The organism is Ralstonia sp. RRA (assembly GCF_037023145.1).
Lineage (GTDB): Bacteria > Pseudomonadota > Gammaproteobacteria > Burkholderiales > Burkholderiaceae > Ralstonia.
Genome location: NZ_CP146091.1, coordinates 3,351,493 through 3,406,914, shown reverse-complemented (window position 1 = coordinate 3,406,914; position 55,422 = coordinate 3,351,493). Strand labels below are relative to the sequence as shown.

Annotated in this window: 59 protein-coding genes and 1 tRNA gene (1 of these 60 only partly in view); 35 read left to right on the top strand and 25 right to left on the bottom strand. The window is 64.7% G+C overall.

Translation table 11 applies throughout. The features are described from left to right. Positions 1-764: the 5' portion of a C4-dicarboxylate transporter DctA gene (locus V6657_RS16410; RefSeq protein ID WP_048935624.1), read on the bottom strand. 577 nt of this gene lie to the left of the window's left edge; only the first 764 of its 1,341 coding nucleotides appear in the window; it begins with the start codon at positions 762-764; its stop codon lies beyond the left edge, outside the window. Positions 765-1,098: 334 nt separating this feature from the next. On the opposite strand from V6657_RS16410, the gene alc reads away from it, so the two are divergent. The 4 genes from alc to arsC all read left to right on the top strand — a co-directional run bounded on the left by alc (position 1,099) and on the right by arsC (position 4,529). Beyond that, entirely contained in the window at positions 1,099-2,109 is a 1,011-nt protein-coding gene (gene alc, locus V6657_RS16405) for an allantoicase (RefSeq protein ID WP_048935623.1), read from the top strand. Beyond that, positions 2,106-2,645, top strand: coding sequence for an ureidoglycolate lyase (locus V6657_RS16400; RefSeq protein ID WP_048935622.1), 540 nt, complete (start codon positions 2,106-2,108; stop codon positions 2,643-2,645). The genes alc and V6657_RS16400 overlap by 4 nt, the downstream gene beginning before the upstream one ends. A 93-nt stretch (positions 2,646-2,738) precedes the next feature. After that, a complete protein-coding gene (locus V6657_RS16395; protein ID WP_048935621.1) occupies positions 2,739-4,016 on the top strand; it encodes a M20/M25/M40 family metallo-hydrolase in 1,278 nt (425 codons plus the stop codon). 162 nt (positions 4,017-4,178) lie between these two features. Continuing rightward, a complete protein-coding gene (gene arsC, locus V6657_RS16390; protein ID WP_048935620.1) occupies positions 4,179-4,529 on the top strand; it encodes an arsenate reductase (glutaredoxin) in 351 nt (116 codons plus the stop codon). 124 nt (positions 4,530-4,653) lie between these two features. On the opposite strand, the gene V6657_RS16385 is transcribed toward arsC, so the two are convergent. From V6657_RS16385 to V6657_RS16375, 3 genes are all read right to left on the bottom strand, one after another. Then, positions 4,654-4,917 carry a hypothetical protein gene (locus tag V6657_RS16385; protein ID WP_048935619.1) on the bottom strand — a complete coding sequence of 88 codons (264 nt, stop codon included), beginning with the start codon at positions 4,915-4,917 and terminating at the stop codon, positions 4,654-4,656. 274 nt (positions 4,918-5,191) lie between these two features. Next, positions 5,192-5,908: an exonuclease gene (locus tag V6657_RS16380; RefSeq protein ID WP_048935618.1), complete on the bottom strand. Its 717-nt coding sequence runs from the start codon at positions 5,906-5,908 to the stop codon at positions 5,192-5,194. Beyond that, on the bottom strand, positions 5,905-6,561 hold the full coding sequence (locus V6657_RS16375; RefSeq protein WP_021197214.1) for an MBL fold metallo-hydrolase: 657 nt from the start codon (positions 6,559-6,561) through the stop codon (positions 5,905-5,907). The genes V6657_RS16380 and V6657_RS16375 overlap by 4 nt, the downstream gene beginning before the upstream one ends. Positions 6,562-6,762: 201 nt before the next feature. Between V6657_RS16375 and V6657_RS16370 the strand changes: the two genes are divergently transcribed. Continuing rightward, on the top strand, positions 6,763-7,485 hold the full coding sequence (locus V6657_RS16370) for a septal ring lytic transglycosylase RlpA family protein (RefSeq protein WP_048935617.1): 723 nt from the start codon (positions 6,763-6,765) through the stop codon (positions 7,483-7,485). Here the strand turns inward: V6657_RS16370 and rsmI are convergent. Then, a complete protein-coding gene (gene rsmI / locus V6657_RS16365; protein WP_048935616.1) occupies positions 7,482-8,384 on the bottom strand; it encodes a 16S rRNA (cytidine(1402)-2'-O)-methyltransferase in 903 nt (300 codons plus the stop codon). The genes V6657_RS16370 and rsmI overlap by 4 nt on opposite strands. Before the next feature lie 19 nt (positions 8,385-8,403). Between rsmI and V6657_RS16360 the strand changes: the two genes are divergently transcribed. The 14 genes from V6657_RS16360 to V6657_RS16295 all read left to right on the top strand — a co-directional run bounded on the left by V6657_RS16360 (position 8,404) and on the right by V6657_RS16295 (position 18,025). After that, a complete protein-coding gene (locus V6657_RS16360) occupies positions 8,404-8,784 on the top strand; it encodes a YraN family protein (RefSeq protein ID WP_048935615.1) in 381 nt (126 codons plus the stop codon). A gap of 40 nt (positions 8,785-8,824) precedes the next feature. Continuing rightward, positions 8,825-9,622, top strand: a complete 798-nt coding sequence (locus V6657_RS16355) for a BON domain-containing protein (RefSeq protein WP_048935614.1) — start codon at positions 8,825-8,827, stop codon at positions 9,620-9,622. Between the two features lie 121 nt (positions 9,623-9,743). Next, positions 9,744-10,091, top strand: coding sequence for a c-type cytochrome (locus V6657_RS16350; RefSeq protein ID WP_048935741.1), 348 nt, complete (start codon positions 9,744-9,746; stop codon positions 10,089-10,091). After that, positions 10,088-11,380, top strand: a complete 1,293-nt coding sequence (locus V6657_RS16345; protein ID WP_048935613.1) for an NAD(P)/FAD-dependent oxidoreductase — start codon at positions 10,088-10,090, stop codon at positions 11,378-11,380. The genes V6657_RS16350 and V6657_RS16345 overlap by 4 nt, the downstream gene beginning before the upstream one ends. Positions 11,381-11,478: 98 nt before the next feature. After that, complete coding sequence (locus V6657_RS16340; RefSeq protein WP_048935612.1) at positions 11,479-12,366, top strand: EamA family transporter; 888 nt, start codon at positions 11,479-11,481, stop codon at positions 12,364-12,366. A 168-nt stretch (positions 12,367-12,534) separates the two neighbouring features. Continuing rightward, positions 12,535-12,882, top strand: a complete 348-nt coding sequence (locus V6657_RS16335) for a c-type cytochrome (RefSeq protein ID WP_048935611.1) — start codon at positions 12,535-12,537, stop codon at positions 12,880-12,882. A gap of 14 nt (positions 12,883-12,896) precedes the next feature. Beyond that, positions 12,897-13,367 carry a thiosulfate oxidation carrier protein SoxY gene (gene soxY / locus V6657_RS16330; protein WP_048935610.1) on the top strand — a complete coding sequence of 157 codons (471 nt, stop codon included), beginning with the start codon at positions 12,897-12,899 and terminating at the stop codon, positions 13,365-13,367. 23 nt (positions 13,368-13,390) lie between these two features. Next, positions 13,391-13,702: a thiosulfate oxidation carrier complex protein SoxZ gene (gene soxZ, locus V6657_RS16325; RefSeq protein WP_048935609.1), complete on the top strand. Its 312-nt coding sequence runs from the start codon at positions 13,391-13,393 to the stop codon at positions 13,700-13,702. Between the two features lie 33 nt (positions 13,703-13,735). Then, complete coding sequence (locus V6657_RS16320) at positions 13,736-14,191, top strand: DsrE family protein (protein ID WP_021197225.1); 456 nt, start codon at positions 13,736-13,738, stop codon at positions 14,189-14,191. Between the two features lie 19 nt (positions 14,192-14,210). Continuing rightward, positions 14,211-15,041 carry a sulfur oxidation c-type cytochrome SoxA gene (gene soxA / locus V6657_RS16315; RefSeq protein ID WP_048935608.1) on the top strand — a complete coding sequence of 277 codons (831 nt, stop codon included), beginning with the start codon at positions 14,211-14,213 and terminating at the stop codon, positions 15,039-15,041. Positions 15,042-15,049: 8 nt separating this feature from the next. After that, on the top strand, positions 15,050-15,685 hold the full coding sequence (soxX, locus tag V6657_RS16310; protein ID WP_048935607.1) for a sulfur oxidation c-type cytochrome SoxX: 636 nt from the start codon (positions 15,050-15,052) through the stop codon (positions 15,683-15,685). Between the two features lie 4 nt (positions 15,686-15,689). Beyond that, positions 15,690-16,190: a TlpA disulfide reductase family protein gene (locus tag V6657_RS16305; protein ID WP_048935606.1), complete on the top strand. Its 501-nt coding sequence runs from the start codon at positions 15,690-15,692 to the stop codon at positions 16,188-16,190. After that, positions 16,187-17,902: a thiosulfohydrolase SoxB gene (soxB, locus tag V6657_RS16300; protein ID WP_048935605.1), complete on the top strand. Its 1,716-nt coding sequence runs from the start codon at positions 16,187-16,189 to the stop codon at positions 17,900-17,902. Before V6657_RS16305 ends, soxB begins: the two co-directional genes overlap by 4 nt. Positions 17,903-17,949: 47 nt before the next feature. Beyond that, positions 17,950-18,025, top strand: a tRNA-Ala gene (locus V6657_RS16295). 220 nt (positions 18,026-18,245) lie between these two features. On the opposite strand, the gene istB is transcribed toward V6657_RS16295, so the two are convergent. The 7 genes from istB to V6657_RS16260 all read right to left on the bottom strand — a co-directional run bounded on the left by istB (position 18,246) and on the right by V6657_RS16260 (position 22,777). Next, positions 18,246-19,031, bottom strand: coding sequence for an IS21-like element helper ATPase IstB (gene istB / locus V6657_RS16290; protein WP_004630242.1), 786 nt, complete (start codon positions 19,029-19,031; stop codon positions 18,246-18,248). Further along, the gene (gene istA, locus V6657_RS16285) at positions 19,021-20,547 is read right to left on the bottom strand and encodes an IS21 family transposase (RefSeq protein ID WP_012760797.1); all 1,527 of its coding nucleotides are present in this window, start codon (positions 20,545-20,547) and stop codon (positions 19,021-19,023) included. The genes istB and istA overlap by 11 nt, the downstream gene beginning before the upstream one ends. Before the next feature lie 81 nt (positions 20,548-20,628). After that, complete coding sequence (locus V6657_RS16280) at positions 20,629-20,916, bottom strand: hypothetical protein (protein ID WP_048933464.1); 288 nt, start codon at positions 20,914-20,916, stop codon at positions 20,629-20,631. A 59-nt stretch (positions 20,917-20,975) separates the two neighbouring features. Further along, entirely contained in the window at positions 20,976-21,356 is a 381-nt protein-coding gene (locus V6657_RS16275) for a hypothetical protein (RefSeq protein WP_082170167.1), read from the bottom strand. 92 nt (positions 21,357-21,448) lie between these two features. Continuing rightward, a complete protein-coding gene (locus V6657_RS16270) occupies positions 21,449-21,733 on the bottom strand; it encodes a hypothetical protein (RefSeq protein WP_048933463.1) in 285 nt (94 codons plus the stop codon). A gap of 93 nt (positions 21,734-21,826) precedes the next feature. Next, a complete protein-coding gene (locus tag V6657_RS16265) occupies positions 21,827-22,153 on the bottom strand; it encodes a hypothetical protein (protein WP_048933462.1) in 327 nt (108 codons plus the stop codon). 420 nt (positions 22,154-22,573) lie between these two features. Then, on the bottom strand, positions 22,574-22,777 hold the full coding sequence (locus V6657_RS16260; protein WP_048933461.1) for a cold-shock protein: 204 nt from the start codon (positions 22,775-22,777) through the stop codon (positions 22,574-22,576). Positions 22,778-23,473: 696 nt separating this feature from the next. Here V6657_RS16260 and V6657_RS16255 point away from each other — a divergent pair. From V6657_RS16255 to V6657_RS16245, 3 genes are all read left to right on the top strand, one after another. After that, the gene (locus V6657_RS16255) at positions 23,474-23,704 is read left to right on the top strand and encodes an isochorismatase (RefSeq protein ID WP_082170166.1); all 231 of its coding nucleotides are present in this window, start codon (positions 23,474-23,476) and stop codon (positions 23,702-23,704) included. A gap of 81 nt (positions 23,705-23,785) precedes the next feature. Continuing rightward, positions 23,786-24,040: a hypothetical protein gene (locus V6657_RS16250; RefSeq protein ID WP_048933460.1), complete on the top strand. Its 255-nt coding sequence runs from the start codon at positions 23,786-23,788 to the stop codon at positions 24,038-24,040. Between the two features lie 66 nt (positions 24,041-24,106). Next, positions 24,107-24,319 (top strand): hypothetical protein, encoded by a 213-nt coding sequence (locus V6657_RS16245; protein WP_082170165.1) that lies wholly within the window; start codon positions 24,107-24,109, stop codon positions 24,317-24,319. Between the two features lie 228 nt (positions 24,320-24,547). On the opposite strand, the gene V6657_RS16240 is transcribed toward V6657_RS16245, so the two are convergent. From V6657_RS16240 to V6657_RS16225, 4 genes are all read right to left on the bottom strand, one after another. Continuing rightward, positions 24,548-25,312: an SDR family oxidoreductase gene (locus V6657_RS16240; RefSeq protein WP_048933459.1), complete on the bottom strand. Its 765-nt coding sequence runs from the start codon at positions 25,310-25,312 to the stop codon at positions 24,548-24,550. Positions 25,313-25,508: 196 nt separating this feature from the next. Then, on the bottom strand, positions 25,509-26,516 hold the full coding sequence (locus tag V6657_RS16235; protein WP_048933458.1) for a MerR family transcriptional regulator: 1,008 nt from the start codon (positions 26,514-26,516) through the stop codon (positions 25,509-25,511). 82 nt (positions 26,517-26,598) lie between these two features. Next, positions 26,599-27,270 (bottom strand): hypothetical protein, encoded by a 672-nt coding sequence (locus V6657_RS16230; protein WP_048933457.1) that lies wholly within the window; start codon positions 27,268-27,270, stop codon positions 26,599-26,601. A gap of 101 nt (positions 27,271-27,371) precedes the next feature. Further along, positions 27,372-28,361 (bottom strand): zinc-dependent alcohol dehydrogenase family protein, encoded by a 990-nt coding sequence (locus tag V6657_RS16225; RefSeq protein WP_048933456.1) that lies wholly within the window; start codon positions 28,359-28,361, stop codon positions 27,372-27,374. 104 nt (positions 28,362-28,465) lie between these two features. Between V6657_RS16225 and V6657_RS16220 the strand changes: the two genes are divergently transcribed. Continuing rightward, a complete protein-coding gene (locus V6657_RS16220; RefSeq protein ID WP_048933455.1) occupies positions 28,466-29,365 on the top strand; it encodes a LysR family transcriptional regulator in 900 nt (299 codons plus the stop codon). 451 nt (positions 29,366-29,816) lie between these two features. Here V6657_RS16220 and V6657_RS16215 read toward each other — a convergent pair whose 3' ends face one another. Continuing rightward, the gene (locus V6657_RS16215) at positions 29,817-31,196 is read right to left on the bottom strand and encodes a sensor domain-containing diguanylate cyclase (RefSeq protein ID WP_048933454.1); all 1,380 of its coding nucleotides are present in this window, start codon (positions 31,194-31,196) and stop codon (positions 29,817-29,819) included. 285 nt (positions 31,197-31,481) lie between these two features. On the opposite strand from V6657_RS16215, the gene V6657_RS16210 reads away from it, so the two are divergent. Beyond that, on the top strand, positions 31,482-32,081 hold the full coding sequence (locus V6657_RS16210; RefSeq protein WP_048933453.1) for an undecaprenyl-diphosphatase: 600 nt from the start codon (positions 31,482-31,484) through the stop codon (positions 32,079-32,081). A gap of 4 nt (positions 32,082-32,085) precedes the next feature. Here the strand turns inward: V6657_RS16210 and V6657_RS16205 are convergent, their stop codons facing one another. Next, the gene (locus tag V6657_RS16205) at positions 32,086-33,558 is read right to left on the bottom strand and encodes an MFS transporter (protein ID WP_048933452.1); all 1,473 of its coding nucleotides are present in this window, start codon (positions 33,556-33,558) and stop codon (positions 32,086-32,088) included. A gap of 122 nt (positions 33,559-33,680) precedes the next feature. Here V6657_RS16205 and V6657_RS16200 point away from each other — a divergent pair, with 122 nt between their 5' ends. The 5 genes from V6657_RS16200 to V6657_RS16180 all read left to right on the top strand — a co-directional run bounded on the left by V6657_RS16200 (position 33,681) and on the right by V6657_RS16180 (position 39,394). Next, positions 33,681-34,289 carry a TetR/AcrR family transcriptional regulator gene (locus tag V6657_RS16200; protein WP_048933451.1) on the top strand — a complete coding sequence of 203 codons (609 nt, stop codon included), beginning with the start codon at positions 33,681-33,683 and terminating at the stop codon, positions 34,287-34,289. Positions 34,290-34,455: 166 nt separating this feature from the next. Beyond that, on the top strand, positions 34,456-35,037 hold the full coding sequence (locus V6657_RS16195; protein ID WP_048933450.1) for a hypothetical protein: 582 nt from the start codon (positions 34,456-34,458) through the stop codon (positions 35,035-35,037). After that, positions 35,034-35,981 carry a S1C family serine protease gene (locus tag V6657_RS16190; RefSeq protein ID WP_053166358.1) on the top strand — a complete coding sequence of 316 codons (948 nt, stop codon included), beginning with the start codon at positions 35,034-35,036 and terminating at the stop codon, positions 35,979-35,981. The genes V6657_RS16195 and V6657_RS16190 overlap by 4 nt, the downstream gene beginning before the upstream one ends. Before the next feature lie 219 nt (positions 35,982-36,200). After that, complete coding sequence (locus tag V6657_RS16185; protein WP_048933449.1) at positions 36,201-36,905, top strand: response regulator transcription factor; 705 nt, start codon at positions 36,201-36,203, stop codon at positions 36,903-36,905. Positions 36,906-36,943: 38 nt separating this feature from the next. Further along, positions 36,944-39,394 (top strand): ATP-binding protein, encoded by a 2,451-nt coding sequence (locus V6657_RS16180; protein WP_137884910.1) that lies wholly within the window; start codon positions 36,944-36,946, stop codon positions 39,392-39,394. A 31-nt stretch (positions 39,395-39,425) separates the two neighbouring features. Here the strand turns inward: V6657_RS16180 and V6657_RS16175 are convergent, their stop codons facing one another. Continuing rightward, a complete protein-coding gene (locus tag V6657_RS16175) occupies positions 39,426-39,923 on the bottom strand; it encodes a MarR family transcriptional regulator (RefSeq protein WP_048933447.1) in 498 nt (165 codons plus the stop codon). 284 nt (positions 39,924-40,207) lie between these two features. On the opposite strand from V6657_RS16175, the gene V6657_RS16170 reads away from it, so the two are divergent. Both V6657_RS16170 and V6657_RS16165 read left to right on the top strand, forming a co-directional pair. Then, on the top strand, positions 40,208-40,996 hold the full coding sequence (locus V6657_RS16170; protein WP_048933479.1) for an SDR family oxidoreductase: 789 nt from the start codon (positions 40,208-40,210) through the stop codon (positions 40,994-40,996). A gap of 118 nt (positions 40,997-41,114) precedes the next feature. Beyond that, positions 41,115-43,865: a bifunctional glycoside hydrolase 114/ polysaccharide deacetylase family protein gene (locus V6657_RS16165; protein ID WP_048933446.1), complete on the top strand. Its 2,751-nt coding sequence runs from the start codon at positions 41,115-41,117 to the stop codon at positions 43,863-43,865. Positions 43,866-43,872: 7 nt separating this feature from the next. Here the strand turns inward: V6657_RS16165 and V6657_RS16160 are convergent, their stop codons facing one another. Beyond that, a complete protein-coding gene (locus V6657_RS16160) occupies positions 43,873-44,832 on the bottom strand; it encodes an alginate lyase family protein (RefSeq protein ID WP_137884911.1) in 960 nt (319 codons plus the stop codon). 188 nt (positions 44,833-45,020) lie between these two features. On the opposite strand from V6657_RS16160, the gene V6657_RS16155 reads away from it, so the two are divergent. The 3 genes from V6657_RS16155 (at position 45,021) to V6657_RS16145 (ending at position 49,356) form a co-directional block, all read left to right on the top strand. Next, the gene (locus V6657_RS16155) at positions 45,021-47,006 is read left to right on the top strand and encodes a methyl-accepting chemotaxis protein (protein ID WP_048933444.1); all 1,986 of its coding nucleotides are present in this window, start codon (positions 45,021-45,023) and stop codon (positions 47,004-47,006) included. A 181-nt stretch (positions 47,007-47,187) separates the two neighbouring features. Next, positions 47,188-47,772, top strand: a complete 585-nt coding sequence (locus V6657_RS16150) for a response regulator transcription factor (RefSeq protein WP_048933443.1) — start codon at positions 47,188-47,190, stop codon at positions 47,770-47,772. A 504-nt stretch (positions 47,773-48,276) separates the two neighbouring features. Then, entirely contained in the window at positions 48,277-49,356 is a 1,080-nt protein-coding gene (locus tag V6657_RS16145; protein WP_048933478.1) for a porin, read from the top strand. Between the two features lie 73 nt (positions 49,357-49,429). Here the strand turns inward: V6657_RS16145 and V6657_RS16140 are convergent, their stop codons facing one another. From V6657_RS16140 to V6657_RS16130, 3 genes are all read right to left on the bottom strand, one after another. Further along, on the bottom strand, positions 49,430-50,284 hold the full coding sequence (locus V6657_RS16140) for a ferritin-like domain-containing protein (protein WP_048933477.1): 855 nt from the start codon (positions 50,282-50,284) through the stop codon (positions 49,430-49,432). A gap of 154 nt (positions 50,285-50,438) precedes the next feature. After that, positions 50,439-51,665 (bottom strand): MFS transporter, encoded by a 1,227-nt coding sequence (locus tag V6657_RS16135; RefSeq protein ID WP_048933442.1) that lies wholly within the window; start codon positions 51,663-51,665, stop codon positions 50,439-50,441. A gap of 111 nt (positions 51,666-51,776) precedes the next feature. Then, positions 51,777-52,475 carry a Crp/Fnr family transcriptional regulator gene (locus V6657_RS16130; protein ID WP_048933441.1) on the bottom strand — a complete coding sequence of 233 codons (699 nt, stop codon included), beginning with the start codon at positions 52,473-52,475 and terminating at the stop codon, positions 51,777-51,779. 209 nt (positions 52,476-52,684) lie between these two features. Between V6657_RS16130 and V6657_RS16125 the strand changes: the two genes are divergently transcribed. Next, a complete protein-coding gene (locus V6657_RS16125) occupies positions 52,685-53,308 on the top strand; it encodes an HD domain-containing protein (RefSeq protein ID WP_048933440.1) in 624 nt (207 codons plus the stop codon). Here V6657_RS16125 and V6657_RS16120 read toward each other — a convergent pair. Both V6657_RS16120 and adhP read right to left on the bottom strand, forming a co-directional pair. Beyond that, on the bottom strand, positions 53,305-54,300 hold the full coding sequence (locus V6657_RS16120; protein ID WP_048933439.1) for a 2-hydroxyacid dehydrogenase: 996 nt from the start codon (positions 54,298-54,300) through the stop codon (positions 53,305-53,307). The genes V6657_RS16125 and V6657_RS16120 overlap by 4 nt on opposite strands. Positions 54,301-54,361: 61 nt before the next feature. Beyond that, a complete protein-coding gene (adhP, locus tag V6657_RS16115) occupies positions 54,362-55,384 on the bottom strand; it encodes an alcohol dehydrogenase AdhP (protein WP_048933438.1) in 1,023 nt (340 codons plus the stop codon). Between the last annotated feature and the right edge of the window lie 38 nt (positions 55,385-55,422).

The window sequence follows — 55,422 nt, the reverse complement described above, 5'->3', positions numbered from 1 at the left end:
ATCAGCTTGAAGATGTTGAAACCCGCCACGCGCAGGATGGTGCCCAGCACCACCACCACGAAGACCGCCACCGCCGCATAGAACAGCAGCACCAGGAAGCCCAGTTGCTTGAGCGAGCCCGCGCCGTACTTGCCCACGGTAAAGGCCACCGCACCCAGCACGCCCAGCGGCGCCAGGCGGATGATCACCGCCATCATGCGAAACAGCACATGCGAGAGCTGGTCGATGAACGAGACCAGCGGCTTGGTGCGCTCACCCAGCAGCGACAGCGAGCAGCCGAACAGGATCGACACCAGCAGCACCTGCAGGATGTCGCCCTTCACAAAGCCGCTGACAAACGTATCGGGGATCAGCTTAAGGAAGAACGTCGCCACGCCGGTCGACTCCACTTGCTTGGCCGTCGTCATGTACGAGGCCATGGCCGCCGGGTCGAGCGTCTTCGGGTCCACGTTCATGCCGTGGCCCGGCCCGAACAGGTAGGCCAGCGCAATACCGAGCGCCAGTGCAATCGTCGTGACGACTTCGAAGTAGATGACGGCCTTGCCGCCCACGCGCCCGACCTTCTTCAATTCGCCGGCGCCGCAGATACCCACCACCACCACCGAGAACACGATCGGCGCGATCAGCATCTTGATGAGCTTCAGAAAGCCGTCGCCGAGCGGCTGCAGTTTCTGTGCAAATTCAGGCGCCCAGACGCCCAGCGCAATACCGATTGCTAGGGCAATCAAAACCTGCCCGAACAACGGGCGCGTAAAGCGTTGCATGGTGAATCCTCCTTTGGATTTCGGGTGTTTCAGGCACTGCGGGATCGTCTATCGCGATTGTTGTCAGGCCATTGTTTCGCTCGCTGCGTCGCAACAAATTGTTGTCACGAATTGTCGAGCGGTGACGGCATCATAGGCGATCCAATTTTTGTATGCAATTTTTGAATTCACATGCTAGCATCGGTTCATGCAGTCTCGCGAACCCTTGCGGTTCCGCCATTTACGCTGCACTTCCGGCGCTCCCATCGCCATGGTTTCGAGTGTTCTTACTCACCGTTTTTGTTCGATGGGCCTGCCGTATAACATCCAGAGACAAACACCAAGGAGTTTCCCCATGGCGCTGCCTACGCTCGATCCGAACGCCCCTGATTTCACCCGCCGCTATCCGAACCTGGCCGATCCGCGCCTGGGTGCCGTGGCCACGTTTGCGACCGACGAGTTCTTCGCACCGAAAGACCGCATGCTCAACCCCGAGCCGGCTGTCTTCATCCCCGGCAAGTACGACGACCACGGCAAGTGGATGGACGGCTGGGAAACGCGCCGTCGCCGCAACGGTGGCTACGACCACTGCATCGTCAAGCTGGCCCGCCCGGGCGTTGTGAAGGGCGTGGATATCGACACCAGCCACTTCACGGGCAACTTCCCGCCGGCTGCGTCCATCGAAGCCGCCTATCTGCCGGACGGCGAGCCGACCGATGCCACGCAGTGGACCGAGATCGTTCCGTCCACCACGCTGCAAGGCAACAGCCACGCCTACGTGGCCGTGGCCAACACGGGCGCCTATACGCACCTGCGCGTGAATATCTTCCCGGACGGCGGCATCGCGCGCTTGCGCGTGTACGGCCAGCCGCAAGTCGACTGGAAGGGCGCGGACCGCACCAAGCTGTTCGACCTGGCCGCCATGGAAAACGGCGCCTACGTGGTCGAAGCCAACAACGAACACTTTGGGCCGGCCTCGCGCATGCTGATGCCGGGCCGCGGCGTGAATATGGGCGACGGCTGGGAAACGCGCCGCCGCCGCGAGCCGGGCAACGACTGGTGCGTGATCGCCCTGGCCCACCCGGGCCGCATCCGCAAGATCGAAGTCGACACCGCGCACTTCAAGGGCAACTTTGCCGACCGCGTGTCCATCCAGGCCGCACGCGTAGTGGGCGGCACCGACAGCTCGCTGAAGACGCAAGCCATGTTCTGGCAGACGCTGCTGCCCGAGCAGAAGCTGCAGATGGACCTGCAGCACTACTACGAAGCCGAAATCGCGGACCTGGGTATCGTCACGCACGTGCGCTTCAACATGTTCCCGGACGGTGGCGTGTCGCGTCTGCGCTTGTGGGGGGTGCTGGAATGAGCCAAGACACCGCCGCAGTTGCCAACCCTCGCATTGCCCTGACCATCGAGCCGCTCACGCGCGAAGCCTTCGCGCCGTTCGGCGACGTGATCGAACTGGAGGGGGCCAAGCAGTTCCCCATCAACCAGGGCACGACCACGCGCTTTCATGACCTCGCCAACGTGGATGTGGGCGAGGGCGGCCGCGCGCTGATCAGCCTGTTCCGTGGCCAGCCGCGCACGCTGCCGTTCGAGGTGAAGATGCTGGAGCGTCACCCGCGCGGCAGCCAGGCCTTCATCCCGCAGAACGACAAGCCGTACCTGGTGGTCGTGGCGCCGGCCGGTGAGCTGGACCCGAGCAAGCTGCGCGCGTTCGTGTCGCACGGCTGGCAGGGCGTGAACTACGCACGCGGCGTGTGGCATCACCCGCTGCTGGCACTGGGCGAGGTGAGCGATTTCCTCGTCGTCGATCGCGGCGGCGAAGGCCACAACTGCGACGAGCAGGACTTGCCCGAATCGGTGTGGTTGACCGAAGAGGCGATGCGCGCCGCGCAGTAAGCTCCTCGTCATCCTGGCCATCCCTGGGCCCCCGCACAACGGGGGCTCAGTCACATTCAAATCCCTTCCAACACCAACCAGGGGGACACCGACATGACGCAGGCTGAACTGACCACACCCGGCATCGACGCGGACATCCGCGCGTTTGTCGAGGCCGCGCACGGTAGCCAAATCGAATTTCTGCGCGAGCTGGTGAAGGTGCCGTCGGACAACCCGTCCGGCGACTGTGCCCCACACGCGGCGCGCGCCAAGGCGTTGCTGGAGGCGCTGGGCCTGACGGTCGAGGCCCATGCCGTGCCGGAAGCGGTGGTGCGCGCGGCCGGCATGGTCAGCGCCACCAACCTGATCGTGCGCCACACGTTCGGCAGCGGTGGCCCGACCATTGCCATGAACGCGCATGGTGACGTTGTCCCGCCTGGCCTCGGCTGGACGCACGACCCGTACGGCGGCGAGATCGTCGAGACCGAACACGGCCCCACCATGTTTGGCCGTGGCGTGGCGGTGTCCAAGTCGGATTTCGCGACTTACACGTGGGCGCTGCTCGCGCTGATCGACGCCGAGAAGCGCGGTGCCAAGCTCAACGGCACGGTGGAACTGCATTTCACGTACGACGAGGAAACCGGCGGCGACATCGGCCCGAAGTGGTTGCTGGACCAGGGCCTGAGCAAGCCCGACTACGCCATCTCGGCTGGGTTTGCGTATGGCATCACCTCGGCGCACAACGGCTGCCTGCACGTGCAGGTGACGGTACGAGGCAAGCAGGCGCACGCTGCCATGCCGCACACGGGCATCGACGCTATCGAGGCGGCCACCCACATCCTGCAGGCGGTGTATGCGTATCGCGCGGAATTGGCGGCGCGCAAGTCGGCGGTGTCCGGCATCGATCATGCGACGTTGAACGTTGGTTTGATCCAGGGTGGCATCAACACCAACGTGGTGCCGGATCTGGTGACCTTCCGCATCGACCGCCGGATGATTCCCGAAGAGGCTGGGCGCGATGCCGAAGGCGAACTGCGCGCGGTGATTGAGCGTGCAGCGGCGGAGCGGCCGGGGATTGCGGTGTCGGTTGAGCGCATTCTGCTGGCAGCGCCGCTGGCTGAACTACCGGGCGTGGAAACGCTGATCGGTGCGCTACGGCGCAATGCGTTGGCGGTATTTGGTGGGGATGTGCCGGTGCATGGTGTGCCGCTGTACACCGATGCGCGGCATTACACAGCGCATGGTGTGCCGACGGTGCTGTACGGCGCAGGCCCCCGCACGCTGATGGAAGCACGCGGCCACAACACCGACGAGAACCTGCGCCTCAATGACTTGCGTGGTGCCACGGTGGTGGTGGGTTGTACCGTGGCGGAATTGCTCGGCGGCGCTTGATCATCACCGTTGCGTTTTGGATAGGGCTGGCGTTTGCCAGCCCTTTTTGCTTTGGGGCGTCAGGGTCAAACTCGACGAACCCCCTCTTAGCGAGAGGCGAAATCCTCCACCACACCAACCCATTAAGATGGCACCTCCAAGCACTTGTCAGCCATCTCGACCATGCAGATCTACCACAACCCCCGCTGCTCCAAATCGCGCACCGCGCTTGAACAGGCCGAGGCCTTTGCCGAAAAGCAGGGCGAATCGCTCGAAGTCATCGAGTACCTGAAGACGCCGCCCACGCTGGCCGAGTTGAAGACCCTCGCCAAGCAGCTCGACACCCCGTTGCGCAGCCTGGTGCGTGAAAACGAAGACGAATACGCGCAACTGAATCTGGCCGCCGCCTCGGACGACGCGCTGCTCAAGGCGATTGCCGAGCACCCGAAGCTGCTGCAGCGCCCCGTGCTCGTGCGCGATGACAAGGCCACCATCGGCCGCACACCTGAAGCCCTTGACGCGTTCCTGAAGTAATCAACGCGCCCCCCAAAAAGTTGAACGGCCTGCCGATTTCCATCGGACAGGCCGTTCAGGGGTGGCCGTATCGCCTTGCGCGAGGGCCGGGGCTGCGTCCGTCAAGACGCGCAAGGGCACCGGATTATTCCAGGCCCATCCATCGGGCCATTTCTGACCCGAATCCAACTGCCAGCAGGGCAACCAGCACCACTGCCAGCGCCACAGCGGTGGAGACCACTGTGACCTTCATCACTTCCGCGTCGTCGCTCTCGTCGCCGCGGGCACGATGCAGATGCGTGTGCGCGCTCAGCGGGATCGCCTTGGCGGTTGTTTTGCGATGCCAGTGCAAGCGCTCCGTCATCGCTCGCAAGTGTTGCGTATCAAACGCGTCACGGGAAAATCGCATCGCGGCACCTCCCGTCGTTAGCTGATAGCCGACGCCGGCACGCACCGGCGTCGGGGGTACGTGCGGCCCGAAAACGATACGACAAGCAAATGGCGTATGCGAGTGGCTTTGCTTGTCGGCGCCGGGTGGCGCAGTCGTCTGGTCGCCTCGCACAAGCCCAGCGTAGACGCGGGTTTGCGGCGCCGCAAGTTGCGTTGCGTCATGGTGCGTGCATCACGCGGGCAAAACGCAAACGGACTGCGGCTCTTCGCGAAATGCGTGATGTGAGCGGCGCTCAGTCTTGCGCGCTGTGCAGGGCGGTTTGTATTGCCGCGTGCTCGGCTTCTCGCACACGCAGTTCAGCGAGCATGTTGCAGAAGAGGGCGCCTTGCTCCTTCGCGTCATCCAGCGCGACATGCGTGTGTGGCAGCGGGTCGTGCCAGTGCTCGGGAAAGGCCGCCTTGACGTTGCGCCGGTACGGCAGGCCCGTGAGCGCAAAGGCCAGCGTCTTGATGTCGAGTGCGGCCCAGCCGAACGGCGAGCGCCCGGCAAACCGCATCATGTACCAGAACATGTACGTGAAATCGAACCCCGCCGGAAACGCCACGAACACCGGCTTGCCGGGCAGGCTCTCGACCCATTCCACGTAGCGCGGCAGGGCCACTTCGGGCGCTTCGAGATTCTTGCGGCACGCAGCCCAGGCCTCGGGCTGCGTTTGCCACCATTGCATCTGGATCGGGTGCCCCTGCGCACCGGGCAGCGTTTCGAGATTCGCCTCGAACGTGCCAATGAGCGTCTTGTCAGCCAGGTACGCCGCGCTCGCGAAACTCAGCATCGAGTGTGGCCCGGGGATGGGCCCGTCGGCTTCGATGTCGGTGCTGACGTAAATCTCGGGCCGCGTGTCAGGCGGCTGGTTGCCGCGCTTGCGCCGGGGCTTGTCTGCAGGTGCAGCCGGAGCCGTGTCGGCGAAGATGTCGTCGCTGTCGTTGGTATCGCTTCTGTCGTCGCTCATGACGTGCCTTCGTTGGCAAACAGGCGATCGGCAACGTACGGGTTGGTTGCGCGCTCATCGCCAAAGGTGGAGACCGGCCCGTGGCCCGGCACGAAGGTGACGTCGTCGCCCAGCGGCCAGAGCTTGGTGCGGATCGCGTGGATCAGGTCTGCATGGTTGCCGCGCGGAAAATCCGTGCGGCCGATCGATCCCGCGAACAGCACATCGCCGACGATGGCGATGCGGTCTTCCGCGCTGAAGAACACCACGTGGCCAGGCGTGTGGCCGGGGCAGTGGAACACCTGCAGCGTGCGGCCGGCGGCTTCCACGGTGTCGCCATCGTCAAGCCAGCGGTCCGGCACGAACGCCTTGGCCGGCGGAAAGCCGAAGCGCTGGCTCTGCATCGGGAGCTGGTCGATCCAGAAGGCTTCGTCCTTGTGCGGGCCTTCGATGGGCACGCCGAGTTGCGTGCGCAGGGCATCGGCAGCGGCGCAGTGGTCGACGTGGCCGTGCGTGAGCAGGATCTTTTCGATGCGCGCGCCGTGCTGCTGGGCGGCGGCCAGGATGCGTTCGATGTCGCCGCCCGGGTCGGTGACGGCAGCAGCACCATCGTCGCCAATCAGCAGCGTGCAGTTCTGTTCAAACGGCGTAACGGGGACGACAACGACTTTCATGTGGTTTTTTGCGCACTTTCGTACGAAGACGGGACAAGGCAATTGTAACGGCCCAAGCCCGCGCCAGCATTGGGCTGGCGGGGTGCTCTGTTACATCCGGCGGAAAATATTACAAAGTTCATGCAAGATGCCTGCATGATGCGACCGTTTTAATAGGAAATGTAAATAATCGAGGAGAGCGTGCATGTTAGACTCGCGCCCATGCTCAAGCTTTCCCCCATGTTCTCCAGCCTTCCGGCCGGCCGCACGCTGCGTGCCTGGCTGACGCATGGCACCGCTTTGCTGGTGCTGGCGGGTTGTGCTGCCGTGCCGGGGGAGCCCCCGCTCAACGCCAATGCCGACAAGTCAGCAGCGCCTGCGCTGAAGGTGCCGGACGTGCGTGACAACCCGGATGCCTGGGGTGCGCTGTCGTTCCGCAGCGTGCCAGATTCCAGCAGCCTCAAGCTCGACGAGAACGCCAATACCGAACCGGGTCTGCGCGCAGACCTTGGCACGTTCGAACAGCGCGGCGTCGCCTCCTGGTATGGCCGCGGGTTCCACGGTCGCCGCACGGCCAGCGGTGAGCGCTTCGATATGAACGCCTTCACGGTGGCGCATCCGTCGCTGCCGCTGCAGAGCTGGGTGCTGGTGCGCAACCTCTCCAACGACCGCGTAGTCGTGGCCAAGGTGACGGACCGTGGCCCCTACCACGGCAGGCGCGTCCTCGACGTGTCGTACGCCGCGGCCAAGCGCCTGGATTTCGTCAAGCGTGGTTCAACGCAAGTGGAGATTCGCCGCCTCTCGCGCGCAGAAGTCGAAGCGCTGCGCCCGGAACTCACGCAGACCGATCTCGCCAGCAATGATGGCGACGCCGACGTCGGCGCCGACGAGCCGGCACCGCCGAAGAAAAAGGCGACCAAGCGCCGCGCGAAGGCGCGTCGTTAATCCTTCCCGTCGTTTTTCAATGCCAGCGCACTTTGATATAGCGCGTCGACCGGCGCGCCCGTGATCGCCCCGGCCAGCTTGGCAGCGCGCTTGGCGGGCAGTTCGGCCAGCAGCAGGCGCAGCACCTGATCTGCGGCCATCGCCGTCGGGGCCGCGTCCTGCGCGCCTGCACCTTCCACCACCAGAACGAATTCGCCCTTGCCGTGCGAGGCATCGGCGGCCAGCCAAGCCGGTGCTTCGGCGGCCGGCAGCACGACGATCTGCTCGAACAGCTTGGTCAACTCGCGACCGATGAGAAGGCGGCGTGCCGGTAGGTGTTCGGCCAGCGCGGCGAGCGTGGCATCGATGCGATGCGGCGCCTCATACAGAACCCACGCCGGCTCGTGCGCCGCCCATTGACGGATGGCCGCATCGCGCTGCCCGGCCTTGGGCGGCAGGAAACCAACGAAGGTGAATTTCCCGCCCGACGTGTCGAGCAGCTCCCCCGCAGCGGACAGCGCCGTCACCACCGCGCTCGCCCCCGGCAGCGGAATCACGCGCTGCCCGGCTGCGCGCACGGCCTCGACGATGCGTGAGCCAGGGTCGGAGACGCCCGGCGTGCCCGCATCCGACACATAGGCGATGCGCTCGCCCTGCGCCAGACGCGCGACGATGCGTGCGGCGGCCTCGCGCTCGTTGTGCTCATGCGCTGCCAGCATCGGCCGCGACAGCCCCAGGCGATTGAGCAATTGCCCGGTGTTGCGCGTGTCCTCGCAGGCCACCGCATCGACCATGCCGAGCACATACCGCGCCCGCAGCGACACGTCGGCAGCGTTCCCGATGGGGGTGGCCACCACATATAATGCGCCGGCGGGATAGTGCTGGTCGTGCGCCAGCAGGGTCCAGTCAGGATCACTCACGAGAACTTCTCTTAGTCACTTGGTTCAAACCGCAAAGCCCATCACCGCAGCCACCGGCGAAGCCGGTGAAGACCGCGCGCTGCGCTATCTGCAGGCGCGCGGTTTGTCGGTGGTCACCCGCAATTATCGCTGCAAGGGCGGCGAGATCGATCTGGTGATGCGCGATGCGGCCGGCGCGGTGATCTTTGTGGAGGTGCGCGCCCGCGTGGCGCGGTCCACGCAGCGCTTTGGCGGTGCGGCCGCCAGCGTGACACCCACCAAGCAGCGCCGCCTGATCGCTGCGGCGGAAGATTTTCTCGCACGGCAGGCCGATGACGTGCCCGCCTGCCGTTTTGACGTCATCGCCATCGACGGCGCACGCATCGAATGGATGCGTGATGCCTTTGGCGCTGACACGTGAACCTCGCTCTTCTTCTTTCCGGACTCTCTTCAAGGACAGCATGAAACTCTCGTCGCCTACGTTTGCCAGCGCCCGCCGCATTGTCGTGCTGGCCGCCCTGGCGGGTGTCACCGCCACGCAGTTGACCGCCTGCTTCCCGCTGTTTGCCGGTGCCGTGGCCGGTGGTGTGGCACTGGCCACCGACCGGCGCCCGACTGCCACCCAGACCATCGACCGCGGCCTGCAGATGGAAGCCGAGAACACGCTGATCTCGCGCTACGACGGCCGTGCCCACGTGAACGTGACGGTCTACAACCGCAAGGTGCTGCTGACCGGTGAAGCCGGTACCGAGGCAACCAAGCAGGAGATCGGCCAGTACGCGCAGAAGCTGGAGAACGCGCGTGAGGTCGTCAACGAGCTCGTGGTGACGCCGGAGTCGAGCACGTTCGGTTCGCGCACCAACGACACGTACATCACCACCAAGGTGAAGAGCGTGCTGGCCGGCACGGAAGGTGTGCCCTGGAACTCCATCAAGGTGACCACCGAAGCCCAGACCGTCTTCCTGCTGGGCGTGGTGACCGAGGCCGAAGGCAACAAGGCCACCGAGGCCGTACGCACCGTGGGCGGCGTCAACAAGGTCGTGAAGGTGTTCGATTACGTGACCGAAGAGGAGCGCAAGCGCCTGGATACGAACGCATCGTCGAGCAATCCGCAGACCGCGCCGGGTACACCGGCCCCGGTGCAGCAGGGCACGCCGACGGCAACGCAGGCACCCGCACCGGTCACCTCGGCCTCGCCGGGCGTGACGGTGTCGCCGACCACCTCGCCGGCACTGCCGCCGGGCAAGCAACTGCCCTGAGGCCAATCGGCACACCTCAAAAAACGCAGCCACCGTGCTGCGTTTTTTGTTGTCCGCGCGCACGGCACATGGCAAGGCGGGCGTGTTAGCGTATGACGCTTCCGTGACTTCGCTGCCCCCCATGCCCGTCGCTCACCGACTTGCTGTCGCCGCTTTGCTTGCGGCGCTGTCTTCGGCTCACGCCGTCCAAGCGGCCGATCGCCCGCCCACCAACGCGCAGGCCCGCACCTGGGCCGCCTCCTGCGCGAGCTGCCATCACGCGGATACGGCACCCGGTGCCAAATCGGCCGCGCAGACGTTGCCCTCGCTGGCCGGCCGCTCGCAGGCTGAATTGATCGACACGCTGCAGGCGTTCCGCAACGGCACGCGGCCCTCCACGGTCATGGGCCAGCTCGCGCGCGGCTATGACGATGCGCAGATCACCGCAATTGCCGGCTGGCTGTCGCGCCAACCGCAGGAGGCACCATGAACCAGGCCCTGCGCAAGGACCGGCGCGCCGTACTGCGCGCGCTTGGGGCGACCGCGTTGGCCGGCCCGCTGGCTGCGTGCGCGTCGCTGTCGGGCACGCGTAACGCGCGCGTCGTCGTGGTCGGTGGCGGCTACGGTGGTGCGACAGCCGCGAAGTACGTGCGCGTGTTCTCCGGCAACCATGTCGACGTGACGCTGGTGGAGCCCAATGCCGCATTCGTGTCGTGCCCGCTGTCGAATCTCGTGCTGTCGGGTGACCGTGATCTCGCATCGATTACGGTGCCGTATGACGCGCTGGTCGAGCGCCACGGCGTGCGCTGGGTGCGCGATCGCGCCGCGGCCATCGACATCGGTGCGAAGCAGGTGCGCCTGGCAGGCGGCGGCACGCTGGACTACGACCGGCTGATCCTCTCGCCCGGCATCGATTTCGTGCCGGGGGCGATTCCCGGTCTGGCCAACGCGGCCACGGCTGCACAGGCACCGCACGCGTGGAAGGCCGGCATGCAGACGCTCGCGCTGCGTCACCGGCTGGAGGCGATGCCCAACGGCGGCACGGTGGCGATCAGCATTCCGCTGGCGCCGTACCGCTGCCCGCCCGCGCCGTACGAGCGCGCCTGCCTGATCGCCAACTGGCTGCAGCGTGCCAAGCCCGATTCACGCGTGCTGATCCTCGACGCCAATGACGATGTGACCTCCAAGGGCGCGCTGTTCAAGCGCGTGTGGGCGGAACGTTATCCACAGCACATCGAATATCGCCCGCAATACAACGCGGTCGACATCGACGCCACGGGCCGCGTGCTCAAGTTCGATGTGCAGGACGATGTGCAGGCGGATGTGGTCAACCTCATCCCGCCACAGCGCGCGGGGGCCATTGCCGTGCAGGCCGGACTGGCAACTGCCAATGGGCGCTGGTGTGAAGTCGATTTCCTGTCGTTCGAATCGAAGGTGGCGCCGGGCGTACATGTGATTGGTGACGCCATCCAAACCGCGCCGCTGATGCCCAAATCGGGTCACATGGCCAACCAGCACGGCAAGGTGGCGGCCGCCGCCGTGGTGGCCATGTTGGCCGGCCACGCGCCCGATGCATCGCCGCTGTATGCCAACACCTGCTACAGCTTCATCACCCCCGACGAGGCGATGCACGTGGCGACCGTCCACCGCTATGACTCGGGAGAGCGCACCATGGTGACGGTGCAAGGCGCAGGCGGGCTGTCGGATGGCCCCTCCGTGGCAGAGGGCAAGCTGGCGCAGGGCTGGAGCCGGGCAATCTGGTCGGACATGCTCGGCTAGGCACAAACAATGCGCAAGATTGTGCAAGTCGCGTAGGCGGCCCGCGCCTACAGTGCGTCATATGGCCGCGCGGGCGGCCGTTTGATCATCTGCTCATCATGTCTCCCAAGGATCTGCTGCTGGCCCTGACCGTTGTGCTGGTGTGGGGCGTCAACTTCGTCGTCATCAAGGTGGGCCTGCACGGCGTGCCGCCCATGCTGCTGGGTGCGCTGCGCTTTGCGCTGGTGGCATTCCCGGCGGTGCTGTTCGTGCCGCGCCCGAAGATTCCGCTCAAATGGCTGCTCGCCTATGGCGCCACCATCAGCTTTGGGCAGTTCGCCTTTCTGTTCTCGGCCATGTATGTGGGCATGCCGGCGGGGCTGGCCTCGCTGGTGTTGCAGTCGCAGGCGTTCTTTACGCTGACGATCGCCGCGCTGGTGCTGCGCGAACCGATCCGCTGGTTCCATCTGGCCGGCATGGCCGTTGCCGCGTGCGGGCTGGCGATCATCGGTATGGCGGGTGGCGCCGTGACGACCGGCATGACCACGGCCGGCTTCCTGCTGACGCTGTGTGCGGCGTTCTCGTGGGCCAGCGGCAACATCGTCACCAAGCGCATCGGCAAAGTGAACGTGGTGAGCCTGGTGATCTGGGGCGCGGTGATTCCGCCGATTCCGTTCCTGCTGCTGTCGTACTGGATGGAGGGGCCGGAACAGATTGTCCACAGCCTGACGAACATCGGCTGGTCGAGCATTGGCGCGATCGTCTACCTGGCCTTTGGCGCCACCATCTTCGGCTACAGCCTGTGGAGCCGCCTGCTGGGCCGATACGCGGCCAGCCAGGTCGCGCCGCTCACGCTGCTGGTGCCGGTGGTGGGGCTGGTGTCGGCCGCCGTGCTGCTGGGCGAGCGGCTGGTGCCGGCGCAGTGGCTGGGCGGCGCAGTGGTGATGGCGGGCCTGCTGCTCAACGTATTCGGCGGCCGGCTGGCGACGCGGCGGGCGATGGCCTGAGCGTCGATCCGCACCGTACAAGCGCCCGGAGCCGGCTGGTTCTGGGCGTTTTGCTTTCTGGGGCGACGTCGGATTTGGCACACTTCGGGCACAATATCGGGTCCATTCTGGCCATTGCGACCATTGGCCCGCACACGCATGCGGGCCGTACCATCCTCCGGAGACCACATGAAGTTCGCCCCCACGCTCGCTGCCGGCGCTGTGCTGGCCGGCCTGGCGCTGTCCGCCACGCCGGCGTTGGCCGCTGTTGACGCTGCCCGCGCCCAGGCCATCGCCAACCAGAACGCCTGCATGGGCTGCCACGCCGTGGACCGCAAGCTCGTCGGCCCGGCCTACAAGGATGTCGCCGCCAAGTACAAGGGCGATGCCGGGGCAGAAGCCAAGCTCATCAAGAAGGTGCGTGAAGGCGGCATGGGCAACTGGGGCCAGATCCCGATGCCGGCCAACCCGAAGATCGCCGATGCGGATCTGAAGACCGTGATTGACTGGGTGCTCGCGGGCGCCCCGGCCAAGTGAGCGAGGACAGGGCGATGACCGATTCCGTGAACCTCTCCCGCCGTGACGTGCTGCGCGCAGGTGCCATGATGGCGCTGCTCGTATCCGCCGGCCTCGCCACCCCGGCACAGGCCGCCGAGTGGAACAAGACCGCCTTCGCCATCAAGGGCGTGAACGACGTGCTCAAGCAACTGGGCGGCGGCACTGTCGACAAGGGCGGCGCTGGTATCCAACTGACCGCACCGGACATCGCCGAAAACGGCGCCGTGGTGCCGCTGGTGGTGACCAGCACGCTGCCAGGCACCGACCTGATTGCCATCCTGGTGGAAAAGAACCCGAACACGCTGGCCGCCACGTTTGCCATTCCGGCCGGCACCGATCCGTTCGTGAGCACCCGCGTGAAGATGGGCGAGACCTCGACGGTCTACGCAGCGGTGCGTGCCAATGGCAAGTGGGTGCTGGCGAGCAAGGAAGTGAAGGTCACCCTGGGTGGCTGCGGCGGTTAAGGATCAGGGAAAAGGAGCACACCATGGCAGACCCGATGCGCATTCGCGCAATGGAAAACGGCGGCACGACCGACGTGAAGATCCTGATGAAGCACGACATGGAAACCGGCCAGCGCAAGGACGCATCCGGCAAGATCGTGCCGGCCTGGCACATCACCAACGTGACGGTGCAGCACAGCGGCAAGACGGTGCTGGACGCGCAGTTTGGCCCGGCCGTGTCGAAGGATCCGTTCCTCAATTTCAAGTTCAAGGGCGGCGCCAAGGGCGACAAGGTGACGGTCACGTGGGTCGACAACCACGGCGACAAGCGCACCGACGAGGCGTCGATCCAATAAGCGCCATCCAATAACGCTTTTCAGGAGGCTGCCATGCGACGCAGTTTCTTCCGTGTGACCGCTGCGCTGGCAGCGCTGGGCGTGGCAGGCAAGGCCGCCGCGCAGACCGCACCCCGTGCCGGCGGCGCCGGTGCCCGCTACAAGGTGGTGTACCAACTGAGCGAAGGCATCGACCAAGCCGTGCGCGCGATCGGCAACCTGCGCAACCACCTCAACGGCGCACCCGGCACGAAGATCGTGGTGGTGGCGCTGGGGCACGGCATCGAATTCCTCGTCGAAGGGGCCAAGGATGCACAGGGCCGCCCGTTCGACGCGCCGGTCGCCGCGCTGGCCAGCATGGGCGTGGAGTTTCGCGTGTGCCACAACTCGCTGATGGCCTTCAAGGTGCCGGAAGACAAGCTGCTGCTCGAAGCCAAGGTGGTGCCCGCCGGTGTGGTGGAGATCACCCGCTTGCAGCAAGAAGAAGGCTTCGCCTATCTCAAACCGTAGGCGACCCACGGAGGGGACGGTGAAACGCACCAAACGAATCGTCGCGCTGGCCGCGGCGCTGGCGGCCGGCATTGCCCTGGTGGCCAATGCGCAGGACGCCAAAGACCAGAAAGACAGCGTCGCCGCCGGCATCGCGCAGTACCGCGAAATGCTGGCCGACGGCAACCCGGCCGAACTCTGGGAAGCCGCCGGCGAAGAACTCTGGAAGAAGCCCGCCGGCCCGAAACAGGCCTCGCTCGAAGCGTGCGACCTGGGCGCAGGCCCTGGCGTCATGAAGGGCGCGTACGCCAAGCTGCCGCGCTTCTTCAAGGACACCGGCCGCGTGATGGACGCCGAACAGCGCCTCATGTACTGCCGCATGACGCTGCAGGGGCTGACGAAGGAAGAGGCTTCGGCCCGCCCGTTCTCGTCGCCGGGCAAGCCGTCGGACATCGAACGGCTGATGGCGTACATCACCTCCGAATCGCGCGGCACGGCCATCGACATTCCGCTCGCACATCCGGAAGAAAAGCGCGTGTACGAACTCGGCCGCCGCATGTTCTTCTATCGCGGCGGCGCATATGACTTTGCGTGCGCCACATGCCATGCCCAGCCGGGGCAGCGCATCCGCCTGCAGGAACTGCCCGATCTGCTGACCGCCGATGGCGCGCGCTTTGCGTATTCCACATGGCCTGGCTATCGCGTCTCGCAAGGCGAGGTGCGCACGATGCAGCACCGCCTGTACGACTGCCTGCGCCAGCAGCGCTTTCCGGAGCCGCTCTATGGCAGCGAGGTGATCACCGCGCTGGAGCTGTTCCTCGCCCGCAACGCCAACGGCGGCAAGATGGACGCGCCGTCGATCAAACGATGAGGCCACGCATGACCCGACTGACCCTCATTGCGTTGGCACTCGTTGCCGGCACCGCACACGCTGCGGATGCCATCACGCCACCCAAGCCCGATGCCAAGGCCGACGCCGCGCTCGCCAAGGTCATCCACGAAAGCTTCGTCTCCAAAGGCCCGGCCACCGTGGAGGGCGTAACCGAGCGCGACGACGTGCAGAAGACCTGCAGCCAGTACGCCGACCGCAACGCTGTGCCGGCCGCCGTCGCCAAAAAGCTGGAAGACGCGCAGATGAAGACCATCCATTACCCCGCTGACAACAAGTGGCTGGGTGACTGGAAGGAAGGCGAGAAGACCGCGCAGAGCGGCCGCGGCATGCAGTTCTCCGACCCCGCTGGCGGGGCCAACGGTGCCAATTGCTATGCGTGCCATCGACTGTCGAAGGACGAAGTGTCGTACGGCACTATCGGCCCGTCGCTGTATCAGTACGGCAAGCTGCGCGGCGATTCGGAGGCGATCCTGCGCTACACGTGGGGCAAGATCTACAACTCCAACGCGTATGCGGCGTGCTCCAACATGCCGCGCTTCGGGCACAAGGGCATCCTGACCGAACAGCAGATCCGTGATGTGATGGCGCTGTTGTTTGACCCGGCCTCGCCAGTGAACCAGTAACGCCATGCACGCCATTCGACGGTTCGTGATGTGGGTGGCAGCGGCGACGGTGCTCGCTGCCAGTGCCGCGCAGGCCGTCGAAGTGGGCGATGTGGTGACGATGCCCGACGTGCAGTTGCTCGACGGCACACGCGTGCCGGGCAATGCATGGCGCGGGCATCCGGTCATCATCGCGACGTGGGCATCGTGGTGCCCGTTCTGCGCGCTGCAGAACCCGCGTCTGCAGAAGCTGGCCGATGCCACACGCGGCACCGACCTGCGCATCCTCACCATCAGCATCGACGCCAACCCGCAGCTCGCGAAGGACTACGTCGCCAAGCGCGGCTTCACCTTTCCGGTGACGATGGAAACCGATGCGCTGTGCGCCGCCACCGGCCCGCGCAAGGGCTTGCCGGAACTGCTCGTGCTCGACGCCAATGGCCGCGTCGTGCGCAAGGAAGTCGGCGAGATGCTCGAAGACGACGTGGCGGACCTCGCTCGCTACGCGCACAACAACAAGCAATGAACCGCCGCGAATTCGTCCAAGCCCTGGCGATTGCCGCAGCCGCCGGCCTGCGTCTGACCGACGCCCACGCCGACACCGTGGCCTATGACCTGCCTCGCTTCGGCAACGTCCACCTGCTGCACTTCACCGACTGCCACGCGCAGTTGCTGCCCATCGAATACCGCGAGCCCAACATGAACCTGGGCGTGGCGCAATGGGCCGGGCAGCCGCCGCATCTGGTTGGACACGCGCTGCTCAAGCGCTACGGCATCGCACCCGGCTCGCGCGCTGCACACGCGTTCACATCGCTCGATTTCACCGAAGCAGCACGCCGCTATGGCCGCATGGGCGGCTTCGCGCATCTGGCCACGCTCATCAAGCGCCTGCGCGCCACGCGCCCGAATGCACTGCTGCTCGACGGCGGCGATACGTGGCAGGGCTCGGCCACGGCGCTGTGGACCAATGGGCAGGATATGGTCGATGCGGCGCTGGCGCTCGGCGTCGATGTGATGACCCCGCACTGGGAAATGACCTACGGCGCCGACCGCGTGCGCCACGTGGTCGATCACGACTTCAAGAACAAGGTCGCCTTCGTCGCGCAGAACATCCAGACGGCGGATTTCGGTGACCCGGTATTCGACCCCTACGTGCTGCGCGAGCTGAACGGCGTGCCGGTCGCCATCATTGGCCAGGCCTTCCCGTACACGCCCGTCGCGCACCCGGCGGACTTCACGCCCGACTGGACTTTCGGCATTCAGGAAGAACGGCTGCAGAAGATGATCGACGAGGCGCGCGGCAAGGGCGCCAAGGTGGTCGTGCTGCTGTCGCACAACGGCATGGATGTGGACCTGAAGCTGGCCTCGCGCGTGCGCGGGTTGGATGCCATCCTCGGTGGGCACACGCACGATGCAGTGCCGGCGCCGGTCAAGGTCAGCAACCCGGGCGGCGTGACGCTGGTCACCAACGCGGGTGCCAATGGCAAGTTCGTCGGTGTGCTCGATCTGGACGTGCGCGGCGGTGCGGTGCAGGACATCCGCTACACGTTGCTGCCCGTCTTTGCCGATCTGCTGCCGCCCGATCCGGCCATGACCGCGCTCATCGAGCGCGTGCGTGCGCCGTACAAGGACAAGCTCGGCGAGACGCTCGCCACGAACCGCGGCCTGCTGTACCGACGCGGCAACTTCAACGGCACGTTCGACCAACTCATCGTCGACGGCCTGATGCACGCGCAGGGCGCGGAGATCGCCTTCTCGCCCGGCTTCCGCTGGGGCACCACGCTGCTGCCCGGCGAAGCATTGACGATGGAAGCGCTGATGGCCCAGACCGCCATCACGTACCCGGCCACCACGCTCACCGAGATGACTGGCGCCACCATCAAGACCGTGCTCGAAGACGTGGCCGACAACCTGTTCAACCCCGACCCGTACTACCAGCAGGGCGGCGACATGGTGCGCACCGGCGGCCTGCGCTACACCATCGACCCGATGAAACCGATGGGCCAGCGCATCACCGACATGCGCCTTGGAGATAAGCGCATCGACGCCGATCGCCGCTACAAGGTGGCCGGCTGGGCTGCGGTGTCGCCCGAAGCACGCAAGGCCGGAGGCCGCCCCGTGTGGGACGTGCTGGCCGACTGGCTGCGCGACCAGCGCGAAGTGACCGCGCGGCCGCTGAATACACCGCGCATTGTCGGCATGGCGGACAACCCCGGCATGGAAGCAGGGGCGGGTTGACCCGCGATTGAAGGCGCGCCGGGACTTCGGGTAGACTTATTTTCCACGGGCCGATAGCTCAGCTGGGAGAGCGCCGCGTTCGCAATGCGGAGGTCGGGAGTTCGATCCTCCTTCGGTCCACCAAAAATTCCTTTAAAAACAACGCACTACGTCTTGCGATGTAGTGCGTTGTTTTGCATTCTGAAGCATTTTTTTGCACTATGCGTGTGGCAAATTTGTGGCGAGCGTGGCAGCGATAACGGCTCGCGAGTGCACCACACTGCAGCGTTTTGCGGGTATGTGTTGATTTGCACCGAATCCTGACCCAGGATTTGCATCGAAAACTGACCCACCCCAAAGGCTGTTAGGTGTCGCTTTGTGCGGGTTGTTTGGCGGTGCGTTTCTCCTTCTTGGGCTGGGTGGTGCTGTGCTTGAAACGATAGCTATCGTTGCCGGTTTCAACAATGTGGCAGTGGTGCGTGAGGCGATCCAATAGCGCGGTGGTCATCTTGGCGTCCCCGAAGACGCTGGACCATTCGCCGAAGCTCAGGTTGGTGGTGATGACGAGGCTGGTGCGCTCGTAGAGCTTGCTGATCAGGTGGAACAGCAATGCGCCGCCGGTCTGGCTGAACGGCAGATAGCCCAGCTCATCGAGGATCACCAGGTCGGCATACATGAGTCGCGTGGCCAGGTGTCCCGGCTTGCCTGAGACCTTCTCCAGTTCCAACGCGTTGACGAGCTCCACGGTCGAGAAGAAGCGCACTCGACGGTGATGGTGCTCCACGGCCTGCACGCCGATGGCGGTGCCGAGATGGGTCTTGCCCGTACCTGGGCCGCCGACCAGCACGATGTTGTGCGCCGACTCGAGGAACTCGCAGCGGTGAAGCTGCCGCACCAGTGCTTCGTTGGCCTCGCTGCAACTGAAGTCGAAGCCGGTCAGGTCTCGGTAGGCTGGGAAGCGCGCCACCTTCATCTGATAGGCCAGCGAGCGCACCTCGCGCTCGGTGAGCTCGGCCTTGAGCAGACGCGACAGGATGGCCACGGCCGACTGGTAGGCCGGCGAGTCCTGCGCCGCCAGGTCGCCCAGCGCTTGTGCCATGCCGTGCAGCTTCAACGACTTGAGCATCTCCAACATGACTTCATGCTGCATGATGCACCTCCCGATCTCGCAAGCTGTCGTAGCGGCCGACGTTGGCCTGCGGTTCGACGTGCAGCGCCAGTGCCTGTGGTGAGGTGATCGGTGCCACGGGCTCGCCTTCCAGGAGGCGGCTGAGGATGTTCAGGATGGTTTGCTTGGACGGGGCACCCGCCTCCAGTGCGAGCTCCACCGCAGTGAGCACGGCCTGTTCGTCGTGCAACAGCACCAGCGCCAGGATCTCGACCATCTCGCGATCGCCACCAGGGCGTTTGAGCAGTGTGGATTGCAGGCGTCGGAAGCCCTCTGGCAGTTCGGCGAACGGTGCGCCGTTACGCAGCGCACCGGGCTTACGCTGCAGCACCGCGAGGTAGTGGTGCCAGTCATAGATTGTGCGCCCCGGAAGATGGCTACGGTCGATGTGCCGCACGTGCTCGGCAATCACCTGGCCTTCGGCCACGAACACGAGCCGATTGGCATAGACGCGCAGACTGATGGGCCGGTTGGCAAACGACGCCGGTACGCTGTAGCGGTTGCGCTCGAAGGTCACCAGGCAGGTTGGTGAGACGCGCTTGGTGTGCTCCACAAAGCCATCGAACGGCTGCCCCACGGGCATCAGGTGTGGCCGCTCCAGCGACCAGGCCTCCCAGAGGGTCATGTCCAGCTCAGGATGGCGGGTCTGCTGCCACAGCCGTACGCACTGGTCGGCCAGCCAGTCATTAAGTGCCGCCAGAGAGCCGAATGCAGGGATGCGTTGCCAGATGCGGTGACGGCTGTCCTGCACGTTCTTCTCTATCTGCCCCTTCTCCCAGCCCGAGGCCGGGTTACAGAACTCGGCGTCGAACAGGTAGTGGCTGACCATGGTGCTGAAGCGCAAGTTGACGTCACGCAACTTGCCCAGGCGCACGCGATCCACGGCGGTCTTCATGTTGTCGTAGATGCCGCGACGCGGGATACCGCCCCAGGCCACAAAGGCGTGGTGATGGGCATCGAACAGCATCTCGTGGGTCTGCAGCAGATACGCGCGCAGGAAGAATGCGCGGCTGTGGCTGAGCTTGAACTGAGCCACTTGCAGCTTGGTGCGCTCGCCGGCGATGACCGCCCAGTCCTCGCTCCAGTCGAACTGGAAGGCCTCACCCTCTGCGAAGCGCAGTGGGATAAAGGTGCCTCGCCCCGACGTGCGGGCTTGCTCCTGTTGCTCCTGGCGCCAGCGGCGAGCGAATGCGGCAACGCGATCGTAGGAGCCGGTGAAGCCCAAGGCACACAGATCAGTGTGGATCTGCTTGAGTGTGCGCCGTTGCTTGCGTGGCTTGTTGGCCTCGGTCTTGAGCCAAGCGGAGAGCTTGGCGGCATGGCCGTCGAGCTTGCTCGGACTCTGCCGTGCAGGATAGGCCGGTGCCGTGGTGTCAGCGCGCAGATAGCGCCTGACCGTGTTCCTGGAGATGCCCAGGCGTCTGGCGATCTCGCGCAGCGGGATCTGGTCGCGAAGATGCCAGCGTCGAATGATGCTCAGTATGGCCACGTCGATCACTCCGATCTCCCGCTCGTTGCCGAGCGGGACAGTGTTCTATACGTGGGTCAACATTCGATGCAAAAACCTACCTCGGGTGGGTCAGGATTCCGTGCAAATCAACAGGCCAGGCACAAATCCATCGATGATGTCTTCGGCCATCTTCGCAGCCGCACGTTTTGCGGTCCCGATGCTCTCCCATGGGGGCGTCAGCAGCGGGAAGATTCGGGAACGTTCGGTATCTGGTGGCTCACCTTCCTGGCAGATCAACACGGAGGCGCTGTAAGCCCGATCCGGGCGCCGCTCATGCCATTCACGAGGCGTATCAAACAGGTAGATCAGGGGATAAACATCGAACCCCTTGTAGCTGCAAGTCGGATAGGCGTCCACAGCAATCTCCGTTGAAAGGGGTGGCCCCACTGTACGCTCTTTCCGCTTGTTCCATTCAACTATCCTCGAACAAGCAGGTGCGGACGAAGCGGTCTTTGTGCACTACGTGATCCCGCTGGCTTGAGATCTCCTTCCCAAGGCTGTGCGCGCATGTCGAGGGTATGGTCACCTTGCGCAGTTTTTGCGTGGAGACTTTCTCGGACGACTTGCCCGATGGCCAGGCGGCAAAAGGCTTCAACGCTGCGCGTCGCTGTGGGTGGCACATCGGGCGTGCCTGCCAACAGCCTGAAGGACCGTCTTCCTTCACCCACGAAACTGGTGAATTGCACACAGTTCGGGTATCCATCGGTGCAAAAGCCAACCGTGATGGAATACGCCACGCCTTTTGCCCCTCCAGGTAGTGTGCACAGAAAACTCGTCTTGTCAGACGCATGCGTCATGTTGTTTCCGGACGGGGTACGCACTCAACACTCCTCGCTAGCGCAATATCAGAATCGGCGTGGCCATAAACGAGAGCAATACATTGCGCCCTTTACAGCAGCGCTACAGACTCGCCCGCCACCAGGCCATTGATGACGTCTTCGCCAAACTTCAGCGCTCCCCGCCTCGCCGTGCCGACGTTCTCCCAAACGGCAAGCGTCACGCGAAAAACGCGCGAGTGCTCGGCTCCAGGTCGATGACCCTCTCGGCAGATCATCACAGACGCGTTGAACGTGCGGTCGGGGCGCTTTCGCGGCCATGACTGGACCGTCTCAGTCCTGTACACCAATGGATACAGGTCAAAACCTTTGTACGTGGCTGACGGATTTGCATTCATGAATGACTCCGACCCTTGGTGGGCATGACTGACACCCCCGGCAGGGCGGCGGCAGGGGTTTTGAATGGCAATCCCGTTGATTGGCCCGGGCGGCTATGCACCCATTCCCAGATGGTCGACGGTGATCACGAGCGCGCGATCTCCCGGGTCTACCTGAGCATGCACGCCAAGGTGTGCCCGCAGAAAGCGGTCAAGCATGCATTGCAGCTCACAAAGGTCTTGCCGATCTGCATGCATCAACTGATTCATAACATCGTGCGTGAATGCGATCGTCAGCGTTCTCACACGCCAGATGCGGCTGTCGAACTCAGGTACCTGCCAGTTTGCCGTGAGCACACCGGGATCGGTGTTCCAGGTCCGCACATCCTGCCCGGTAATTTCATCCAACACCGGCTTGGTAAATGCGACAAGATCGAGCATCACGGATCTCCACGACTTACATCGCGAGTAGAGGCACCAACAGGCAAGCTTCCGTGTGCGGAACTGGCGAGGATGACAGGGGGCAGGGCGCGATCCAGCGTGAGAGGCGCGACCGAGCACGGTGATCACAAGTGCGGGTAAAAATGCTTTCGTACCAACGGATGCGTGATCCGGCGCACCGTGGGTCGGTGTTCCACTGTACTCCCATATGTGCACTGCGGCGTCATCATCTTTTGAAGTACCTCACGACGTGCCGTTTGCGCGCAGTCGTGGCGCAAGTCAAAGCAACAGGCAAAGGTGAATGTCCGCTTCAACCTGCGCGTCAGCGTGTGCCGTATGTCGGATGCGAGCAAGCCGATGGGCGGGGCGGGCGAAAAAAAACCCCGCGTGGCGGGGTTTTCTTACTGCGTGCGAGCTCGATCAGATCGCTGCAATCTTGGTCGCGACGGGGCCCTTCTGGCCTACGCCCGACACAAAGCTCACCTTCTGCCCTTCTTGAAGCGACTTGAACCCATTGCCCTGAACTTCAGAGAAATGAGCAAACAGATCATTGCCGCCTGCATCAGGAGTGATGAAGCCGAAGCCCTTGGAGTCGTTGAACCACTTGACGATACCGGTTTCCATGTTGGATTCCTTAAATGTTCTGGATGAGCTCATGCTCACCAGGCATGACAATCAAGGAAGGAACAAAGAGAAAAAGGTGTCGCTTGGCGTGACAGCCCAAAACATCGGAGTAACTGCTTGAAAAGCCTGCGGCGCAAGGTGTACCGGGATTGCGCGTTTCTGTCAATCAAAAGGGCGATAAACCCAGAAATAACCCGAGAATGTGGATGCGACCGCGCTTTGTCGCCGCGCCATGTCGCCCATCAACCGCAGCCGCTGCACGTCAAGAAAGGCCTGCACCGTCCGATGGCAATGTATCAAGCGCGCCATTGAGGTTCGCATGAAGCAGTGGTTGCGGGAAGCTGTTACCATGCGCCACCTTCTGCCCGTTTCTCGAATCGATCGGGCCGGGTGCCGAGCAAAACAATACGATACAGCGCCGGCCACCTGTCGGGCGTACACCCGAATCGTCCTGGGCCTCGCAGCCCACCACCTACCAGACCGGCGGTTTATCCGCTCCGTATCCGGCGCGCATGTACTCGGCGCGCCAGCGTACGCAAGTACGGTCACCTCGCCGCCAATGGTTTGTGCCATGCACCTGTGTGCGTGACACAACGGCGTTGGCCTTACCCATCGGGGCGTACGTCATCAGCAAGCCGTGGTTTGCCTAGTCGCACCACGTCTGTCATCAGCTCGCGCCCGAAACCTAGCAGTCTATTGAACCAAGTCCCATCCCCCTATACGGTGTCCGTGTACCCGATTGAGCAAGAACCAGGCGTCTGGTTTGCCACTTATCTCATCAGTGAATACTGCGATGGCATGGAACGCATCCTCGCCAACGTCTCGATGCGCCACAACGTACACGGCACGGAAGCACTCGCAAGACATGCTGCCCGGCTTGCAGGAAGCGCCGCCATTGCACGTCTGGCACCTCGTCACAGGAACTGAACCACGCAAGCCGCCTCGGGCGGCTTTTCCGCTTGCCGCAACGGCAGGCGCCACCCCAGAATCAACGAGAAGGAAATCACCATGTCTGTTAGCGATGAATGGGAAGAGCTGCATCTCACGCCCGACGGCTGGAAAGATGGCAGCTACCGGCACGAGCCGGGTGATGCCATCATCATCGAACCGCCGGTCAATGATGTGCTGACGGTGCGCAGGCATGTGGCTGCCGTGTATGGCGGTCCGTCACGCGTGACAGAAGACAGAACACCGCGCACCGATGACATGAACCAGATCGAGCAATTGCTGTTGAAATATGGTGCTCCCGTCTTTGGCGTCTAGATCTGAGACGAAACGGACGAATGCCCGTGCGCTACATCGGGTCCACGTTATTCGAGAGGAGTTGGCATGACACTCTGCCACGCTTGCCTTGCCATTGAAGTCCATCGACTTGGTGCATCAGGCCATGCTTTCCTAAGAATCACCGACACACAACGCATCAAAGTATCCAAGGCCGCGGCCGTCACGGTGAGCACGTTCACGTGCGGCACTTGCGGCGCGAATTGGACCTATCGCGAAGGGAAAAACGTGCCCAACCCAGGATGGTCGCTTGATCAGTAGCGCCAGTACCTCGTCAGCGAGGAGCCGGTTGGTCTCGTGTTCATAGGCCCTTGTGCCACCATGCCAAGGCGCAAAGATGGGGGTTCAGGGTAAGGCAACGAGATCGTCCCCGTCTCAAGCAATGCTAAAAATCCGGTGAGCTGCACAGCCTCGCGGGTTTCTTATTGCCAGGATTGCCCAGGTTTACGTTGCCCTCGGCGTAAGCCCCCCTCAAAGAATCGTGTCACATCAAGTGCGAGTGATTGAGACACCGCCCTCGACGAGCAACGTTGTACCCGTCACGAAGCTCGACAGATCGGACGCAAGATACAGCGCCGACTTGGCGATCTCTTCTGGATGGGCCATCCGTTTGAGTGCGTGGATGCTTTCGACAAACGCTTTCTGCTCCGGCGTGCTGGCTGCCTCCCGCCCCATCTCGGTGTCGGTGCCGCCCGGCATCAGCACATTGGCGCGCAAGCCAGACGGACCGTACTCGGCGGCGAGCGTGCGCGTCAGACCCACGAGCGCAGCCTTGCTCGCGGAATACGCGGCCATTCCTGGAAAGCCGACCGTATAGCCGACGAACGATGACGTGAAGATCAGCGAGCCGTGCGGGCGCGCGAGCAGGGCTGGAATCTGATATTTCGCGCCGAGGAACGCGCTCGTCAGGTTGATCTCGAGCGTGTCGTGCCAGCCGTCCAGCGTGATGTCGGTGACGCTGCCGAGCGCCCCCATTGTCGCGGCGTTGTTGAACGCCACATCAAGCCCGCCGAAACGGCCGACGGCCAACTCAACAGCGTGCTTCGCGCAACGCTCGTCCCTCACGTCGCCCGCCAGTGCGACCGCCTTGCCGCCGACGTCGGCAATCTCGTCAACCAGCGCGTCGAGCAACGCCGCGCGGCGCGCAACCAGAACGACGCTCGCACCTTCCTTCGCAAACATCTTTGCCACCTCACGACCGATACCCGAGCTGGCGCCTGTCACGATCGCAGTCTTGTTAGCGAGAAGCACCATGTTCACTCCATCTTGATGATCGGAGCAGCAGGGTAGGTATCTGTGCGCCGTTCAACACTCCGGTTCTTGCTACTCAAATCCATGCGATGCGTTGACGGCGGTCCCGAAAAGATCAAGCCGTGCTTGGCTCGACTGCGGCCAATGACGTTGGAGGAAGCGGGGTGCTTTGGGGCCGCAACCCTACAGCTAAACGCAGCTACGCCAGCGCGCCGCTACGCATGCCAATCACATAACCCGCAGTGCGCACTACCGCCGGATCGGGATCGGCAGCCAGCAGGGCAAGCAGCGCCGGCGCCGTGCCATCGATTTCCGCAAGCGCCTGACAAATGCGTACACGCGCCTGAACATCGGCCGACCCATCCGAAATCGCCGCTTCAAACCGCTCCACAACGTGTTTCGCGATCGCGGGGTCTTCCGCCAGATCGGCCAACGCATCGGCCGCTTCGACATCGTGAACCCCGACGAGAACCTGTTCGATCAGCAGGGGAATGGCGTCGCGTACGCTCCATTCGCCAAGCACCCGCGCAGCGCGGTACCGCACGTGCTCCGCAGGGTCGAGCAGCGCGACGCGCAACGCTTCCACTGCATCGGCGCCATCCAGTTTCGCCAACGCGAGCACGGCCCGTTCGCGCACGGCCGGGTCCGCTTGTTGAAGCGCTGCACCGAGTACGCCGGCGCCGCTGCCTTCGGCTCTTCCCAACGCCCAGGACAGCGCCCCCGCGACATTCGGCTCTTGCTCCTGGAGCAGGGCGTTGGCGATGAGTTCTGCCAGCGGGGCATCGCTGGAGGCGGCATCAAACGCAGCACGCTGCCGCTCAAGCGCATGCGTCGAGTCCAGTCCTTTCAGCAACTGCACGACGTCAAGCACGGCTGACCAATCTTCGGGGGAGGCGGCGGACACGGCGGCCAGCCGGGCAAGCAGCGCTTGCTCTGCGGCCAGGCGCTCGCGACTGCGCGCCATCAGCGTGTCAATGAGCGCATCGGGGCGGGGGGCTTGTTGGCTGAGCGCCTCGCGCACCTCAGCAAGCCCAAGACCCAGCGAGCGCAGGCTTTCCACTTGGAACAGGCGCCAGGCATCGGCTTGCGAGTACTCGCGGTATCCCGCTTCTGTCCGCCCGGACGGGCTGACCAGCCCGATCCTGTCGTAGTGCCGCAGCATGCGCGCGCTGACGCCGGAGCGATTGGCCAACTCGCTGATGCGCATCACTTGTCTCCGGTGTCGTCTGGGGTATGCGGCCTCGTTTCTCTGCCTCAGAGGGGCATTGATCGAGCCGAAAAAAATTCTATCAAACCGATTGTTGGCAACTTGCCGATGCATTGGCATCTGGCAACGGTGCAGCTGCGCGCCCCGCATCGGCGGGATCCAGCGCAAACGCCCCCTCCGGGTCGCCGATCAACCTGAGGCTTGCGCAGGCGTGAATGCGAACCGCAGGGTCCGTACGTTGGGCCGCCGCTGCTTCGAGCGGGGCCACGGCGTCGTCTCCGAGCATGAGCAGCGCCCGGCTCAGACTCCGCTGGAGGTGCTTGTCGCCGCGGCCCAGCTCGCGCATCAGTTCGTGTGCCAGCGCAGCGCGTTGCTCGGTCGGCGCCAGCCCCGCCGCGGTACGCCACGCAGTGCGCGCGACTTCCGAATCGGGGTCATGCAGGTGCCCGCCGGTGATCGCTGGCCACGTTGCAGGGTCGCCAATCTTTGAGAGCGTATGCAGCGCCTGGCTGCGGGCTTGCGCTAACGGCGATCGCAGTTCGTCCAGCAGCAACGGCACCGTCAGATCCTGCGCGTGCCGGGTCAGCGCCCAGGTGAGCATGTCGCGGACGAAGAAATCCGGCTCGATGCGGCAACGCTGCACCATTGGCTCAATTTGGCCCGGATGGGGCGCCATGCCGGCACCCAGCGCCGCCGTCAGGCGCAGCGAGGCATCCGGGTGCTCCAGCGCTTTGGTCAATGTGTGATGGGTCATGAACGCCTCCTCGCCCGACAGTGGACGCCTTGTCACCGTGACAAGGTCAAGCGCTTTCGGGCGAGGGGCGGGCAGCACGCCACGGAACATGCCGCAGCCGATCAAACCGTCACGACGATCTTGCCGAACTGCGCATTCGACTCAAGAAAACGGTGCGCCGCAACGATCTCGTCAAACGCAAAGGTCCTGGCGATGGTTGGCTGAAGCGCCCCCGAAGCCAGCCCGTCGAGGACGAATGCCTTCGCAGCTTCAAGCTTTGCTGGGTTGCCGGTGATCTCGTGCACGAGATAGCCCCGCAGCGTCAGGGTCTTGCTCAGCACGGCAAACAAGGGGAAGGGCGTTGGCTCCGGACTCAGGCCGCCGTATTCGATGAGAATGCCGCCGGGCGACATCGCCGCCGAGAGCGGCTCAAAGATCGGGCCGCCGATTGCGTCCAGCACCACCCGCACACCTGTCGGACCGGCAATCTCCTGCAGCCGCGCTGCGAGATCCTCCTCCGCTGTCGCCACCACATGGGCGGCGCCTGCGGCAAGCAGGGCGGGGGCCTTGGCTGAGGTCCGCGTGATTGCGATGGGGGTTGCGCCGACTCTGTTCGCGACCTGGATGGCCGCCAGCCCGACACTGCTGGATGCCGCCGTCACGGCCACAAAATCCCCTGGGCCAAGCTTGGCAATGTCGATCAGCGCGCCATAGGCGGTGAGATACGGCATCCAGACCGCAGCGGCTGCCTCCCAACTGAGCGACGGTGGATGCTTGACCACAAGCGCGGCAGGAAACGTCACCAACTCGCCGTACGCAGGCCAGCGCACCATCGACTGCGGCGGCACGATGCTGACGGCATCGCCTGGCACAAACGCCGTTACACCAGCCCCCACCGCTTCAACCACACCCGCCGCCTCCAACCCGAGCCCCGAAGGAAACGTCGGCTGCTCGATATACGACCCCGCACGCAGCAACGCCTCGGCCCGATTGAGCCCCAACGCTTTCACGCGGATCTGCACCTCGCCTTGGCCCGGCGGCGGAACCTCGACGTGTTCGATGCGCAGGACCTCCGGCCCCCCATGCTGATGAAAACGGACAACGCGTGCCATATATCTCCCAGTCGAAACTCATTGAAGTGAATCCACTGTAGCGATGGGTTTTGCTGGGATAAATGGTCGATAATCGACGAGAGTGAAAACCAATAGTTTTGAATATGGACCGCCTGACCAGCATGGCCGTGTTTGTGAAAGCCGTCGACCTCGGCTCGTTTGCGGCCGCCGCAGATGTGCTCGGTCTATCCGCGCCGATGGTCGGCAAGCATGTGCTCTCGCTGGAAACGCGCCTGGGTGTGCGCCTGCTGATCCGCACCACGCGGCGCCAGAGCCTGACCGACTTCGGGCAGGCCTACTACGAGCGCTGCAAGGTCGTGCTGGCCGAGGCGGAAGCGGCCGACGCGCTTGCCGCCGATCAATTCGGCGAGCCACGCGGGAAGCTGCGCGTCACCATGCCTGTGCATCTTGGCCGGAAGTGCGTGGCCCCCGTGCTACTGCAGCTTGTGCAGCAATACCCCGCGCTGGAGTTGGACCTCTCATTCAACGACCGTTTTGTCGATCTGGCCGAAGGCGACTACGACATCGCCATCCGCACCGGCGATCTGGAAGACAAGGCCGGCGTGATCGCGCGCCGTGTGGCACGCCAGCGCATGATCGTCTGCGCCGCACCCGCGTATCTCAAGGCGCACGGGCACCCGACAACCATCGACGCGCTCGGTGGGCATCAGGCCATCGTGTACCGGCGGTCTGGCCGCGTCAGCCCGTGGCTTTTTCCGAGCGGCGAGCACCCGCCGGAGGAGATCCTTCCGGTCAACCGGGTGCGCATGGATGATCTCGATGCGATTGCCGATGCCGTGACACTCGGCATGGGACTCGCCTGGCTTCCCTACTGGCTGGTCAGCGATCGCATCCGGACCGGGGCACTGGTTGCGCTGTTGCCCGACCGGCCCGCGTTTCTCTATGACGCCTACGCGCTGTGGCTGCAGACGCCGCACCTGCCGCGCAAAGTCCGCGTGGCGGTCGATGCGCTGGCCGAGGCATTGCCTGCGTTGATGACGTAAGCAGTAAGTATTGGGCGGCGCAGATTCGACGCTGGATCATGCTGCGATGTGGATAACTCCCCCCTCCCTCTGTGGAAAACTTAAGGGACAAGCGTGTTGGCTCTCCGGGGTTAGGTTGTCCACAGTGCGGGCATAACTTCTGCACGCGTGGATGGGGCGCGATGCGATTTACCGCACTCATCCACGCAACGACACACGCTGTCCGAACGGTTGTGCATTTCGCAAGGCCTTGATGCCAAAGCGTTTTTTGCAGCTACCCACAGGACTTATCCACCGTTATCTACTACTACTATCTTTATATAAAGAAAGAAGTAAACAGAAACAGAAAGCGTGCGGGGGAGTGTGCGCCTTGATTGCAGGCAACTGACTCAAGGACGTTTGACCAGCAATGCGTGATCGAGGAAATCGAACAGGTGGCGTTCTGTGTCGTTGGTGGCCGGCAGTTTCGGTGTCACATCACCGCAGCGGCCATGGCCTGTGCGCTGATGACGAGGTTGCGTCCTGCTGCCTTGGCCTGGTACAGCGCGGCATCGGCCGTCTCGACCAGCATGTCGATGGAGAAGGCCTGGCCGCTAGGCGTGGCGGTGGCGCAGCCGGCGCTGACCGTGACATAGCGTGAAGGCGCCACGGCTTCGATACGCAGGCGCATCACCGCGTCACGCGCGCGCTCGGCCAATGCCTGTGCATCGTTCGGGCCGGTGTCGGGCAACACGATGACAAACTCTTCGCCGCCGTAGCGCGCGATGAAATCTCCGGGGCGGCGCACGACGCCGGACAGCGCTGCGGCCACGGCCGCCAGGCAGGCATCGCCCTTGAGGTGGCCGAAGGCGTCGTTGTAGCGCTTGAAGTGGTCCACATCCACCATGATGAGCGACAGGGGTTGTCCATTGCGCTTGGCAGCGGCCACGCGCACGCCGATCTGCTCGTTGAAGTAGCTGCGGTTGTACAGGCCAGTGAGCGCGTCATGCATGAAGGCCTGCCGCAACGACACGTGCGCTTCGAACAGCCGCCGGTACAGCGCCGTCACTTCCCACACCAGCACGCACACCAGCACACCGGGCGCGAACATGCTGAACAGACGCGCCACGTACCAGCCCACGGTAAAGCGGTCGGAGCTCAGCAGGTTCAGGCTCGTATCCGTAAAGCACGCCAGCGCAGCAATTGCCAGCCACACGTCCAGCACCGCACGCAGGCGGCCGCTCGCGAGCACCGCCAGCAGGGCAATCGCGTTGATTGCCCACAGGACCACCGCGACGGGGTTGCTGGCAATCGCCCCGCCGGTGGTCGACGCCAGCGGCGGCGGCAGATCGGCCATCAGGGCGACGCCGCACAGCAGCGCGCCCACCACCACCGGCCCGCCGATCAATAGCCATGCCCACAGTCCCACGTGCCGGGTGGAGACCGTATCGCGCGAGAACCGGTCACGCGTGAGCACCGCCAGGATTACGAACAGCGGAAAGCCGCCGTGCCAGAACACCCACATCCACACCGCGCTGGTCGGGCGGGCACCGAACAGGCCGGTGGGCGAGAACACCCCCGGAAACATCAGCAACTGCAGGGCCACGGCCAGCGCGGTAAAGGCATAGGCACCGCCCAACGCGCCCAGCATCGGCTGGCGCGTCACGGTGAACTGGGCCCCCAACAGGAACGCGGCGATACAGGCGGTGGTGAAGACCGTCAATGCGCACATCGGCATGAACGGGCTGATGGCGGGCCATTGCAGGCCAGCCCGAGGCGCGGCCACGGCCAGCGTCAGCAGGATCAGCAAGGCAATCACGCCGGCCACGGCCGATTGCCGGCGCGTGGCCCGCTGGATCAGGAAACTTTCCATCCAACCCCCGGTTTGGTTGTGCGTATCCGATCGGCCCCGGTGCCCGCTGTGTGTTCCAGCGGTAAGACGGGCGATGGGACTGTGCTGCTTGTGTGCCTCCATCATAGGCATCGGCCGGCGGGGCGAAAAGCCTAGGCAATGACCGGGCTATCCCTGTGATTTGCCTAAGTCTGGCGCCGTAGCCTTGCGGGCAGACCCGCTCCAAGGCAATTGAAGGGAACGCTCCGTACTGTGCGCGGGACAAACCAGTGCTGTCGAATCACTCGGCCTGCGGGCCGATGCGGAATGGAATCACTCAATCACACCCTGTTTCTCTGGCTCAATGCCCCAACCGACCCAGCCCCCACGGCGTTCTGGCTGGCGATGTTTTTTGCGGAATACCTGATCTGGCTGGCGCCGCTGACGCTCGTGGCCTGCTGGTTGTGGGGCGAGCCAACATCGCGCCGCCGCGCCCTGCAGGCCGCGTTGGCCACCGCCCTGGCGCTGCTCATCAGCGCGGGGTTCAGCCAGGTCTGGTATCACCCGCGGCCGTTTGAGATCGGCCTGGGGACCAACCTGCTGCCGCATGTGGCGGATTCCTCGTTTCCGAGCGACCACCTGACGGTGTGGTGGACGGTCGCGTTCAGCCTGATGTGGGATGCGCGTCTGCGTCGCGTGGGCGCATGGTTGGCGCTGCTGGGCCTGCCGATGGCCTGGGCGCGCATCTACCTGGGGGTGCACTATCCGTTCGACATGCTGGGCGCGGCCGCCGTGTCGGTATTGAGCGCCTGGCTGTGCAGCGGCCGCGTGGCGCATACGCTGTCAGAGCCGCTGCACCGCCTCGGGTTGGCGGTGCATGGCGTGGTACTCGCGCCGGCCGTGCGGCGCGGCTGGGTGCGCAAGTAAGCGGCTATGCGTGCCGGCGCCACGCGCGCCAGAACAGCACAAAGGCGAGCGCCGTGGCCCCCACGTTGTACAGCGTCGCCAGGGCAAATGCGTGGCCGTAGCGTGCAACGTGCGCGGCCGCGTCCACCGCATCCACCGCGCTGCCGCCCTCCACATGGCCCAGCAGCGAGAACAGCAGCACGCCCACCACCGTCACCCCCACCGCATTGCCGACCGCTTGCATGGTCGTCACTGCACCCGCGCCCATGCCGGCCTGCGAGGCCTGTACGCCGCTGAGGATCGTGTTGAGCGACAGCGGTAGCACCATGCCCTGCCCAAAGCCGTTGAGCACCAGCGCCACCATCAGCAGTGGTAGCGGACCGCCCGCTTGCGCCACCGTGGCCGACACCGTGAGCCCCACCGTAAAGATCGCCACACCCAGCAGTAGCGCGCGCTGTCCGATGCGCTCGGCCAGCCGTGGCCCCGATAGCGACCCCGTGAAGAACGCAATGGCTGCCGGCGTGAAGACCATCCCCGCCGCCAATGCGGTCATCCCGTGGCCGAATTGCAGCAGCACGGTCAGCGCCAGGAAGTACGAACTGATGGCTGTGTAGATGAGAAAGATCGCCAGCACGCCCATCACGAAGCTGCGGTTGGCAAACAGTGCGATCTCGATGATGGGCACGCGGCCCGCTGCCGACAGCGCCTGCTCATACCGCACGAAATGCCGGAACACCAGCAGCGAGGCCAGCGGCACCGCCCATGACCACCACGGCCAGCCAAACTCGCGGCCCTGCATGATGGGCACCAGCAGCATGCCTAGCGCCACCGCGCCGGCCAGCGCACCGTGCACATCCAGGCGCGCCGCCACCGGGGCGCGTGATTCCGTGACGAACGCCCGTGCCGCCAGCAGCGCCGCAATACCGATGGGCACATTGACCAGAAACACCATGCGCCAGCCGCCGATGTCTGCCGCCAACGGATGCCCGATCAGCCAGCCGCCGGCAAGCTGTGACAGCGATGCGGCTGCGCCCTGTACCGCGCCCATCACCCCGAACGCGCGCCGACGCTCATCCCCGTCAAACAACACACGTGCAGTGGCCATCACCTGCGGCATCAGGATGGCGGCGCCCAGGCCCTGTGCCTCGCGCATGGCAATCAACATCCACGCACTCGTTGCCAGCCCGCACAGGGCCGATGCCAGCGTGAACAGCGCCATGCCCGCCAGGAACATGCGCTTGCGCCCGAACAGGTCGCCCAGGCGCGCACCGTTGAGCAGGAACACCGCATAGGCGGCGCTGTAGCCCACCATCACGAGCTGGATCTCGGCAAAGCTGGCGTGCAGCCCGGTGCGGATGTCCGGAATCGCCACATTGACGATGAACAGGTCGAGAATGGTGACAAAGTTGCCGGTTAGCAGCGCCGCCAGCGCGGGCCAGCGTCGCGCCGACGAGGTGGACGCTGCAGCCAGGCTGCCCGCGAGGGATTCCGTTGACATGGGGTGATCTCGGTTATTAATATACGGTCGTACGTATACTATAGGGCGATTCACCCGCGTCAAGGTCCGATTGCGTTGACCTTACTCACAGACAGGGCTTCGAGAACACAGAGGGCATCACCATGAACGAGACCGACGGCCGGCGCGCGCGCGGCGAGCGTGCGCGCGCTCAGGTGCTGGAGCACGCCACCGCCATCGCCTCCACCGATGGGCTGGAGGGCCTGACCATTGGCCGCGTCGCCACCGATGCAGGCGTGGGCAAGGGCAATATCCAGGTGCTGTTTGGCGACAAGGAGACGCTGCAGCTCGCCACGCTGGATGCGGGTGTTGTGCACTACCGGAACAGGGTGGTGGAGCCGGCGCTGGCGCTGGAGAGCCCGCTGGCCCGCCTGCGGGCGTTGACCGAAGGCTGGTTCGACTACGTTGCGGGTGGGCAGTCGCCGGGTGGTTGTTTTGTCTGCGCAGCCAGCTACGAATACCGCGCCCGCCCCGGCACCATCCAGGATCGCGTGCGCGGCCACCGCGAGGCGGTGCGCGCGCGCTTTCGCGAGGTGATCGTCGCCGGCCAGGCTGCCGGTGAACTGCGCGCCGACCTGGACGTCGAGCAACTCGTCTTCGAGATCGAATCCTTCCGCTCCAATGCCAACGTTGCCTTCCTGATGGGGGACATGGCGGTATTTGAGCGCGCGCGGCACAGCACGCGGGCGCGCATCGACGCGGCGCTCGTGTAAGCGCTGCAAGGGGCGGTCCGACGCGCGGATGTGACGTCCGTGCGGCGGGTCATTCCAGTGCCTCCACCTTTGGTTACACTTGCGCGGTGCATGGTGCGGTCGGGCTGTAGAGCTGCGCCAGTCAAAGACATCACACAATTGAGCCAAAAAAATGCGAGGGGAGCGCATGACGATCCGAACGATCGCTGCGGTGGGGGCGGGCGCGCTGTGGCTGGTGGGCTGCGCGGTGCCATATACCGAGCCGCCGGCCGGTGTCAGAACCGCCACGGTTGACTTCATCCGACCGCTTGGCAGCACCAGCGCCACGATTCTCCGCTTTGACGACGCCAAGTCCTGTAGCGGCCCGCGCACGGCACTCAAGCCCACTGACGCGACGCAACCGATCCGCGTACTGGCAGGCGTGCCGACTGCGCTGGGGGCCACGTTCATCCGTACCTCGGGCATGCTGCAGTATCGCTGCGGTGTGTCGGCGACCTTCATGCCGCAGCCGGGCAAGCAATACAAGATGACGGCCAGCTACCCGACCAATGCCCACGTCTGCCGTGCCGGCGTGGTGGAATCGGACGATGGCAAATCGTGGCACGCTTTCAACGTGCGCTACCGCACGTACCAGATCAACCAAGCCTGGGGTACTGGAAGCTGCCCCGACCTGACCGATGCCGATGTCGCCTTTCTGCGCGACAAAACGCGTTCGCCCGATGGCGCCACCACGCTGAGCGATCTCTCTGATCTGCTGCCCCCGCAATGAGCCGTACTGCCTTGATTCTTCGCGCGTGCCTTGCCGCTGCTGCGGCGCTGAGCGCGCTGTCTGCCGCCGCGCTGGAGCCGGCCGATGTCTTTGCCAAGGTCGCCCCCAGCATCTGGGAAGTCCGCGTCATCGGCGCCGACGGTCAGCCGACCGCGCAGGGCAGCGCGGTCGTGATCGGTGATGGCCTGGCCATCACCAACTGCCATGTGCTGCGGGGTGGCAAGCAGATCGCCATCCGGCGCGGCAATGTCGCGTTTGGTGCGCGGCTGTTGTACCCCGACGTCGAGCGCGATCTATGCGAACTGCGCGTGGCCGAGTTTCACTATCCGGCCGTGGCGATTGCGCCCGGCACGTCGCTGGTGACGGGGCAAAAGGTGTACGCCGTGGGTAGCCCGCTCGGGCTGGAGCTCACCATCAGCGAGGGGCTGATCTCGTCGCTGCGCAACGATGCGGACGGCCGCTTGCGGCGAATCCAGACTTCTGCCGCCATCTCGCATGGCTCTAGCGGTGGCGGGTTGTTCGATGTCAACGGACGATTGGTCGGCATTACAGCAAGCGGCATTGATGCCAAGGACGGGCAGAATCTGAATTTCGCGATTCCGGCTGACTGGATTGCCGAAGTACCGGATCGCGGGCAGAAGGCGCTGGCTGCGCGCACCGCTGCCGCCTCCACCGTGGCGGCCAACGCCACCGCGCCGTCCGGTTCGACGGCGACACCCGGTTCCGCCCCGCGCCGTACAAGCGAACTCGGCTCCAATCAACAATCCGGGTTCGATACGTACCTGAAGAAGGTCTGGCCGAAGGTTTTCGTAATCTCCGACGGCGATCACTACTCCTTGGCATGGGGGCAGAACGCGGAGCTTCGTGCCATCGCCTTTTGCACGGAGCGCTGGATCAACTGCCACGTTTTTGCACGCAACGACACGCTCGTCGATGAAAAGTGACGTCTGATGCGGTTCTGGTGTCCTCGGCGGTTATCACAGACAATAAGACATTAAATTTGTGATCGTTTGTGTCGTCTGTAGGTAGCGAGGCCTCGGATTGTGTCAATCGAAGGCTCGACCCCGGGGGCTCGAATTTGTGTCGCAACGTTGAGTGCTGCAGCGCAGTAAAGTCAGCCCCCGCGCAACCATCCCAAACAAGTTGAAGAGGAATTTGCCAACATGAACTGGACCGCGACCCGACCGATCCGCGTGGTCGTGCTCGATGACCATGCGGTCGTCCGTCACGGCCTGGCCGCGCGCCTGAAGCAGGAGGCCGACATCGAGGTCAGCGGCATGTTCGCGTCGGGCCGGGAGGTCGTGCAGGCGCTCAAGGACAACACCGTCGAGGTGGACATCCTGCTGATGGACTACTCGCTCGGGCCTGCCGAGATCGACGGGCTGAACCTGATCCGCCTGATTCGCGTGCGCTACCCGGAGTTGAAGATCCTGGTGGCCTCCGCGCATCACAACAAGGCGACGGTCGGGCTGGTCATGCATGCCGGTGCACGCGGGTTTGTGGGCAAGGAAGAAGAACTGTCGGAGCTGGTGCGGGCGATCCGCACCGTGGCGGCGGGCGGCAAGCGGCTGAATGCCACGCTGGCTGCCGAGATGGAGCGCGATGCCCTGGCCGCCGATGCGCCGGCGCCGACATCTGCAGGCGATGGCAACCAGCTCTCCGCACTGGTGGAGCGCCCCGAGTTGAGCCCGCGTGAGCGCGAAGTACTGCGCTGCTGTCTGGACGGTATGTCCGTCTCCGACATTGCCGAGAAGTTCGCGCGCAGCATCAAGACCATCAGTTCGCAGAAGCAATCCGCCTATCGCAAGCTGGGTATCCGTACCGATACCGAACTCTTCAAGATCAAGCACGAGCTGGAGGGGCAGTGAGCGCCGGGCGGCGCCTTGGTCGCTGCCTCATCGCTTGCGTGCTAGTCGTCGTGGGCTTGCCGCTTTCGGCTGCCGCGCAGAACGGGCCCGAGTTCACGCCGGAAGAGCACGCCTGGATCGCACAGCATCCGGTCGTGCGCGTCGCATACCGGGAAAACTGGAAACCCTTTGAGTACATCGAGCAGGGCAAGCCGCAAGGGCTGGCGTCCAGTTATCTCGATGCGATCAGCCGTGTCAGCGGACTGCGCTTCAAGCCGGTGCCGATCAACAACTGGGCCCAAAGCCGCAACGCGTTTCTCCAGGGCGAAGTCGACCTGCTGCCGAGTCTCTCCACGCTTGCCGCGTCGGATGCGCTCAAACAGCAGCTGCTGTTGACCGACCAATATTTCATGGGGGCCACGCTGGCGGTGGCGCGTGCCTCGCAGCGCACGATCTTCCATCTGGATGAGCTGGATGGCATGACGGTGGCGATTATTGGCGGTGGCGCCACCGAGATCCTCATGCGCGAGAAGCTGCCGCGTGCGCATCTGCTGCTGTTTGATTCGACGGATGCGGCCCTGCAGGCGGTCGCCGATGGCTCGGCCGACGTTGCCGCCGCCACCAACTACGCAGCCGAGCCGCTGCTGCGTCGACGCTTTGCCAGCGAGCTGCATGTTTCGGGCGTGCTCACGGATCTGCCAGTGCCGCTGTTCATGGGGGTGCATGCAGACCAGCCGCTGCTGCGCTCGATTCTGGACAAGTCGCTGCATGCGCTCACCGCGGCGGACACCGACGTCTTTGAGCGTCACTGGCTCGAAGTCGTGGACTATGGTGCGCCTTCCTACGGCTCAATCCTGCGCTATCGCGCGCGTGAGCTGGCCCTGGTAGTCGCAGCGATAGTCGGCATCCTCTTCCTGGCATGGCGCGCCCGCGTGCAGCGCCAGCGTGCCGAACGCAGCGAGCGTGAGAAGGCCCGTTTCCTGGCTGTGATGAGCCACGAGATCCGCACGCCGATGAACGCCATCCTCTCGTCGGTCGAGCTGCTGCAGCGCACGCCGCTCGACGACAAGCAGAAGCGCCTGACTGACGTGGCGACCACCGCCTCGCAGACGCTGCTGGTGCTGCTGGATGACGTGCTCGATATCTCCAAGCTGGAAGCCCAGCGCGTCGCGCTGGAACTGTTGCCCACGCCGATCCTGCCGTGGATCAACGAAGCGCTGGACGTGGTGCGCTGGCGTGCCGAGCGCAAGGGACTGGCGCTCACGTTCATGAGCGGGGTCGATCCGTCGCTGTGCCTGCGGATCGATCCGACACGCACGCGGCAGATCCTGCTGAACCTGTTGTCCAACGCGGTGAAGTTCACCGAGCACGGCGGGGTGACGGTGCGCATGTCCTACGTGCCGGCAGCCAAGCGCGGCGCGGCCGGTACGTTCACCATCGACGTGGCCGATACGGGTGTCGGCATTGCGCAGAAAGACCAACACACCATCTTCAAGGCATTCCAGCAGGCCGACTCCAGCACCACGCGGCGCTTTGGCGGTACGGGGCTGGGCCTGTCGATTTCCCGCGAACTCGTTCGCTTGATGCACGGCAAGATCGAGGTGCAGAGCACGCCAGGAGCGGGCACGGTCTTTACCGTCACCCTGCCTGCCGAGGTGGCGACGGCGGAGGAGGCGCAGGCGGCGGCACGCCCCATCACCGATGAACGCACCCTCACGATTGCCCCCGAGCCTATTGGGTTGCCCGATGCCGTGCAGCAAACGGAGCTGGCCAAAGCAGTGTCCGCACAGACCAGCAAGCCGCGCCCACGCGTGCTGGTGGTGGACGATCAGCCAACCAACCTGATGGTGATCGAAGACCAGCTGCACACGCTCGGCTGCGATGTCGAACTCGCCGCTGACGGTGCGCAGGCCCTGGAGAAAGCTGCGGCGCAGACGTTCGACCTCATCCTGATGGACTGCTACCTGCCGGATATCGACGGCTATGCGGTCACGGCGCGCATTCGCGCGCGCGAGGCCGGTGCCGGCATCCATACGCCCATCCTCGCCATCTCTGCCGCGGTGGATGACGAGCACCAGCAGCGCGTGATGGAAAGCGGCATGGACGGCATGCTGACCAAGCCCATCCGCCTGGATGCCCTGCGCGACATGATCGATCTCTGGTGCGATGTCGCCGGCAGTGACGACAGCCCGAGCACGCCGCGCGTGACTGCACCCACCCTGGCCGGAGAAGACCGGGACCTCTGGTCGATCTATCTGGATTCGCTGGATGACGATCTGGAAAGCCTGGCCCACGCGTTGAATGCACATGACCCGGACGCGGCGCGCTACGTGGCGCACCGGATCAAGGGTGCGGCGCTGACGGTGGAGCAGGCCGCGATTGCCGAACGGGCCCGCGTGCTCGAGGCGGCGCTGGCACAGGCCGGCACGATCCCGGCCGATGCCCCCGCTGCGCTGGCCGAACTGCGCCGCCTGCGCGACCAACTCCGCGCCGACAGCACCGTCGGCTGATTAGCCCTGCTGTTTGCCGTGCACAGCGCGCTCAGGCGTTGTGCAGGACGCGCAGCAGCAGGTTTTCCAGTTGCTTGACCTCGGTCTGCGAGAACCCGCGCAGCAAGTGGTTCAGCACATCGATGATCAAGGGCCGGATCTCCGGGTACAGCGCGCGGCCTTGCTCCGTGAGCGTGACCACCACCGAACGGCGGTCGGCATCGCTCGGGGCACGCTTCACGATGTTCTTCTTCTCCAGCCGATCGATCAGCCGCGTCATCGCACCCGGATCGTAGTGCAGCAGGCGCGAGAGTTCGGCCGGTGTGGTCGCCAGGTCTTCGGCCAGATAAATGACCACCATCCACTGCGCAGCGGTCAGATCAATCGACGCCAGCGCACTATCGATGTGCGTCACCAGCGCGTGCCGGACCCGATGCACGAGTCGGCCGACGTTGGTGTCGCGATCCATGGTGTCGACCTGGTAGGCGCCTTCGCCCGTGCCGCCGCTCATGGCGGTGGCCTCTGGTGGAGTTTGTACGTCTGTGCTCATGGTGATGCTCCCCGTTCTACCGGTGATCCGGCTTGTCTTGCGCGCCGTGCGTTCCCGTAACGCGGAGCGTGCTTCATTGCACACTAATCGTCGCTTGCCCAGGCCGTCAAGCCGGGATCGACACCAAGGCTCATCGTCAAATCACATTGGATACCGCTGCAAAACGATTGCGGCTGCCAAAGGGTGGGGTGGTTCGTATCATGGTTGAAACGTCGGCGCTGCTGCGGGCTCAACCCAAGTGGCGCGACGTGCTCGTCCTCCTCCAAATTCCATTTTTTACTGCCATGAACCTCCACCTTCAGAACAAGCTTGCGCTCGTGACCGGCTCCACCAAGGGCATCGGACATGCCATTGCTGTAGCACTGGCTGCCGAAGGCGCCCGCGTCATCGTCAATGGCCGCACCGAAGCCTCGGTGGCCGATGCCATCAACCGCCTGCGTGCCGAGGTACCCGACGCCCATGTCGAGGCCTTTGCCGGCGATTTGTCCGCACCCGAACAGGTCGCGGCGCTGCTGGCCCGTTTTCCCAAGGTCGATGTGCTCGTCAACAACCTCGGCATCTTCGACCCCAAGCCGTTTGAAGAGATCGACGACGCCGAATGGCTGCGCTTCTTCAACGTGAACGTGATGAGCGGCGTGCGCCTCTCGCGTGCCTACCTGGGCGCCATGAAGGCGCAGAACTGGGGCCGCATCATCTTCATCAGCAGCGAGAGCGGTGTGCAGATTCCGGCCGAGATGATCCACTACGGCGTGACCAAGACGGCGTTGCTGGGCCTCTCGCGCGGGCTGGCCGAAGTGACTGCCGGCACCGCCGTCACCGTGAATGCCGTGCTGCCCGGGCCCACGCGTTCCGAAGGCGTGGATGAATTCGTGGGCAAGCTCTCGGGCGGCCAGAGCTTCGAGGCGTTCGAAAAGACGTTCTTCGAGACCGCGCGGCCGACTTCGCTCATCAAGCGCTTTGCCACGCCGCAAGAGGTGGCGAACTTGGTCGCCTACGTTGCCAGCCCGCTGTCGGCCGCCACCACGGGCGCTGCGCTGCGTGTGGATGGCGGGGTGGTGAAGTCGGCGTTCTAAGAGGGATCGCCCCGCCGTGTGCTGCTAACGCACTGCGGCGGCCATCGCCCGCACAAGAACGTTGCAATCGGCCGCCAGCCCGACACAATGGAAGCCGGATCAATTCTCGAGGATCGGGATGCAGGGCAGGCAGGCGGTGAGCAGCAATCGGCAATGGCGTTGGTCAGCATGGCTGGGTGCCGTTGCGTTGGCATGCGGGGCTGCTGCAGCACATGCGCAGCCCGCCACCCCTGATCCGCAGATCGCCTTCTACTACGGCCGCGATGTACCGGCGCCTGAGTTGCAGGCCTTCGACTGGGTGGTGCTCGATCCAGCCGCAGCCGGCACCTTCGACCCGAAACAGCCATCGCCCACGTTGTGGCTCGCGCGCGTTGACCTGACACAGCAGGTGGAGGCGATGCGCGACAGCTCTTGGCCGGCCAACGTGCTCGATCCGGTGTTTGCACCGCTGCTTGCGCAGGGCTATCAGGGGTTCCTGCTGGATGGGTTGGACACGCTGGCAGCCAAGACCCCGGGTGCCGTCAACGCGGTGTCGGCGCTGGCGCAAGCGCTGCATGCCCGTGCGCCGCAGGTCAAGCTGCTGGCGGGCGGCACCGCGTGGCTCGATACGCTGGCGCCGCAGTTGTCTGGTGTGGTCACGCCCGGCCTTGTGCGTGAGCGCACGGGTGGCGAAGGCCTGCAAGACGTGAGCGATGCCGATCGCACGGCCCGCGTTGCCGCGCTGCGCAGCATCGGTACGCAATATCACCTGCCCGCCGTTGCGCTGGACTACTGCGCCGGCTACAACCGCACTTGCCTGCGGGAGACCGCCAACGTGGCGCGCGCCGCTGGCGTGACCAGCTATGCCACCACGCCTGGTGCAGACTTCATCGGCATCGGCCGTCTGGAAGTCATGCCGCGTCGCGTGCTGCTGGTCGAGCCGCAAGAACCCGGCACGAGTGCCAATACCGCGCCGTCGGTGCTGTACCTTGCCATGCCGATCAACTACCTCGGCTACCGCGTTGAGTTTGCCGACGCCTACCAGCCGCTGCCGACCGTCACACCCGACCGCTACGCCGGCGTCGTCACCTGGTTTGATGCCAACGCACCGCGTCCGGGTGCCTGGGCATCCTGGCTCCGGCGCACCGTGGGCGCCGGTGTGCGCGTGGCGATGTTCAACCAGTTCGGCATGAATATGGATGCGTCGATGGCACAGACGCTTGGCCTGAAGACCGTGCCAGGAACGCCATCGGGGCCACTCACCATTGTTGCGCGCGACCCGATGATCGGCTTCGAGCTGCAGCCGCACCCGGATCGGCGTGCCGCAGTTGGTGTGCAGGTGGATCCAAGCGTGGATGGCACGCAATCGCTGCTGCGGCTGTCGGCGGGCAGCTACACCTATGACGCGGCCGCCATCACGCCATGGGGCGGGTATGTCCTGCAGCCCTTCGGTGTGTTTCGCATGCCCGACGTGGATCAGGCGCGCTGGGTGATCCAGCCGCTGGACTTCCTGCGCCGCGCGCTGGCGCTGCCGGCCATGCCCGTGCCCGACACCACCACCGAGAACGGCCGCCGCCTGATGACCGTGCATATCGACGGCGACGGGTTTGCCTCGCGTACGGAGTTCCCACCCGGCGAGTTCTCGGGCCAGGCGCTGCTGCGGGAGATCTTCGAGCGCTACAAGGTGCCGACCACCGTATCGATCATCGAGGGCGAGGTGGCGTCCGACGGCATGTACCCCAAGCTCACATCGCAGCTCGAACCCATCGCGCGCACCATCTTTGCGCAACCGTACGTGGAGCTGGCAAGCCACACGTTCTCGCATCCGTTCGACTGGCTGCGCACGACTAACCCGCCCGAGCCGCCGTATGACAAGGCACCTGAAGGCGCCGATTCCTTTGCGCTGAACATCCCCAACTACCGTTTCAGCTTCGACCGCGAGATCGCCGGCTCCATCGACTACATCAACACGAAGCTGGCGCCCGCTGGCAAGCGTGTGAAGGTGCTGCTGTGGAGCGGCAACGGCCAGGTGCCGCCGATCGCCGTGCAGAAGACCAACGAGGCGGGCGTGCTCAACATGAACGGTGGCGACACCTACATCACGCGTTCCAACCCGAGCTGGACGGCCGTAGCGCCGCTGGGTGTGGACAAGGGCAATGGCCTGTTCCAGGTGTTCGCGCCCGACCAGAACGAGAACATCTACACCAACCTCTGGCACGGCCCGTACTACGGTTTCTCGCGCGCGATCGAAACCTTCGAACTGACCGACAAGCCCTATCGCTTCAAGCCGATCGGTATCTATTACCACATGTATTCGGGTACCAAGCTCGCCTCGCTCACCGCGCTGCGACAGGTGTACGACTGGGCGATGACGCAGCCGATCATGCCGATCTATGCGTCGGACTACATCCACAAAGTGCTCGACTTCCGCGCTTACGCCGTGGCCCGTGATGGCAACGCCTGGGTGGTGCGCGGCAATGGGGATCTGCGTACCGTGCGCTGGACTGGGCTCGGTGTGCCGCGGCTGGATCAGTCGCGCGACGTCGCGGGCTATTCGCCAGGCAACGGCGGCATGTATATCCACCTGGCAAGCGGGTCAGCACGCATCGTGTTGTCGGATCGACCGGGGGCTGACTCCTTCCCCTACGTGCGAGAGGCCAATGGCCGGATTTCCAACTGGCAGCGCAGCGCAGATGGCCGCGCGTTGTCCGTTGACGTGGCGGGCTATACGCGCCCGTTCATCCGCTTTGCCAACGCTGCGCGTTGCCGCGCTACCGTGGACGGCCGTGAGGTGGTCGGCACGCACGGCGCCGACTGGCGCATCGACCTGGGTGCCGGCAACCCGGCCAAGCTGGTGCCACAGCGCGTGGAGCTCACCTGCGGCGCGTAACCCGGCGCTAAGGCAATGTCACGCCCCACGCCTGCGTGACATTGCCGCCCAGTCGCCATTCATGGAAGGCACGCCGTGCCGCAATCAGCGCCGGCAGGCGCGTGTCGTGCTGGCTGGCGTAGTAGGGCTCCATCCACGACAGCTCGTCCTGGAAGGTCCACGGAAACAGCTCTTGCTTGATGGGGCTGACGGCGCGGAAGCTGTTCGGGTCCTGCACCGCGCGCGTGACGAGGTCTGCCAGCCGGCCGATCGCACGCTGGTTTTCGGCGTACAGATCGATGTTGCGCGGCCTGACCAGCTCGGCCGTGAACACCAGCGGCAGCAGCGCGAACGTGTGGTAGTGCAGTGCGCGGTCCCCGCGTTTGAGTTCGCGCTGCAGCTCGCCATGCGGGCCGATGTCGCGGATGCCCTCCCGCACGCGGGCGACGCCATCGTCCACCAGGTCACCCCGGCGCGCCACCGTGCCGATGGCCACCAGGTTGAGCCCGGCCCAGTAGGTCAGGTTGTTGTGCAGGCTGTTGATCTCTTGCGCGTCGCGGGTGGCGATGGCGATGCGTGTGAGCCAGTTGTCGATGATGGCAGCGCGCGGTGCATCGAGGCGCCCAAGCTTTTGCGCGCGCATGAGCACCAGCGCGAAATCCGTCCCTGCCCACGAGCGCTCGTAGTAGCCCTGGTAGCCCGTGATCGGCCCCATCAACGCGTCGCCCTGCGCCCAGCCCGCAAGCAGATCGATCGTGCAGGCCCAGTCGCCGGCCTCCGCGGCCTTGTTGAGCCGGTCGATGTAGGCGCGCATGGGCTTGACGGCCTGTTGGTAGCCAGCCGGATCGTCGTAGAAACCGGGCGGGTCGATGGTGTGCTCGGCGGGCGGCACGACACAGCTCGCCTGGGCGGTCGGCATGGCGCACAGCAAGGCTGCGGCGGTGAATGCGAGGGTGATGCCGTGGCATAGCGGCTGGAGTCTGCGCATGTTGTGTCCTGGCTCGTGTTGGGCGGAAGGCTGGGCGGCCAGAGCATTCTAGGCAGATGGCTGCCCGCTGTCCGGTGCGTCGGATATTGTCTGGCTTTCCGGACAATGGCGACGTGTTAAACGTTTGCGCTCAAGCTTTTCGCCGGTGATCCGTTGTTAACCCCGACTGTCGATCACCAGGAAAAAGCATGCGAACGCCCCCTCGCCACTCCGCCCCTGAACCCGCCACCAGCCTCGGCACGCGGCTGGCCGTCATCGGCCTGATTGCCCTGGTGCTGGTGTTCGGCGCCTTTGCGCTGGCGAACTCGCACTCGAGCCTGCGCACGCTGGAAGCCAACGCGCAGTCGGCCATGCGTGACCAGGAGGCCGCCATGCGCGACATGATTGCGCTCTTCGACGGCGCCATGCGTACCGAGGCGGACCGCTTCCTCACCGCCTTTGCCGATGCCGCCCCCGGCCCCTACAGCGTGGACCCGGCGCAGACCGTGGAAGTGGCCGGCAAGCCCACGCCCACCTTCAAGAGCGGCGACACGGTGCTGAACCTCAACTACACCGTGCCGGACAAGTTCTTCGCCCGCACCGGCGGCACCATCGCCACCGTGTTTGCCCGCACCGGCGACGACTTCGTACGCGTGACGACCTCGCTCAAGAAGGAAAACGGCGAACGCGCCATCGGCACGCTGCTCGATCGCGCCCACCCCAGCTACAAGGCGCTGATGGCGGGCGAGCCATTCCGCGGCCTGGCGTGGCTGTTTGGCGTGCCCTACATGAGCAAATACGAGCCGGTGCGCGATGCTTCCGGCAAGGTGATCGGCGCGCTCTACGTGGGTGTGGACGTGCGCACCGAACTGGCGCTGCTCAAGGACAAGATCCGCGCGCACACCATCGGCAAGACCGGCGGCTACTTTGTCATCGATGGCAAGCCCGGTGCCGACCAGGGCAAGGTGCTGATCGACCGCAACACGGCGCGCGAAGGCAAGAACCTGCTCGACGCCAAGGACGCCGCCGGCCAGGCCTGGGTGCGCGAGATGATCGAGCAGAAGGACGGCATCCTGCGCCACACGCTGGCCGACACCGAAGGCGGTGCCGCGCGCGAGCGCTTCACCGTTTTCTCGCAGTACCCGGACTGGAAGCTGGTGATTGCCGGCACGGCCTACGTGGACGAACTGGAAGCCGATCTGATCGCTGCCCGCAACCGGTTCCTGCTGCTCGGTCTGGCGCTGGGCGCACTGCTGGCCGCCGGCCTGTGGTGGATGCTGCGCCGCGCAGTCAGCATGCCGCTGGCCGAAGTGGTGTCCGTGGCCGAGCGCGTGGCCGCCGGTGACCTGACGCACCGCTTGCCCGCCACCCGCCGCGACGAGATCGGCCAGTTGATGCGCGCCATCAACGGTGTCGGCGATGGTCTCTCGGGCATCGTCGACAAGGTGCGCGCCAGCGCGTCCACCATCGCCTCCAGCACCGGCCAGATCGCCGCGGGCAATGCAGACCTTTCCGCGCGCACCGAGGCACAGGCCGGCAGTCTGGAGCGCACCGCATCGAGCATCGAAGAACTGGCCGCCACCGTGCGCCAGAACGCCGACAGCGCGCAGCACGCGCACGACATGGTGCAGTCCGCCAGCCAGGCGGCCAACGCCGGTGGGCAGACCGTCGAGCGCCTGGTCGACACGATGTCGGGCATCCACACCACCGCACAGAAGATTGCCGACATCACGGGCATCATCGATGGCATCGCCTTCCAGACCAACATCCTGGCGCTGAACGCCGCCGTGGAAGCTGCCCGCGCAGGCGAGCAGGGCCGCGGCTTTGCCGTGGTGGCGGGCGAGGTGCGAAGCCTTGCGCAGCGCAGCGCCGCCGCCGCCAAGGAGATCAAGGCGCTCATCACCCGCTCGGTGGAAGAGGTGCAGGCCGGCAACGAAGCCGCGCGTGGTGCGGGGGACGCCATGCAGGACATCGTCACGCGTGTGGAGCGCATCGCCGGCTTCATGGGCGAGATCAGCCATGCCTCGCGCGAGCAGTCGCAGGGCATTGAAGAGGTCAACCAGGCCGTGACGTCGATGGACGAGGTGACGCAGCAGAACGCCGCGCTGGTGGAAGAGGCCGCCGCCGCCGCCGAAAGCCTGCGTCAACAGGCGCAGGAACTGCGCGGCGCGGTGGATGTGTTCCGGCTGGCGTGATCGCGGCGCTGTCGCAGAAGATTGACGCAACGTTGCAGTCGGTAGTTGGGGCGCTGCAAATCTCTGGCAAACCTGTACGGGGAGGAACTTGCTTCCTGCCCGCGCACTCGCACCACAGAATCTGTCAGCCATTTGCAACGCAACGTGACGGGATGCTCCCGGAGCTTGTGCGCCCCAATCCATGTCCGCCGTAGGTCAAGCCTTTCATTCGGTGGTCGCAATCGACGACCACCCCCTCGTTCTCGAGTCCATTCAAGCGCTGCTTGCCGGGTCACCGTATCTGCAGCTTGTCGCCACCGCAGCCGATGGGGCGGAGGGGCTGCAACTGATCCGCTCGGCGCGCCCCAAGCTGGCGATCATCGACATCAATCTGCCCAGCCTCGATGGCCTTGAACTGGTGCGGCGGGTTCGCGCGCAACGCCAGGACATTGGCATCGTGACGATCTCGTCGGAAAGCGCCGACGACAACGCGCGGCTAGCCTTCCTCGCCGGCGCGAATGCCTACGTCGAGAAATCGGAAGCCACCGCTGTCCTGTCGGCGGCCCTGTTGCTGGCCGCACGCGGGTATCTGTCGTTTCCCCATGCAGCGATGGGCCCCGCGGAAGGTGCGGGCATGGCAACGCTGACCAAACGGGAGCTGCGCGTGAATCAACTGCTCACGCAAGGCTACGGGAACACGGAGATCGCCCAGCGCCTCGGCATCTCGCCGAAAACGGTCTCGACCTTCAAGCACCGCATCTCCAAGAAGATCGGGCTCGCGGCCTGATTACCGGCGTCCTGGCGACGTCGCGCTGGCAGATTCGCTGTCTTGCCGCGGCACTGCCGGCCAATCTCTTCGACACCCATCACGATGCGACGACGCCCGCGCAGCCATTGCGCGCAGGGGCATCGGCATGGGCGAAAAAAAAAGACCGCTTTTTCAAGCGGTCTTTAAAGTCGATATGAGGCTGTGAAACTGTAATTCAAGCTTCTGGCGAATCATAATCGAAAAGCGGTGGCATGCAATGCTTTAATTTTCGTCATTCATTGGATTATTCTTTTTGATCCGTGGATGATGTGATGTGGGATTGAGGATTCGATTCTTGTAAGGCGTGCTTACGCGGTGCGGACTGGTGAAGTAAGTCATTGATCTGTATGCGTAATTTTATGCATTCGGATGAGGTGTCGTATTTGCCACAGGGTGATCCCGCGCATTGGTGGATGAATGTCAGTGGAATACATAATCGCTGAATCGCAAATCCCCGCGATAGTGTTTTTCAAGGACAACGATATGAAGATCAAGCTGTTTGCGGCTGCTGCTGCAGCCCTGGTTTCCGCAGGCGCCTCCGCGCAATCGAGCGTGACCCTGTACGGCGTGGCCGATGCTGGCATCGAGTGGGCCAATAAGGTCCCCGGTACCAACGGCGGCGGCAACTCGCGCGTGTCCATGCAGTCGGGCAACGGTATGACGGGTTCGCTGTGGGGCCTGCGCGGCGTTGAAGACCTGGGCGGCGGCCTGAAGGGCATCTTCAACCTGGAAAGCGGCTTCGACATCAGCCGCGGTACGAGCAACGACAGCCGTCTGTTCGGCCGTAAGGCGTACGTTGGTCTGCAAGGCCAGTGGGGCCAATTGACCCTGGGTCGTCAGACGAACCTGATGTACGACTTCACGACGCAATATGACCCGATGGCGCTGACCTCGCGCTACTCGATCCTGTCGCAAGACGCTGCCATGGGCGGCCGTGCTGACAACGCTGTGAAGTACGTGGGCACGTTCAACGGCCTCACGGCTTCGGCGCTGTACTCGTTCCGCAATGATGGTCAAGAAATTGCTGGCAACAGCAAGGTCGGTCGCGAGTGGAGTGCCGGCTTGAACTACGCAGCAGGCCCGTTCTCGGTGGGTGCTGTGTATGACCAAACGAACGGTAACTCACCCCTGACGGCTGACATCAAGGTGCAACGTGCGACTGCCGCTGGTACGTATGCCTTCGGTCCGGCCAAGCTGTTTGCAGGCTACCGTTGGGGCCACGTAACGGGTCTGCCGATTGCCGCCGAGACGCGTTCGAACCTCTACTGGCTGGGTGCTGGCTACCAAGCTACGCCGGCGCTGTCGCTGACGGGCGCTGCGTACTACCAGAACCACAAGTCCGATGTGGGCAACCCGTGGCTGTTCTCGGTGGGTGCCGACTACGCCTTGTCCAAGCGTACCGATGCGTACCTGAACCTGGCCTACGCAAAGAACAGCAGCAATGCACTGCTGCCGATTGGCGTTGCACAAGACACGACGCCTGCTGTGGTTGTGAACCCGGACGGTACGACCAGCAGCTCCAATCAAATGGGCGCGATGGTCGGTATTCGCCACAAGTTCTAATCGATACCCTGTCGGCTAGATGAAAAACCCGGGCTAGCCCGGGTTTTTCTTTGGTCTGCGCGATGCGCGAAGGTCAGTGCAGCACCACGCGCCGCACCAGCGCCACCAACGGCGGTCGGATCGAACGTTCGATCACCGGTCGCAACCGCAGCGGTTTGAGCAGCATCTTGGCTGCCATGTCGATCGGCAGGTGCGAGCGCACCAGCGCGCTCACGCGCGAGTTGAGTGCGCGCACGTCGGCCTCGGGCACGTCTTCCTGATCGCGTTCGATGCGCAGCACATTGCGCAGGGCGATCATCGAATCTTCGTTCTTGATCTCGCGCAGGCGCGAGGCGAGCGCCTTGAGCACGCGCGCGCGGCCGACGCCTTCGCGGGCATTGCACTCGTTGAAGAAGCGCAGGAAGTGCTTGTAGTGACGGACTTCGTCTGCCGAGATGCGGCTGGCAAGGTCGCGCAGCACGGGCTCGTTGGCCTCGGTGGCGGCCTGGGCGATGGCGCGGTAGAACGTGGCGGTGCCCATCTCGACCACGCAGCGCGCCACCATTTCCAGTGCCTGCGTCGGCTCGAACTGGTCGATCGAGCAGGTGAGGGAGTACTCGTCGAAAAAGCGGGCGTAGCCGCGTTCCCAGTCAAACTCGGGCCAGACGGTTTCAACGTAGCGGCGCAGGGCGCGGCCGTGCTGCAGCTCTTCGCGCTCCCAGTGGGCGATCAGCCAGTGGGCGGTTTCTGGGCGATCTGCGTAGTACTGAGCGAGATTGCCTGCGTAGAGATCGGAGCCGCTCTCGACAAACGAGGCGCTGACCACGAGATAGAACAGCGTGCGGTTCTCGCGCACGCGTGCAACGTCGATGCTGCCGTAGGCGATCTCGTGGACTGTCCACGGGAGTTGTTCGCTTGCGGATCCTGTTTCCAGATGAACCTGTGACACGGCGCGTCCTCCGTTGGCGGTGCCGCAAGAAGTCGGCTGCCATAGCATGAGAATGAAACATCACGTCTCATGTTTCAAGACACTTTTGCGTCAATAAAGGTTCCTATAAGCAATCTTCTGCGTACAAAGTGGCGTCAGAGCTATGGCGATTGCGTCACTCGGGTGTTTTGCGCATCAGCCGGGCCTGGGCGTGCCGCAACCCGTAGGTGAACGCGCCGAGCGCGACAAGCGCCGCTGAAACCATCGCCCACTCGACCGCCGCATAGCCGCCAGAGGCCTTCCACAGCAGTGCGCCCAACCACGGCGCACTGGCCTGGGCCAGCAGCACGGGCGTCATCATCAGGCCATTGAGCGTGGCGTACTGGCTGCGCGAAACCAGCTCCGGCATGGCGATCGCACGCAGCATGGTGTTGATGCCATTGGCCGCACCGTAGACCAGCGCAAAGACGATCAGCAGCGGGCCGCTGGAGAGTGCCAGCACCACAAGCGCGAGCGCCATCGCCACATACGTCGCCGGGGCGATGCGTACCGGGTGCGCCAGGCGAAACCGCATCATCGCCAGCCGGCCGAGCACCTGGGCCGGGCCGATGAGTGCCGCAATCAGCAACTGGCGGCTGGTCGGCTCCCCTTTCTCGGAAAGCAACGGAATCAGGTGCGCACCGAGCACCGTGTTGGTCAGGGCGACGGCCACGAACGCCAGCACCACTGCCCAGAACACCGGCATGCGCAGCGCCATGCGCCACGCGGAAGGCTGCGCAGGCGCTGTCGGACCAGCCGCTTCTGCCGGCGCGTGTACCGGCGGCCGCACGCGCAGCCGCGCATGGATGGGCAAGCAGATCAGCAGATGCGCCAGCGCAAACAGCTGCAGCGTGTGCCGCCAGCCGATGTGCTCCACGCCCCATTGCGCCAGCGGAATGCAGATCGTGCTGGAGAACCCCGCAATCAGCGTGAGGCCGATGATGGGGCGCTGGTAGGCATCGCCAAACGCCTGGCGCAGCACGACGAATGCCGGGTCGTAGAGCGTGGTGGCCATCGCCATGCCTAGCGGCAGCCAGAGCAGGAGGAAGGCGGTTTCACCGGAGACGAGCGACCACGCCAGCAGGCTGCCCGCGGCCAGCACCGTGCCCAGGCCCATCACGCGCCGCGCGGGCCAGCGGTCCAGCGCGCGCCCGACCCAGAACGAGCACAGTGCCCACACCAGCAGCCCCAGCGAGAACCCGCCCGCCAGAAACGGCCGTGCCCAGCCGAGCGTGTCGTGCATCGGCGCAAGAAAGACGGTGAAGGTGAAGTAGAGCGTGCCCCACGAGACCGTTTGCGCGAGGCCAAGCAGCAACACAAGGCGCTGGCCTTCCGGTGAGGCCGGCGAGAGCATGGGTGTCATGGAGACTGAGGCAGTGGGTGGCAGGCCACGGGTGAGCCTGCGCGCGGCGTGTGGGTCATTCTAGCGGCGCGAGCCTGGGCGCGCGTGCCCCGGTCGAAGGGGGCGCTCAGCCTAGTGGCTGCCGGCGAGTACACGCAGCGCTGTCGCATCGACGATCTCCACCGCCCGATATTGGCAGCGGATCCACCCCGCGCGCTGCCACGCCTGCAGGTACTTGGAGATGGTCTGCCGCGAGCGTGCCAGCATGCGGCCCAGTTCTTCATTGCTGGCGGCCACGGTACGGCCATCGCCCGCCCGCGCAAGCTGCAGCAGGCGCTGGGCGAGGCGCGCATCGGCGGGCATTTCGCTGGCGTGTTCGAACTCGTCGAAGATCAGGCGGATGCGCTGGCAGAGCTGCTGCATCAGCGCCCACATGCCGGCCGGATAGGCCGCCACCACGCGCGCAAACGCGGCACTGCCCAGCAGGATGAGCGTGGTCGGCCCCTGGGCATGCGCGCTGTGCGTACGGCCGCCGCCGTCAATGAGGGCGATTTCCCCAAACCACTCGCCCACGCGCAGCACGCCGTAGACGAGTTCGCTGCCGCCATCGGTCGTCCGGCTGATGCGTACGCGGCCGCGCACGATCAGGAACATGCCCTGCGCAGGGCCGCCGTGGGGGTGGATGCATTCGCCGTCAGGGTAGGTGATCAGACGTGCGGCAGGCGCGATCTCTGCCAGCAGTTCGGCCGGCGCGTCACGCAACCAGCCCTGCGCGAGCTGCGCTGGCGTTGGCGTTGGAGCAGGGGCGGCGTGGGATGCTTCGGCAGGCATGGCGGCAGGATGCAGCGAACGGGGATCGAGCCATTGTCAAATGCTTGACAGTCTGCGTGCAAGACCCGGGCAGAGAATGGCCTGGAGTTATCCACAAGTGTTATCCACAGCAGTTATCCACAGTGGTTATCCACCGCAGTTATCCATAACAAGCCGCGCACCCATGACGCGGCCCCCCAGACCTGTTCAGGCGACGAAGGAGACACCCCATGACGCACGACACCGCCCCGCGCGCGACCTTTTCCCACATGGAGCACGGCACGCGCGAGGACTGGGCCGCCATCTCGGCCGAGTTCATGCCCTACGCCCGCGCACTGCCTGACCGCGTGCTCGCGCATCTGAAGCTGCTCGACGGCGATTGCGGCGGCTTCCCGATCGACCGCCTCGCGCACTCGCTGCAGACCGCCACGCTGGCCCACCGCGATGGCCGCGACGAGGAATACGTGGTCTGCGCGCTGCTGCACGACATTGGTGACACGCTGGGCAGCTTCAACCACCCGGACATCGCCGCGGCCATCCTCAAGCCGTTCGTCAGCCCGGAGAACCTGTGGATGGTCGAGAAGCACGGCATCTTCCAGGGCTACTACTTCTTCCACCACCTGGGCCTGGACCGCAACCTGCGCGAGCAATACCGCAACCAGCCCGCGCTGTTCGAGCGTACCGCCGAGTTCTGCGCCAAGTACGACGCTGCCGCCTTCATGCCGGATTACGACAACCTGCCGCTGTCGTTCTTCGAGCCGATGGTGCGCCGTGTGCTGGCCAAGCCGCGCAACTCCATCTACGTGAAGGAAGGCGAAAGCGAGCTCTCCCGGCCGAAAGCCGAGACGGCCTAAGCCTTGACGACGTTGACGGGCGCACCGGCCGCCCACGCCGCCACGTTGGCGAGTGTGGTGTCGGCAATGCCTGCCAGCGCCTCGCGCGTGAAGAATGCCTGGTGCGCAGTGACGATGACGTTGGGAAACGTCAGCAGCCGCGCGAACACATCGTCTTGCAGCACGTCGGCGGAGCGGTCTTCGAAGAAGAGGTCCGCTTCTTCCTCATACACGTCCAGGCCCAGGTGGCCGAGCTGGCCGGTCTTGAGCGCGTCGATCAGGGCTGGGCTATCGACCAGGCCGCCGCGGCTGGTGTTGATGAGCATGGCGCCCGTCTTCATGTTCGCGAGCGCGCTGGCGTCGATCAAGTGGTGCGTATCGGCGTTGAGCGGACAGTGCAGACTGACGATGTCGGATTGAGCCAGCAACTCGGGCAGCGGTACGTAGCGCACGCCCAGTGCCACCAGCGAAGCCTGCGGAAACGGGTCAAACGCCAGCACCCGGCAGCCGAAGCCCGCCATGATGCGCGCGAACACCTGCCCGATCTGCCCGGTACCGACCACGCCGACTGTCTTGCCGTGCAGGTCGAAGCCCAGCAGCCCATCCAGCGAAAAATCGCCCTCGCGCGTGCGGTTGCAGGCGCGGTGCAGGCGCCGGTTGAGCGTGAGGATCATGCCGACCGCATGCTCGGCCACCGCGTACGGTGAATACGCCGGCACGCGCACCACCGTCAGCCCGAGGCGCTGCGCAGCGGCCAGATCGACGTGGTTGAAGCCTGCCGAGCGCAGGGCGATCAGCCGTGTACCGGCGGCGGCGAGCGCGGCCAGCACATCGGCGTTCAGACAATCGTTGACGAACGGGCACACCACCTCAAAGCCGGCTGCGAGCGGCGCGGTGTGCGCGTCGAGGTGCGCGCGCTGGAACACCAGGTCGAAGCCGTGGCCGCCGCGCGCCTGGGCGGCGCGGAAGCTGTCTTCGTCGTAACGGTGGCTGCTGAAGAAGAGGATGCGCATGGCGGCGGAGCGAACGGACGTGATGTCGACAGCTTACTCGCCCCGCCGGGTGTGACTGCGCTCAGAGCGTCAGCACGATGCGGCCATCCACCTTGCCGGCTTTCAGATCGGCGAAGACCTGGTTGATGTTGTCGAGCTTGTCGCGGTGGATGTGCGCGCGTACCAACCCCTCCGCGGCAAACTGCAAAGACTCCTGCAAGTCACGCCGCGTGCCGACGATGGAGCCGCGCACCGTAATGCCATTGAGCACCGTAGAGAAAATCGGCAGCGGAAAATCCCCCGGCGGCAGCCCGTTGAGCGAGATCGTGCCGCCACGCCGCACCATGCCCAGCGCCTGCGCGAACGCGCTGCGCGAGACCGCCGTCACCAGCACGCCATGCACGCCCCCGATCTCTTTCTGGATGACGGCCGCCGGGTCCTGCTGGGCGGCATCGACGACCAGTTTGGCCCCCAGCTCGCGCGCCAGCGCCAGCTTGTCGGGCGCAACGTCCACCGCCACCACATGCAGGCCCATGGCAATCGCATACTGCACCGCCACGTGCCCCAGCCCGCCGATGCCGGAGATGGCAATCCACTGGCCGGGCCGCGTGTCCGTCATACGGATGCCCTTGTAGACCGTCACACCCGCGCACAGGATGGGCGCGATCTCTTCAAAACTCACCTGTGCGGGCAGATGGCCGACATAGTTCGGATCGGCCAGCACATATTCGGCATAGCCGCCGTTGACGGAGTAGCCGGTGTTCTGCTGTTCGTGACAGAGGGTCTCCCAGCCGGAGAGGCAGTGCTCGCAGTGGCCGCAGGCGGTGTAGAGCCAGGGCACGCCCACGCGGTCGCCTTCCTTCACGGCCGTCACGCCTTCGCCCACCGCCGCCACGAAGCCAACGCCCTCATGCCCGGGGATGAACGGCAGGCGCGGTTTGACGGGCCAGTCGCCATCGGCGGCGTGCAGATCGGTATGGCAGACGCCCGAGGCGGCGATCTTGACGAGAATCTGTCCGCGCCCGGGTGTTGGGATCGGCACTTCCTCAATGCGCAGCGGTTCACCAAACGCGTGGACAACCGCGGCTTTCATGGTTTGGGCCATGGGGCATCTCCAGGTTGGGGGAGGTATCAGTCTGGTCG

Coding starts and splice junctions, on each gene's coding strand:
- alc (WP_048935623.1), top strand. CDS start 1,099: ATGGCGCTGCCTACGCTCGATCCGAACGCCCCTGATTTCACCCGCCGC.
- V6657_RS16400 (WP_048935622.1), top strand. CDS start 2,106: ATGAGCCAAGACACCGCCGCAGTTGCCAACCCTCGCATTGCCCTGACC.
- V6657_RS16395 (WP_048935621.1), top strand. CDS start 2,739: ATGACGCAGGCTGAACTGACCACACCCGGCATCGACGCGGACATCCGC.
- arsC (WP_048935620.1), top strand. CDS start 4,179: ATGCAGATCTACCACAACCCCCGCTGCTCCAAATCGCGCACCGCGCTT.
- V6657_RS16385 (WP_048935619.1), bottom strand. CDS start 4,917: ATGCGATTTTCCCGTGACGCGTTTGATACGCAACACTTGCGAGCGATG.
- V6657_RS16380 (WP_048935618.1), bottom strand. CDS start 5,908: ATGAGCGACGACAGAAGCGATACCAACGACAGCGACGACATCTTCGCC.
- V6657_RS16375 (WP_021197214.1), bottom strand. CDS start 6,561: ATGAAAGTCGTTGTCGTCCCCGTTACGCCGTTTGAACAGAACTGCACG.
- V6657_RS16370 (WP_048935617.1), top strand. CDS start 6,763: ATGCTCAAGCTTTCCCCCATGTTCTCCAGCCTTCCGGCCGGCCGCACG.
- V6657_RS16355 (WP_048935614.1), top strand. CDS start 8,825: ATGAAACTCTCGTCGCCTACGTTTGCCAGCGCCCGCCGCATTGTCGTG.
- V6657_RS16350 (WP_048935741.1), top strand. CDS start 9,744: ATGCCCGTCGCTCACCGACTTGCTGTCGCCGCTTTGCTTGCGGCGCTG.
- V6657_RS16345 (WP_048935613.1), top strand. CDS start 10,088: ATGAACCAGGCCCTGCGCAAGGACCGGCGCGCCGTACTGCGCGCGCTT.
- V6657_RS16340 (WP_048935612.1), top strand. CDS start 11,479: ATGTCTCCCAAGGATCTGCTGCTGGCCCTGACCGTTGTGCTGGTGTGG.
- V6657_RS16335 (WP_048935611.1), top strand. CDS start 12,535: ATGAAGTTCGCCCCCACGCTCGCTGCCGGCGCTGTGCTGGCCGGCCTG.
- soxY (WP_048935610.1), top strand. CDS start 12,897: ATGACCGATTCCGTGAACCTCTCCCGCCGTGACGTGCTGCGCGCAGGT.
- soxZ (WP_048935609.1), top strand. CDS start 13,391: ATGGCAGACCCGATGCGCATTCGCGCAATGGAAAACGGCGGCACGACC.
- V6657_RS16320 (WP_021197225.1), top strand. CDS start 13,736: ATGCGACGCAGTTTCTTCCGTGTGACCGCTGCGCTGGCAGCGCTGGGC.
- soxX (WP_048935607.1), top strand. CDS start 15,050: ATGACCCGACTGACCCTCATTGCGTTGGCACTCGTTGCCGGCACCGCA.
- V6657_RS16305 (WP_048935606.1), top strand. CDS start 15,690: ATGCACGCCATTCGACGGTTCGTGATGTGGGTGGCAGCGGCGACGGTG.
- soxB (WP_048935605.1), top strand. CDS start 16,187: ATGAACCGCCGCGAATTCGTCCAAGCCCTGGCGATTGCCGCAGCCGCC.
- istB (WP_004630242.1), bottom strand. CDS start 19,031: ATGCAGCATGAAGTCATGTTGGAGATGCTCAAGTCGTTGAAGCTGCAC.
- V6657_RS16275 (WP_082170167.1), bottom strand. CDS start 21,356: ATGACGCATGCGTCTGACAAGACGAGTTTTCTGTGCACACTACCTGGA.
- V6657_RS16270 (WP_048933463.1), bottom strand. CDS start 21,733: ATGAATGCAAATCCGTCAGCCACGTACAAAGGTTTTGACCTGTATCCA.
- V6657_RS16265 (WP_048933462.1), bottom strand. CDS start 22,153: ATGCTCGATCTTGTCGCATTTACCAAGCCGGTGTTGGATGAAATTACC.
- V6657_RS16260 (WP_048933461.1), bottom strand. CDS start 22,777: ATGGAAACCGGTATCGTCAAGTGGTTCAACGACTCCAAGGGCTTCGGC.
- V6657_RS16250 (WP_048933460.1), top strand. CDS start 23,786: ATGTCTGTTAGCGATGAATGGGAAGAGCTGCATCTCACGCCCGACGGC.
- V6657_RS16245 (WP_082170165.1), top strand. CDS start 24,107: ATGACACTCTGCCACGCTTGCCTTGCCATTGAAGTCCATCGACTTGGT.
- V6657_RS16240 (WP_048933459.1), bottom strand. CDS start 25,312: ATGGTGCTTCTCGCTAACAAGACTGCGATCGTGACAGGCGCCAGCTCG.
- V6657_RS16235 (WP_048933458.1), bottom strand. CDS start 26,516: ATGCGCATCAGCGAGTTGGCCAATCGCTCCGGCGTCAGCGCGCGCATG.
- V6657_RS16230 (WP_048933457.1), bottom strand. CDS start 27,270: ATGACCCATCACACATTGACCAAAGCGCTGGAGCACCCGGATGCCTCG.
- V6657_RS16225 (WP_048933456.1), bottom strand. CDS start 28,361: ATGGCACGCGTTGTCCGTTTTCATCAGCATGGGGGGCCGGAGGTCCTG.
- V6657_RS16220 (WP_048933455.1), top strand. CDS start 28,466: ATGGACCGCCTGACCAGCATGGCCGTGTTTGTGAAAGCCGTCGACCTC.
- V6657_RS16215 (WP_048933454.1), bottom strand. CDS start 31,196: ATGGAAAGTTTCCTGATCCAGCGGGCCACGCGCCGGCAATCGGCCGTG.
- V6657_RS16210 (WP_048933453.1), top strand. CDS start 31,482: ATGGAATCACTCAATCACACCCTGTTTCTCTGGCTCAATGCCCCAACC.
- V6657_RS16205 (WP_048933452.1), bottom strand. CDS start 33,558: ATGTCAACGGAATCCCTCGCGGGCAGCCTGGCTGCAGCGTCCACCTCG.
- V6657_RS16200 (WP_048933451.1), top strand. CDS start 33,681: ATGAACGAGACCGACGGCCGGCGCGCGCGCGGCGAGCGTGCGCGCGCT.
- V6657_RS16195 (WP_048933450.1), top strand. CDS start 34,456: ATGACGATCCGAACGATCGCTGCGGTGGGGGCGGGCGCGCTGTGGCTG.
- V6657_RS16190 (WP_053166358.1), top strand. CDS start 35,034: ATGAGCCGTACTGCCTTGATTCTTCGCGCGTGCCTTGCCGCTGCTGCG.
- V6657_RS16185 (WP_048933449.1), top strand. CDS start 36,201: ATGAACTGGACCGCGACCCGACCGATCCGCGTGGTCGTGCTCGATGAC.
- V6657_RS16175 (WP_048933447.1), bottom strand. CDS start 39,923: ATGAGCACAGACGTACAAACTCCACCAGAGGCCACCGCCATGAGCGGC.
- V6657_RS16170 (WP_048933479.1), top strand. CDS start 40,208: ATGAACCTCCACCTTCAGAACAAGCTTGCGCTCGTGACCGGCTCCACC.
- V6657_RS16165 (WP_048933446.1), top strand. CDS start 41,115: ATGCAGGGCAGGCAGGCGGTGAGCAGCAATCGGCAATGGCGTTGGTCA.
- V6657_RS16160 (WP_137884911.1), bottom strand. CDS start 44,832: ATGCGCAGACTCCAGCCGCTATGCCACGGCATCACCCTCGCATTCACC.
- V6657_RS16155 (WP_048933444.1), top strand. CDS start 45,021: ATGCGAACGCCCCCTCGCCACTCCGCCCCTGAACCCGCCACCAGCCTC.
- V6657_RS16150 (WP_048933443.1), top strand. CDS start 47,188: ATGTCCGCCGTAGGTCAAGCCTTTCATTCGGTGGTCGCAATCGACGAC.
- V6657_RS16145 (WP_048933478.1), top strand. CDS start 48,277: ATGAAGATCAAGCTGTTTGCGGCTGCTGCTGCAGCCCTGGTTTCCGCA.
- V6657_RS16135 (WP_048933442.1), bottom strand. CDS start 51,665: ATGACACCCATGCTCTCGCCGGCCTCACCGGAAGGCCAGCGCCTTGTG.
- V6657_RS16130 (WP_048933441.1), bottom strand. CDS start 52,475: ATGCCTGCCGAAGCATCCCACGCCGCCCCTGCTCCAACGCCAACGCCA.
- V6657_RS16125 (WP_048933440.1), top strand. CDS start 52,685: ATGACGCACGACACCGCCCCGCGCGCGACCTTTTCCCACATGGAGCAC.
- V6657_RS16120 (WP_048933439.1), bottom strand. CDS start 54,300: ATGCGCATCCTCTTCTTCAGCAGCCACCGTTACGACGAAGACAGCTTC.
- adhP (WP_048933438.1), bottom strand. CDS start 55,384: ATGGCCCAAACCATGAAAGCCGCGGTTGTCCACGCGTTTGGTGAACCG.